Origin of the sequence: Maribellus mangrovi, from assembly GCF_037646455.1 — a bacterium.
GTDB lineage: Bacteria > Bacteroidota > Bacteroidia > Bacteroidales > Prolixibacteraceae > Draconibacterium > Draconibacterium mangrovi_A.
Window position 1 is genome coordinate 1 of the sequence record NZ_JBBIXN010000005.1, and the last position, 57,671, is coordinate 57,671.

Here is a 57,671-nt window from a genome sequence, read left to right on the forward strand (position 1 = left end):
AAAAAGCCAAAACTCAACCTGGAAGAAATTGTCGAAGAAAGACGTGTTTGCTCTTTCTCTTAGATCGAACTCACGTTATTTTAAATATCTCTTTTCTATTGTTTCTATTTTTACGGAACGTCGCCGGTGTCGCTCTTCGGATGAAGGTTGTGCCTTTAGAAAAATTCTAACCAGATTTCGGGCGAGTTCTTCACCAATCACCCTTTCTCCAACACACAGAATATTCATATTATCGTGTTCCACTCCTTGTTGAGCGGTGTAACAGTCGTGGCAAACCGCAGCCCTGATCCCCGGGAATTTATTGGCAGCGATCGATACTCCCGCTCCGCTGCCACAGATAAGAATGCCTCTGTCGGTTTTTCCTTCTAAAATGGAAAGAGCCAGCACTTCGGCAGCATCAGGATAATCATCGAAAGCCACTTCGGGATCGAGGTAAACGACCTCGTGTCCGCTTTTTGCAACTTCCGATTTTAATACCTCGGCTATACGTGTTCCGGCATGATCATATGCAATACTCACTTTCATGACTTATTTGTTTCTATTGTTTCTTTCACGTGTTCAATCACATTTTCAACCGTAAATCCATAGTTTTTGAAATTGTCCTGGTAAGGAGCGCTTGAACCGAAACGTTCCACAGAAACTGCTGTACCTGTGTCGCCAACCCATTCTTTCCAGCCAAGCGCAGTTCCTGCTTCTACGGCAGTTCTGGCTTTTACTTTTGGCGGGAGTACTTCATTAATGTACGTCTCGTCTTGTTCTTTAAATAATTCCCAACAGGGCAAACTCACTACTCGCGTGTCGATGTTCTTATCGAGAAGATTTTCCTGAGCCTCCAGCGCCAGCGACACTTCCGATCCGGTTCCAATAAGAATGGCATCCGGAGTTTCGCCTTTTTCTTTAGAAAGAATGTAGCCGCCGTTCATCACTCCTTCGGCTGAAGCATATTTGCTTCTGTCGGCAATAGGGACATCTTGCCGTGTTAAAACCATCATCGATGGGCCTTCTGTTCGCTCAAGCACTTCTCGCCATGCATAAGCTACCTCGTTGGCATCGGCCGGACGAAATACAAAAATGTTGGGCATGGCCCTGAACGATGCCAGGTGTTCCACGGGTTGGTGTGTCGGTCCGTCGCCACCCAAACCGATTGAATCGTGGGTCAACACGTAAATGGTAGGAAGTTTTATTAATGCCGCCAAACGAATAGCTGGGCGTGCATAATCGGAAAAGATGAAAAATGTTGCAGCAAATGCCCTTAATCCGCCATGAAGCGTGATTCCTGAACTTGCTGCAGCCATTCCATGTTCCCTGATTCCCCAGGCGATATTTCGGTTCTGATAGTTCCCTTTTTCGAAATATCCCCAATCTTCCATCAGGGTTTTGGTAGAAGCGGCAAGATCAGCGCTACCTCCCAGTAAGTAAGGAACCTTTTTAGCAAACGAATTGATGATTTTAGAAGATGCTTTACGTGTAGCGACGGGACCATCTTCTGGAGTAAATTCAGGAATGTCTTTATCCCAGCTTCTATCAAGTTCAAGTGCCCTTCCTTTTTCAAGCAGCTCATATAAATCTGGATATTTTTGCTGATAGTGCAGATACATTAAGTTCCAATTCTCTTCTTGCACATGGCCTTTTTCAAATGCCTGTTCCATATGTATTTTCACTTCTTCCGGAACATAAAAGGTTTCTCCTTCGGGCCAACCATACACTTTTTGGTTGCTTTCACTTCATCTTCGCCTAAAGCTGAACCGTGTGCTTCTGTAGTATCCTGTTTATTGGGCGCTCCGAAGGCAATGTGTGTGCGTAAAATTATTAATGACGGTTTATCTTTTTCCTTTTGAGCTGTTTGGTAAGCTTTGGTAATTTTTTCAATATCGTTGGCATTTTCTCCCAAATCCTGAACATGCCAGTTGTAGCCTTCGAAACGTTTTTTTACGTCATCGGTGTAGGTAATTTCAGTGTCCCCGTCGATACTGATGTGGTTATCGTCGTACAGGAAAATCAGCTTTCCAAGTCCAAAATGACCAGCCAATGAAGCTGCTTCATTAGAGGCGCCTTCCATCAGGTCGCCATCGCTGCAAAAACCGTAAGTATAGTGATCAACAACCGGGAAATCAGGTTTATTGAATTTCAATGCGAGATGTGCTTCTGCCATAGCCATTCCAACGGCGGTCATAAATCCCTGCCCCAGTGGACCGGTTGTAGTTTCAATGCCTTCGGTTAATCCGTACTCCGGGTGACCAGGTGTTTTGCTGCCCCACATTCGAAGATTTTTAAGATCGTCCATCGACAAACAATAGCCTGTAAGATGCAGCATGATATATTGAACGATTAAAGCGTGGCCATTGGACAGCACAAAACGGTCGCGATTAAACCACTTTGGGTTTTCAGGATTATAACTCATTATTTTATTCCATAATACATAAGCTGCCGGTGCCAGCGACATGGCTGTTCCCGGATGTCCGGAACTGGCTTTCTGAACGGCATCCATAGCCAGTGTTCTAATGGTATTAACTGACAAAGTTTTTACATCTTGTTTATTCATAATCCAAGCTGTTGTATTGTTTGATAAAATTTTTCAACGTTTATCGATGCGTATCAAATTGCTTCTGTGCCACTTTATTCATGAATTTCGATGTGACCTCGGATCCGTAAACACCATAAGAATCTACCACTATTCCCTTTTCACCTGAACTGGTTTGAACGGCAAAAACGATGCTCATATCTGCCGGATTTGTGTTTCCCTCAAACCTGTGAAATTCATGCAATTCAACATCAATGGCATCAAATTTCTTTTCTTTTCCCTCCACCATTAAACCTTTATCACTAATCCTGAAGTTATGTTTGTATCCTTGTTTTTTTAAAGCTTCCATGGCTTCAACAAGTGTATCGTAGCTGTTATTTTTACCTTTCATAATTCCTAAAATTTAAAGTTGCTGTATTTATACCGAAAATACCCTGCCATGTCGGCTCGTCCGACACAAATAACTACTATTCAGACCATTAGGATAAAAGGCTGATCAAATGAAAAAAATATGTGTAGAATAATTAGTACTTGATGGGTATAAACATTCACATGTTCTTAAAATATAATCTCCTCAAATTTCAATGTCTATTTTATTGAAAAACTCAAGTTTTGCCGAATAGGGACGGGTGATGCTTGTATAGAAATTCTGATTCATAAAAAAGAAGTCCTGTTTTATGCAATTGAACTTTTAAATTGAACAACGATACCACACAAACAAAGAAGATTCCGATCTTTCCAAGATCGGATTTCCAACGATAAAATATTAAAACACTATCACTTTATCGGTTTGTATTTTACCGTTCGTTCTTACAACAAGCAGTTTCACCCCTTTTTGATCAACAGGAATTACAAGCTCCACACTGCCCGAAGCTGACTTATTGGTTATCAAACGCCCCTCGATGTTATATACATAAACCATTGCATCCCTGGCTAAGTTTTGGACCACAATATTTTGGTGATTAGCATAGGCATTCCATGTTTTAACATTTGCTTTATTGTCATTTATATCGGTGGCATTCAACGGCTCAAGAATTCTTACATCGAACACTCCTCCAGCAACATTTGAACTGTTAATTGCCTGGAATTTAACGGTGATGTAATCTTTCCCTTCTGTCATTGTATTGGGGATTGGATATTCTACATTAAAAAATTCACTTTTATTCCATTTTCCGACAAGGTTTTCGGTGGTTAGTTTTTCCCCGTCAATCAGGATATCAAACGTTCTGTTTCCGGCTTCATTCCCCCAGTAACGCACCATCAGTGATAAATCCTTTTTGCTATCTGTTCTGAAAGTGTAACTGATATAACCCCCATCGCGTGCATCGCGCCAAAACTCGTTTTGCCAGTTTCCGGTATAAGAATTCTGGCTTTGAAGATCGTGATTGACTTCGGGTTGTTGTTCCCCCGGTGATACCTGATCAACCGTACGTTCTTCGAGCTCCACTTTGGCTTGTTCTATTGCTGCCAGACTGTCCAATACATCCTGGTACTCATCTTCGTTGAGAGCCAGCCAGTACATCATGTAACGGGCATCATGGATTTTATAAAATGGTTCAAGAATAAGAGCAGAGTCGGAAGCATCCGGAAATGCGCCCTTCATTTTAAAATGTAAGGGTTCGCCTTTAACCGGTATAATTTTCGAGGTAATACTATCACGGTTACTAACAATAATTGGCGCCTTATTAATAGGCTCCAGACTACCGCTGGCAATATGTCCCCATCGACTGTCATCTGCAACCAATCCGGCCAGATCTTCGGTTCCGGTCTTGGCTCCAAGTAAAACCGGACCATGCATCACGGCAACGTATTCGGAAACATTTGGAAGCTGCTCAATGGTGTTGTGCATCGGCAATATTACAATAATCGAATCACCGCTGTTCCAGGTACGATGAACGGGAACATACGTCTGGGGTTCAGATTGAATATCAAGCGTATCATTATTGATCACGATTTTCAAAGTTCCACCTGAAACCCATTTCGGTGAACGGACCATTAAAGTGAATTCAGCCGGGCCACCTTCAGCAATCAGTAGTTTTGTTTGTTCCTCTTCCGGGAATGTGGTCTCCTGACGGATGGTGATGCCTTTGGATTTCCAGTTTAGTTCAGAAGCTATAAAAAGGTTCAGATACAAGGAATCATTCTCGTGAGTATAGATGTATTCACCGTATTTACCATGATTTTCCATTCCGGTTCCAACACAACACCACATTGCCTGGTTAGGCGCTGAATACACACGGTAATGTTGCGGTCGTACAGGCGTGAAATACACATATCCTCCATGTTCGGGATGCTGGGTCGACAGAATATGATTTAACATTGCCTGCTCGTAAAAATCAGCGTATTTCGCCTGAGGATCAGTCCGAAAAAGGTCTTCGGTTAATTTAAGCATGTTATTGGTGTTGCACGACTCCGGACCTTCAACATCGTTTATAAAATCCAAGCTTGCTGATGCTGCCGGAAAATGTTCCCTACGGCTGTTTCCGCCCAGTGCCAAAGTTCGGTTTTCGGTAACTGTTTGCCAGAAAAACTGAGCTGCTTTGATGTAAGTATTATCGTCGGTAACTTCTGCAATCCTTTGAAATCCTACAGCTTTCGGAATTTGGGTGTTAGCGTGCATATTATCAAGATTGTCGCGGGAAGCTGCCATGTTGTTCAGAATCAGTTTATGTGAGAAGCGCTTGGCAGCCTGAATAAATTTTGCATTTCCCGTCATCTGATAAGCATCCGCCAGTACTTCATTCATTCCTCCGTGCTCCGTATTCAGCATCGTTTCCATTTGAGCATTCGTCAGCTCTGAGGTGATATCAACCGCCCAGTCGCAGAACGAAAGAAATACATCTTTCGCTTTCTCATTGTTACCATATAACCAGGCGTCGCGTAATCCGGCCATGGTTTTATGCAGGTTGTACCAGGGTACCCAGGCGGTATTGAAAGCATTGAAATTTCCGGATTTAAATGTTGGCCAAATAGAACTGCTGTTTGGCACACCACCGGCATAACCCTTGCCCCACGTAGTATAAAGCCTGAAATTAGCATCCTGACAAGCTTTTAATTCATCGACCATATAATCCATTCGCTGTTTGCAGGTGGCGTTCCCCGTTGCTGCGTAGTTGATCGCCATGGCAGTAAGATAATGGCCTCCGATGTGGCCGTCGAGCCCGCTCCAATTTGGATAACTGGTAGCTTTTGCAGCCAGTCCCGCCTCTTTGCGGTAGGGTGCCAGCAAGCGATCTACATCGTACTGCAATAAGGTTTGAATATTTAGTTCCTGTGCATGTTTAAATGGTCCTTCCAAAAGCGTGACATCTCCCAGTGGAAATTCATTGGTGTAAAGTTTGTCCTGTTGATCGCCGTTAATTTCAAACGGATTTTCAACCTTATAATTTAAGGTGTAAATAACAGAATTAGTCCCGTCGACTGAAGTAACCGTTATGGTTGAAGTGCCGGAGCCCGAAGAAAGATCAACCGTTTCTGCTCCCGTAATGGTTACTCCCGGAATAACCGGAGTAACAACAGGAGTAACCGAAGTGGTTCCAACAGAAAGGTTCACCGTAAATGTAGTTGAATCAGCATCAAAGGCAGGACTGAATTTCCCATCAAGCACCGTAATATTACGCACAGAAGCATTCGATTTTACTTCTTCAGTAAGTTCGCCAATATAAGTTAATGTGAAATTATCGACTTTAAACCAACCATGTCCATCTCCGGCAGTAAGGTTGGGAAAAGTGTATCCAAGACCTGATGATTTGCCGTTGGTACGCACTCCCAGCGTCAGTGTGCCGTCAGTAACCGGAGCAGTAACCGTTAGTGTCAGAAATGGTCCCCGGTCATTTTGTGTTTCCGAGTATCCGCCAAAAGAGTACGATTCTGATTTACTCAACACTTCCAGATTATCTGCAGAATAGTCATCTTCTGCACCAAATAGCATACAAACGCTATTGGCAAAAACACGTTGAGTAGTTAACCGGCTTGTGGTTCCGTTGCTGCTTCCCATTAAGTCGGCGGTAACGGTATACATCCCGTTTGGAATATCAGAAATTGATTGCGATAGTTCCACATCGCCGATGACGGAATTCCACGTGCCGGCAATATATGTTCCGGTCTTTGTATTATCCCCATCATTATTAACACCTACCCAGGCATATCCCGAAGTACCAATCCATGTCCATCCGTTTGAACCTCCGGTTTCAAAACCCGGATTTGAAATGTTCTCCGTATAATCCGTTTGTGATTGCGCCAAAATTCCTAATCCCAGGAAACAGACAATAAGAATGTATTTCATATTTTTCATTTTAATCATTCCGAAAAAAAGAAGTGTTTAACCTGTTAAAATTATTTTAATCACTAAATAATACCAATCTTTTGGGTTGATAATTGAACTCGAACCAATTAATTTGTTTTAAACAGAACGTATAGAAATTAGAAATTCTTTAAGTCTAGCCGTAGTTACAAACTTTGCATTATGTTTATCTTTTTATCAAACTCCCTTTTGGTACTTATGAAAAAGAATTCATCAACTTTGGGATTATAAAGTATTTCGAATAATACAATTGTTGATACTACCCGAGCTGACCCGAAACAGAATAAATCAGATTACTTAATCCGAGGATACGAAGGAGGGGGAGAAATAATTGACTTTATTAAAGTAACAAACAGAAACAAAAAAAGCTCCGAATTACTTCGAAGCTTTTCTGTGGTGTGACTCAGCTGGGTCTTTAACCTTATTTATAATAAGCTTGTTATCAATATTTTAAAATTCTCACATCTAAATAGGTCTCGAATTCTCCTCCTATTTATCTGCAATCTGCTCAAAAGAACTTTCATCTATAAAATTAACAATTTCAGGAATTGTATTCAAATCTTTTACCTCTTTTTGAGTGATTGTTTTACTAAAAATCCAACGATGAGAAATTACTCATTTGTATAGATTGAGTAGTGTCCTCACCTCCCCCCATTTTCCATCAAATTTTTACAGGAAATGAAATAACAATAATAATAAGAATAGCTTTTTTTACCCTTTATTAAGCAATTCCCTACTATCTTAATCTAATAGCTAATTTTAGTATTTCATCAAAAGCACTTTTGTAACCTTTAAAGATAAAGGTGTGTAAATGAATGTATCTATTCAGGTCAGTAGTAATCATGTTTGATTCCTATACTGCCTGCTTTGTATGTAATAACTTAATCCAACAGATATGGGGAAAGTAAAATTTAAACCCAAAAGTTATATCGGTAAATGGTCACTTGGATTAATCATTTTATCACCGCTTTTATTTTATATAAGTATAAATGTTCCCCCACTATTAGAAGATCCATTGACAAGCGGCGGTATCATTTATGGCAGTGCATTTTTTTGTGGGATAATTGGCATTTTAAGAAAAAAAGATTATTCGGTATTGGTAATTCTATCTACTCTGATAGGTTTTTTTATTTTGCTATTTGTTCTTCAACAAGCTTTATTCCCAAGCTTGATTGATTTTAAATAAATTCAATCAGTACCCTGAAACAATTTCATTGATACATCCTTTTAATTAAAATAATGTCCAAACATTTTAATTTGTGATTCTCTTGGTCGTGAGAGTACTCCCCAGAACCAGAAAAACCATTATTGCCAAACGAATCCCTACTCTTTGAATTTAATGAGTCTTGTGGTATTCTAATCTTGTAAGCCCACAAGATCTAATTGTCTATCAGGTTCACAAAAGGAACTATATAAACCTTTTTCGGAAGCCTCCGTAAAACTTTATTAAACAAAAAATCAATGAAAATCTACCGCCTTATTGTTAGAATTTTGGGATTATTGGCATTAATAGGATACGTTCTGTTCCTGATTGATGAAGGAATCCCTCTATTAACAAGTCAAGCTACTTTTGCTGATATTTCAGCTTATATACTTTTTGCTGTTTTTCTCGCCGCCTTTATATTACTTTGGAAACATGAGCTTCTTTCAGGTATTTTAATGATAGTTTGGTTTGGACTGGTATTGTTTTGCATTTTTAACGTCTGGGAAGATGCTGCTTTAGCTGGAATTTTAGCACTACCAATAGCAATTATCGGTATTGTTGTTTTTATTTTTGGCATTCTTAAAAAAAGAGCCGTATCCACCACATCAATATAAATTATGCCAAATAAGTCCCAATTCTTAATCTAATAGCTAATTTAATATTCCATTATTTCCCGGTTAATAAAACCACACCTCATAAAAACCGTATAAATTAACAGCTACAGGTATCACAGGATATTGTAGACAGTTTTTTCATAGAATAACTTATTTGGGTTAAGTTATGTAGCATCCCTACATTAGCAGGGATGCTTTCTTGTGAGTCCCATCATTTTGCCCATATGAGCAAATAAATTGGGAGAACTGCTTCTTGTATTGGATAATGCTTTATTCTTTGATTACTTCTTAAGTGATTCCATCGATGGAAATGATATAAATAGGATGCGTATTACAGGTTAACAGTGATTTTCCAACATCAAAAAACAGCTAGCATTTTGTTGCCATTATAATAGCTTTATTGTTATTCATGGGAAGGATTATTTCGCTGGCTCATTCAAATAACTTTTTTAGTTATAATTCTGAATAGAAATAACTATTTTAATTATTCTCCAGTAGATCAATAACTATTTTGATTAGTCAATTCTACAGACGAGAACTAGAAAATAACGAAGAAAGTTATTCTGCTTGCTATCCTTGGAACCACAAATAACTTTTTTAATTATACTCTGGCTTTAAAACAAAAGAATCCCCTAGCGAATTCTTGCAACGAAACTCGATCTTCATTTAAAACTTAGCTTATACTGCGCTGTACGTCAGGCAATCGCCCTACACCCACATGGAAACCAAAGAACCTGTTAATTCAGGACACCATTACCCCTGTGTTATGTTTCCACCCGCTGCTTTCGCTTATAGTTTCTTTTGGCTTATCGGAGAAAACCTCCTCGCTTATATCTTTTCCCATTATTTCAGGGAAGCAACTCCTAATCCGACTTCTAACCTGCTTGTTATTCCTTCTGAAGAATTCTGTCCGCAGGTGAACATTCAAATACCTCTGAATGAGCCATTACAAAAATACAAAATATATCTCTGTAAATACAAGATAATAAGGCATTTGTGAAAATTTAGGTTAACATTTTTAGTTAGCGGAAATTAACTTTTTTGATTAGTTTGTTGTTCGATGAATACTAGGAAATAACCAGAAAAGTTATATCATCACTTATCCTCAAGAATATCATTAATGATGTCATAAATCTTATTGTATTAAAACGAACATTATCTGGTTATAGTTTAGCCCGAAGAATAAGCAGTAGTCTTGCTTTTGAATAACCAGCCGTAAAAAACACAATAAATTATGAAATCATCTTTTTTTAAGTTTCATCTTTGTAATTTGTTGAACTTGTGACACAATCAATATTTCACATATTCTCCAGTTTTTCTATTCATTTTTGGAAGTTTTGTCTTTTGATCAATTAAATCCTTTGGAATTTTGGATAATTTTCCTTCTGATGAAGTAATCGGCGTATCTCTATTGATTAGAAACGTACTATATGTTGGTGTTTTGTAGTAATCTCCATTCCATTCGTAAATGAAATGATACTTAATATATATCGCCTTTTTCATGCCAACAAAATCACGAAAATATTCCTCGTATTCTGCCTTCACTTCCTTGGTCGCTCCAATTTCATGGAACCGATCGATAAATGCATTATGGTGAAATTCAGCATTTACTCCATTAGGCAGGGTAAGAAAACGATTAACTACTTTGGTGTATACCATTGGAGAACTATTTTCATCAATAATCAAAGCAAGGTTATAACAGTAATCATTTCCTGAATTTCTAACCAAAATATCGAATGTAGCATCTTCTTTTTTACTAAAATCTAATTGCACTTTTATTACATCAATTTTTGGCATTAACAGAGTGCGGAAGTTCTCTTCACTTTTATCGAGTAATTGTTTCGATAAATCTGCGTTTTCTCCGGTTACTTTCATTATGTCAGTTTGAAAAGTATCAGCTTGTTGTTTTACCTCTTCTGCTAAATCGTAATTCGCCTGAGATAGATTAGATATTGAGTCAAGTAAATTTTCGGACTTTGAATTTTGCAAATAGCTTCCAATTGATGTGAAGATTATTCCTAGAAGAGTTAAAGCAATCCCAATGACAGTAAAGGTAAGTGGATCCATTTTTTTCATAGTTAGTCGATTTCCTGCGGTAAAGTTAACAATAATATAAAAGAATATGTAACTGGCTTTTTGCTGGCATTTTAAAATAAAATTTTGAAAAATGGGCGTAACCGACACTGGAAACTAATTGAATATAAAATTATTTAAGGAGATTTTTGAAAATTGTTATGTATGTAAGAAGTAAGGGTACTTCACCCCACAACCCCCACTAGACCTCAGCATCCGGACCATACCCCCGGGTGTTCAAATCATTCATTAACAATTTAAAATCTTAAAATCATGGTAACAGTAAAAGAGTATGCCATAAGGCAACGTAAAGATGGAACAGCTTTCATCGCACTTATCCTCCAGGGAGGTTTGTCTCTGGTTCAATCCAAAGAGTCAGGTAATTATTATGCGACGGTGAAACAGTGTTCTATTCCATCAACTTTCGATGAAGAAACAGCCAAACAGATGATTGGTGAACGTGTTCCCGGATCGGTAGTGAGGAAACAATGTGAAACCTATGAATGGACCAACAAGGAAACCGGCGAAGTGTTGGAATTATCCCATCGCTGGGTGTATCTACCTGAAGGAGAGACACTTGAAAATGCCATCTTTGAAGGCGAACCGGAAGTTGCATTGGCTGACAAAAAGCCAAATACACTTTTGGTCCACAGGTAGTTGGAAGAAAGGAAGATCAGCCAGTTGGTTGGTCTTTCCTTTTTTCATATAGAGCATATAGATGAAATTAAGTATTCTCAAGAACAGCAGCAGCTTTTACTTTTTCAACAAAGTCCTTTGATGGTTTGAATGAGGGAATATTATGTGCTGGTACAACAACTGACGTGTTTTTAGAAATGTTTCTGGCAATCTTTTCTGCCCTGTGCTTAATCTCAAAAGTGCCAAATCCTCTTAAATATACACTTTCACCAGCAATCAATGATCCACTCACAGTTTTCATGATTGCCTCCACAGTTTTCATAACAGTTACTCTATCAACACCCGTTTTCTCAGAAATCTCATTTACAAGTTCAGCTTTTGTCATGGTAGTAATTTTATTAGTTCTAGCCCTAAATTATGGAATGGAGTATCATCAAGCGTCACTCAAATGTATCGAAAAGTTTCTGGAAAATAAAATATCCCTCTAATTTATAATGAGTTACAATTAAAATTACATGAGTTCAACATTGCAATCATACATCAGATACAAACAGGTTTTCTACTGGATTTTTACAAGTTTTTTGAGAAGGCATTTCCTGTTGATGCATGTATAAAAAATGCCACTGAAAAAATGAAAAGGGCAAACCATTTGGTTGCCCTTTGCTATTGAATCCTAAAACTTTTATTTGTTTGATTGAGGCATATTTCCTTTAATCTGACCTCTAATTTCGCCACCAGGATTCTGAACAGTGTGAACATTGACATAAGCACCATCTGCATAAAATGCTTCAATAAGATCCATCAAAGAGTGCCCAGCAAGTGCTCCAACTAAATCAGCATTTGTAATTGTACCTTCCGCTAATACTCCCTCAAAAATACCTTCAATTAATTCAGGTCCGTATAGCCATGCGACAACTCCTCCATTTTGACCTTCCATTGCCAAATGGATATGTGCCATTCGTACATTCTCTATGCTGTCTGCAATCAATTTGTAGGATAATTCTGTACCGTCCTTGCTGAGTTGAAAAATGGCTTGCCCAGAAGCTGAGGTCCATACTGCAGGTACTTCATTATCGCCAGATAAGTGTGCTCTGAAATTCAATACTTTCATTGCACTTTTAGTAGTTAATTCCTGTTCCGTCTCAGATACAAGATCAGTTTTCTCACACGCTGCGAAAGCGAAAATACTAAGTAACACCATGAATAATAATAGCTTTCTCATATTGTTTAATGTTTGATTTGAAACAAGTTACGAAGTATTCTGATTAAATACTAATTAGTCTTTAATTAATTTTCTTGAATTTGAGATTTCAATACACTGAAAAAATAGCAAATGAAGGAGGCTGACTAGTCTCCTTTTATTTAAAATGATTTATATAATTGGATATTTCTTTGATTTCAAAATTAGAAAGTGATTTAAAAATATCTCTGTGAACAGGTAGAATTATGATTTCATTTATCTTATTTTCAAATTCATTTGATTCTTCATCGTATCTACTTTCCAAAGCTTCAGTTAATTTTTGTTTTTCATGCTCAGCTATACTGTCAATTAAGCTTGCAACAACAAGTTTAGAATAATTACTATTTACTAGGTCTAATCTTTTTGGTACAAAATGCAAATCTTCTAATGGAATAAATGTTTTTAAATCCTTTTGTTTATTGTAATTATTTCTAATTTCTTTAACAATCTTAGAGTAGCTCAAACTTGTACAATCTATTTCTTCATTAGAATCAGGATATTTTAAGCTAACAACCTCATTCATCTCAATAAAAGAATCTGAAAAGATTAATAATACTGAAGCTTCTGCAAATAGTTGTTTTGCTAAGCCATATGCCATTCCTATTTTATCTGAATCCGAGTTGCATCTTATAAAAATGAAAGGAAGTAAATGAGTTTTCAATATCGCCTCAGAATTTGAATTAAAATCATTCAATTCATAAGACATAGGCTTATTGCTTATTGGGATTACACCATTGCGTCCTCCTCTCCCAGTATTAATAATTATTTTAACAATATTGGGACTACTTTCTTTTACAAAGCGTGGTGCTTCAGGTGAAGAATAAAATCTACAGTTTACCCAAGAATGCTCAATGTTTTGGATTATTAGTACTTGAACACAGAATAAATGTTTTGCCTTAAGTTCATAATCCAATGTGGATACTATTAAACCGTTTTTATGCATTTCATTAATAAGTAGCCGCTCACTTCCTTTAACTATCTCTTTTCTCCCTTTATTATATAAGAGGTCAAAGTCTGATTTTGTAAGCTTTGAATTTCTTGTTTTATGCAACAACCATTCTTTTGCAATAAAATATAAATTCCCTGGATACACATTTTTCAGAAGCTGGTATGAAATGCTGAGTCTTAATCTATAATAATTAGGATCTTTTGGCGAAAACATAGTATTCATAAATAATAGTTAGTACTTCTATTTATATAAGTTATTCTGCTAGTAATCATATGCTTGTAGAATGGTCTCTTTGATATATTTTTCAACTTCAGCATTATATTGATTGTCTTTCACGTGCAGTACAGGATATCCTCCCCAACCCTCATTTTTCAACAAGTTCTTGTAGTCTTTATATTCTCCTTTTCTTAAATGTATTGTGAACCGCCTATTATGAGATTCAATCCATATGAGTCCTTTACCACTGCTGTAATAAGAAACCATACTGCTTTTTACCCTTTCATCTATATCATCACTAATATCTAAGATCCAATCTCTTAGATTTTTAAGGATATTATTTATTCTATCATTTCCTCTATAAAGCACACTTTCTAAGCTAAATTCTTCAGTGGATTCAGTACTCTTTTTTACACTCCTAGATTGAATTCTTGATTGATTAGAATAAGTTATTTGTGGTTTTGTAAAATTTAATTGTTCAAAAGAAATTAGGTCACCATAATATGAGTATTTAATTAATTCAACATTTGCATTTATCTGATTAATTGCAGAGGTTTCCTTCTGGTCAAAATCTTCAGCAATTATTAATAATCTAGGGGTTGATTTCCAATCAACAGCAGAATTATTTCCTAATTTCTCCCTTACAATCATTTCAAAGGTTCTTTTATTCACTTTAAGCCAATCTACATAGAAGAGTCCCTGAATAATGGCACTTAGATCTTTATGCTTTTTATATTCTATAATTACAGGTGTTTGGCTTTCATCTATACATAGAGAATCAATTCTTCCATTTGGAATAGGATATTCTGTTTCAAGAAATTCCAATCCAAAGAATTTGCTCATATTCTTTTCTACAAGTTCTTGTAACTCCTTTTCTTTATTAAAATGTACTCTTTTTACATTTTCAATTTTTTTATCAAGTAAAATTCTAAACAGAGGCATAGGCGGTTATATTTTTAATTTGACATTTGGTTTAAGTAGAAACTCCTAAATACTCATTTCATAACTAAGGTACTAAATTTCAATTTCTTAAGAATTATATTTTTCTATTTATCTCCTTGCAAATATTTAATCATTAACAACTTTTGATATGGAAATTAGAAAAGCTCAACGTAAGGAAGCTAAGATTAAGCTTGCCTTACAGGGACCTTCTGGGTCTGGAAAAACCATGTCAGCACTATTGCTGACATCAGGAATCACTGATTGGTCAAAAATTGCTGTCATTGACACAGAGAACCACTCAGCTGATTTGTACGCTCACTTAGGTCAGTATAACGTACTGCAGCTCACTCAACCTTTCACACCAGAGAGGTATATCAAAGCCATTGAAACCTGCGAAGATGCGGGTATGGAAGTAATCATCATTGATTCCATTACCCATGAGTGGGACGGAACAGGTGGTGTATTATCTATTCATGGTGCCATGGCAGGTAACAGTTTTACCAATTGGTCCAAAATTACACCTCGTCACAATGCTTTTGTGCAGAAAATTCTTCAATCCAATTGTCATGTTATTGCCACCATCCGTTCAAAGCAGGACTATGTATTGTCGGATAAAAACGGCAAGATGGTTCCTGAAAAGGTGGGGCTGAAAGGTGTTACCAGGGATGGGATGGATTATGAATTTACCCTTGTGTTTGAATTGGATCTGAAACACAATGCAACTGCCTCCAAGGATAGAACCGGAATGTTTGCTGATAAACCACAGTTTGTTATTTCATCCAAAACCGGCGAACGCATTAAAAGGTGGTGTATGTCTGGTGTTTCTGTGGAAGAAGTGATTGCTTTGATTGGAAAAGCAAACACTGTTGATCAGTTACGTGATATCATCAAACAATTCTCTGAATTCCGTGCACAAATTGAACCATTAGCCATCGAACGAAAGAATCAAATCATCAGCCCTATCGCTGAAAACATTAACCATTAAAAATTTACGAAAATGAATTTAGTACCTGTAAACGAAAATCCAGTGGCTGAAGAAGCAGTATTGATCGAAGATCAGACATCATCAGCACAATTTATTGAAGCCAATACAATTCTCATTCTTCCAAATGAGTTGAAAAATGGCTGTATTATACCGGTGTTTAGTAAGGATAATGAATCGACCATCAGCCATACAGAGTTTGTTGAAGCTACTTTTGAAGTAACACAGCAATTCTTTCCTCAGGATACCCTGTTGAAACCAAATATTCGTGTATCTCATCCCATTAAAGGCAGAATTCCTGAAGCAATGGGAAAACCCGCAAAGGAATTATCGGAAGCTGAGAAAACTCTTTATTTTGAACGTATGGCTTTTGTAATTGAAGTGCCGGGTATTGCTGAAGATGTTCATGGAAATACACTTTCATTATCTGTTGGTGGTGTTCGGGCCTACAATCACGAAAATCTTTACAACAAAAAGAGTGAGGAGAAATTCAAAGTGTTTGTTGGCTTCAAGAATCGAGTGTGTACGAATTTAAGTGTTTTCACTGATGGCGCTTATCAAGAAATAAAGGTGAGGTCAATAAATGAACTTGCGATGTCCATCTACAGGATGCTGAGTGAATTTGAACCTGCAAGAATGCTGCAAATATTGCGGAGTTTTGGAAATTATGAACTCCCGGAACACCTGTTTGCTCAATTGCTTGGTAAAGCAAGAATGTATCAATATCTGCCAGCCAAACAAAAGAAAGCCCTTCAAGCATTTCCTCTTGGTGATGCGCAGGTGGGGGCTATTGCCCGTGAGTATTACAACGATGAATCCTTCAACCGGCGGAGTGATGGAAGTATTGATCTTTGGAGACTGTACAACCTTTTCACCGGTGCAAACAAATCAAGCTATATAGACACTTTCCTTGACAGAGGTGCTGGTTGCTTTTCTTTTACACAGTTTCTGGCCGAACAGCTTGAAAGTGGTTCTGATTCTTGGTATCTGGGGAACTGATATGACAACAATGAATGAAAAAGAAGCTCGGGAGTATATTTCCGAGCTTTTTAGTATTGTTGGAACAAACAGTGTTCTTGTTGTATTGCCCAGAGGAAAATTGAAGCGATTGTATTGTCCTTTTTGGGTGATAGCGAAGGTGGATGTTCCACCGCTGGAGAAGGGGAAAGAGTACACTGTTGAAGCTGTAAAAATGACTCTTCATCTTCAGGATGTTTTCATTATCGATGGTAAGGCCTATTTGGTGTGGTATTTTGCTGTGAAGGTTTGATCATTTGAGCAAAAGCTGATTTTGAGTATCCTCATGAAGGCTAACATCCATTCTAAGGCATGTGCCACCATCGGCATTTCCACTTTCTCCTTCAAGGTGGAGCAATATACCATCCTGAGAAGAAAGTGGCTAATATTCCTATACGTCAACCCTTAAAAGAAGGTCCATATTTTTTGTGTGATCTTAATAGCAACATTGATTTGTAAATTGAATAAAGAATCATTCTAAAAAGGGTGGTTCTTTTATATTTCATTTAAAGTCTGTAAATTTAATTACAACATTCTCACTTTGAATTGCATACGCAATAAAATCAATAATTATGAAAACACTAACTTTCAAGTTCACGATTTTGGTTATTGTCGTATTACAACTGATGTTTACTTATTCCTGCCAAGATAACCAAGAAGAAATCTTACCCGAGATTGTTCCAAAGATGATATTTTGTGATAATGATGGAGTTTGGCGAGTTGATGAAAAGGGAAATAAGAGATTAATAGACATAGAAAATTTTGAATACCGCCCTTTAAATGTAGGAGTTGAGGTTCAAAATGATACGATATATGTACATAACAATTACATAGTGTCTGTAATAGACTTGTCAGGAAATCATATAAGAGACATTTCTATTTCTCCAGAAGTTTCTTACCCTTTACAATTTTGCATCCTCCCAGATGGCAGATTTGCATTTTTAGACAACAAAAATGACAAGGTGAGTTTTACAACTGCCACTGGAGAGTTTATTCTTGATGTTCCCATGGAGAATCCAAGTCCTGAGAATCTGCAAAATGTGAATGGAGTTGTGGTTGATAGTTGTTTGATAGTTGCAAATACAGGTTATGGCACGGTTCTGAGTATAAATCTGAATTCCTATCAGAGTTCAATACATTTATTACAAGCACTAGGAGATATTGATTTTTGCAACGGGATTTTTTATCATTGCGATGGAAGATTTATCTATAGAGCAAAGCCAGATGCTTATGAAAGTGAATTGATCTGCACTTTTATGGGTTACAATGCAGTGGGATTAGCTGTTGATGAAAATGGAACTTATGCATACGTAACTATGAACTTTGCAAATAAAATTTATAAAGTGGATTTGGCAAATGATAGTTACTTATTATTCATGGATGAATTAAATTATCCAACTGATATTGAATGGGTAAAGTAACAGTGAATTACAGTTTTTTTGGTTGTTTAAATGAAGCCATTGTGCTGAATAAGCATCAATTGATTATTGGTGTTTGGGACTATTTTTACACCCCATCCACTACTCGTTTGGAATTTACGTGGTCCCATCAGTGAAATTCCCGCTGCCATTATTCCTACAACTGGTATTACAAGGACAAAAGCTAGACCTGCAGATCCCCAAGCAGCAGCATACAAAGGAAAGAATGCAGCAGGAATAGAAACTAAAGTTAACAATCCACCAGCAACCTTTCTCCCTTCATTTTTAAATACAATTCCTTTTATCCAATCAATGTCAGCAAGTAGGATCGTATCTATGTCATTAGTGTGCGCCTCTTTATAATTAGCAGAATAATGATCGCTATAAGTTGTCCTAATTGTATTTAAAACGATGGCATCCTTTAACAAGGAAGAGACTGATCCTTTTACTAATTTACCTCGAGAAGTATAGATACGAATCTTTGTGTTTGGCTTGAAAAAGAACTCCTTAGCATTAGAGTTTTTAACTTTTTCAACCGTTAGTACTAAATTTTCGTCATAGTTTGTCTGAGCATTACTATAAGAAGTAATTAGACTACAAAATATAATTGAGAAGACAATGTATCTCATAGATTTGGTTTTTAAGTAATTAAAAGTAACAAAATAATACATAAGATGTAAGTTCCATTATAACAACAATTTGTTGGTGGCTTGAATGAAGATATTGGACTGAATAATCATCATTGGTTTGTGAGTTGAATATTAGAATCACTCTTAAAAGGGTGAATCTATTTCTTTTATATTCTCGAAATGTAGATTCATTCTGTTTAAGTCCCATTATGATAAAAGCCAATATTCAATATTGACTTGCTTAGCAATATTTTATATCTTTTATTCCCTTAGACGAATTTCTTTGTCCAAACACCAATCATTAAATCACATGGACAAATAATGGGTGTTTTTATACCCAAACATGAAAATCCTAAAATCTTACTTTTTATAGCAGAGTGAATTGAATTAGTGTGATTAATGAATTAAATAAGTGGTTAGCCACTAAACAATTATGAACTTAAAATTAAGCATCATGAAACTTAAACTTTTCTTTTTGATGGCACTCCTATTTGTTGGTGTCATTGGTTGTGTTGAAGAAACTGTACAACCAGAACCTTTGTCTCTAAAGTCTGCTCAAGCAAATGTAGTTCAATTAACTCCCGAATTCCTTGATGCTATGAACTTATTAATCGACGAGAGAGGAGATAAATTCAGGATTGCTATGGTAGAAACGATTACTAAAGGTAATAGTGATGAGATCGGACAAACCATTTATTCCAAATTTGTTGGAAATAAACAATTGGATTCCGATTTTGCTCCCAATGATACTTGGCGTTCCTGGAGTGCCGATAATGGAAATTCAATTACTTATGCCATAGACATGACTGAAGATGCTGAACCTTCTGGATTAACTGCTGAAGAAACTGAAGCTGCTATAGTAAATGCCTTTAATACCTGGGATGCCGTTAATTGTTCCGACTTAGGATTGACAAGGAATCCAGCCGAAGGTATAGACTTAGGATATTTGGCTTTCTTATATGGAATGGATGGCTCTGAAGAAATTGTTGCAGATGTTATGCAATGCGGATGGGGATTCCCACTTGATGCTCAAACTATTGGAGCTACCTTTACCTTTATCTGGGTTGATGATACTGGTGAACCACTTGATATGGATGGAGATGGTAAAAATGATGTAGCATTCAGGGAAACCTATTACAATCCTATATTTAACTGGGTAGTAGAAGGAGGGTCATTAGATAATATTGATGTACAAACAATAACTACTCATGAAATAGGTCATTGTTTGAGCCAAGCACATTTCGGAATGATATCTATTAACAAGGCAGGAAAAGTAATTGTTGCTCCACGTGCTTTAATGAATTCCATTTATCTGGGACCTTTGCATGAACTTCTTGGTACTGATAAGGCAGGACATTGCAGCATATGGGATGAATGGCCATTGTATTAAATAATTACTGTTTCACAAATTGTGAAGAAATAATACCAAGGGTTTAGCTATTTAAAGCCGAACCCTTTTTTTGTTGGATTTCCAAATAGCAAATCTCCATTCTGAGCATTGATATATCCTCGATAACAGCCACTATCTCCTTTCTGTGGTATAAACTACCAGTTGGAATAGAAAATATCTCACGCATCTATAGTGTACCCCTCAGAATCGATGTCTGGAATTTATTGGTGGATTGAATCGCCATCACTGAGTTGTGAGCTAAAGCACAATTCTAGGAGTCATATGATAGGAAGGTTCTTCTGTTGTTTATATTCAGTTATCTTTTGAGTTAGCTTAAATGCTTGATTATTAGCTCTTAATTTAGTAACTTTAATTAACTGCTATTTTAATTTCTAATATAAGCCAAAAAGTGAAAAACTTCATTTTTATATTCTGTTTATTCTCTTGCTAACTAAATTCTTCATGTAAATTAAGGTATTATGAACAAGTCTGTAACGTTATTCACTATCATCCTGATGCTGTTCTTTACCCCTGACATAACGCACGGACAAGGAAATACTTTAATTGTTACCAGCAAAGAAGATAGTGGATCAGGCACTTTTCGTCAGGCGCTGCTGGATGCACAAAACGGTGATACAATAATCTTCGACACATTTGTATTTCTACCCAATACACCGGATACTATATTCCTTACTAATCCATTGCCTGCTTTAATTCAGGGTTCCCTTATAATTGACGCAAGTAATGCCGGAGTTGTGATTGACGGCAGCATGATAACTTTGACAGAATTTCATGGATTGCAAATATCATCGAATAATAATATAATACGCGGGCTTCATTTAACGAACTTTATCGGTTCATGTATAGCTCTTGGAGGGGATGTTCAAAATAACATTATCGGTGGTGACCGTAAAATTGGTACTGGTCCTTCCGGTCTGGGTAATATACTTACTGGAAATGGTACATTTGGCATTGGTATGTGGGGTGAGAACACTTCAAATAATACCATACAGGGTAATGTGATTGGCACCGATGTAAATGGAACAAATGTAACAGGTAATTTTAGTGGAGGTATTTTCCTTGATGGGGTTAAAAATAATCTCATTGCAGCTAATATTGTTGGTGGTTACCGGGATCATGGTGTGCATATTGGAGGAGGGACTGAAGGGCACAATATAGTACGTGGCAATTTTATCGGCACTAATGCCAGTGTTACGAACAAAATTACAGCATCAGATTGGTCCTGTGGAATAAGCATAGACCATTCTGGTTTTAATATAATTGGTCCTGATAATGTGATTGCTAACCACGGTAAAGAAGGTATTGTAATACGCGGTGAAAGCTCATTGGGAAACCACATTACTAAGAACAGTATTTACAAAAACAAAGGTTTGGGCATAGCACTTTGGCAAAATGGGAATAGACAGTTGCCTGCGCCTATCCTGCTTGACTTTAAAAAACAAACCGGTAATATATCCGGTATTGCCTGTGCTAACTGTATTGTGGAGATTTTTTCTGATAACGAAGATGAGGGAGAATTTTACGAAGGTCAAACAATAGCTGATAACGAGGGCAATTTTTCATTTAATAAAGGTGCACCTTTTAAAAGTGCACACATTACAGCAACAGCTTCAGATACTGAAAGTAATACCAGTGCGTTTGCATTGTTTACACCAGATATTCCGGAGAGAAATATAATTCTTCAGGAGGGGAATAACAATTCTAAAATTACTCTGAAGACAAAGACATCAGATGAATTAGAAGATAATCGTATAGGAACCGGATGGGAACTTGAATGGATATATAACATAGGTGCTAAGCGTACACGCCTTTCATTAAATGATATTGAAGAAGAAAGGATTGACTGGAGTAAATCAGAATTTGAGATTCCAGAGGATTTGGATCACTGGGCATCAGAATTGGCAGCTATTGGTGTTATTCCGCATTTTACACTTAGTTTTTGGGATAAAGCAAATCATCCTGACGGATGGAAAGAAGATGCAGGATACTCAAGATTTCAGAACGAAGAAGAAATACAGCGTTACCTTGAATTTGTTGAATTTATAGTTAGTCATTTTAAAGACCGTATAAATTATTTTGAATTGTGGAATGAACCCGATAATGGAGGCTTCCCTCTACAACACATAAGAGTGTCTGATTATATAAATCTTGTTGAAAAAGTAGTCCCTGTTATACGGCAAGAGCATCCTGATGCTAAAATCATGGTAGGTTCTACCTCAAATTTAATGTATAGCAAGTATTGGGTGGATGGCATTATTAGTTCTGATCGAATTATGCCCTTAATTGATGTTATTTGTTGGCATCCCTTTTATGGTCAATCTCCTTCAGATGAAGATACCAAAGAGTATTATTACAATTATTCCTCAACTATACAGGCGCTTAAAGATACAGCTTCAGCACATGGATTTACAGGTGAATATTTTGCTGATGAAGTTGGATGGCTTCAAGACGGACAGCCATTTACTTCGGAGCCAACAGTATCCAGTCTTATTCAGGCAGCCAAATATTATGCCCGGGGTATCATAATGCATTTAGGATTGAATGTTACTGTAGCTGGACTTCAAATACCTCCACATGCTCAGCCTGATTATTCAACAATTCGAAATTTATGCACTATTATGTCCGGGAACAAACCTGATACACTTGAAGTGGACATACGGTGTGAGGCTACCAACATTAAATACTTTAGTTTTTCTTTAGCCAACAATACTAAATTGTTTGCTGTGTAGACAGATGGTATTGCTGAGGATTATGATCCAGGAGTGCCAGCCACAATTAAATTACCAGGTTTTACAGATAAAAAGGTTTACGGAATAGATGTACTCAATGGTTTCGAGCAAGAACTTGTTACTGAAGTCGAAAATGACAGCCTCGTGATCTATAACTTGTTGGTAAAAGATTATCCGATCATCCTAAGATTTAGTTCGACAACGGTTGGGATAAAAGACAAAATACATCCAGATGATCTCAAACTTGACATTTATCCAAATCCATTCAATACAACAACCACAATTGAGTTTCAGATTCCCGAACGTAGTAATGTGTGCGTGAAGATTTATAATATTCAGGGTAGGGAAATTCGCACTTTAATAAATAAAAAATTACAGGAAGGTGTTTATAAAATACCGTGGAATGGATTGGATTATGCAGGAAAGGCAGTATCTGCAGGAATGTATTTTATTCGTATGAAAAGCGACGATCATGTAAAAACGGGGAAATCTTTACTATTAAAATAATAAGTTTTATATCATATCCCACACCCACAACCCCCAACCTGAATCCATCAAACTATCAATGTTTATAATACTTTGGGCGTATGGACGTAGCATTCTATAAAACTTTTGGAAAAATTTTTTTGCTTTGAATAATACTGTTTATTCTGTTCCACCGATGAAATGATGGTGATTTAGTGATGGTTTTATTGTAACATTCGGGCTGCTTTTTGCATTCATCCTAATGGGACCCGAAAAGAAAACAACATTAACTCAGTCGGTACATGAAATCAATTGTATGCTAATTGAAGCTCAAATTGATTAGTATATCGAAATTATAACCGATTATCAAACCTATCTAGGTGATTTAAATTTAAGTAGCAATCAGTAATCTCAGAGTCTGACTTCCGTTTAAAGGGGTGTGCCGATATCGGCATTTTTAATCACAGTGTTAAGTGGTATTATAGTACCTGTTGGATGAAAAATTGCAGATATTGCCTAATTTGCGTTATGTGTGTTCTCTTCCCCCTTATATGTCGTATTTCACTTTATCCACCTCTGCCAAAAATCTTGAAGGATGTGTGAAAACAGCATCCCATGATTGAATGTAAGAAGGCATTGTAATAAACAGGTTTTCTTCAGCCCGTGTAACGGCTACATAAAAAAGTCTTCGTTCCTCCTCCAGTTCATGAATGGTTTCCATTGATCTTACCGACGGAAGCAGTCCATCCAGAAGATGAGGTAGAAATACTGTATGCCATTCCAAGCCTTTTGCCGAGTGTATGGTGGATACCACCAGCGGTTTTTCATCATCATCCACAAGAGGAAGATTTTGATCCTGATAGCGGTTGGATGGTGGTTCAAGCGTAAAATCAGCAAGGAATTTTTGAAGGTCATCGTATTTCTGGGCTATAACCCGGAAAGTTTCCAAATCCTTTATCCTTACCTCGTAATCATCTTCTACTTTCTTTAACAGTGGAATATAGAACGGATACAGAATATCGAACATTTTAACTGGTGACAAGCCATCTTCATTTAATTGTAAATATAGCTCCTCGATTTTTTTAAGTTCTTCGTGATATTTCCGGCCATAAAATCGGTCAAATTTTATTTCCCCGGAGAGAGAGTGTATATGCTTAACTATTTCTGAAGCTCGCACCTTTCCAATTCCCTGAATTAATTGTAGTACCCTGTGCCATGCAACTGCATCCAGCGGATTGAATGTCAGCTTTAAGAATGCAACTATATCCTTTACATGCCGACGCTCACTGAATTTAATACCGCCGACAACAACAAATGGAATTTGTCTTTTCATCAGTTCTGCCTGTACATAATTGCTTTGCCAGCTTGCACGGGTGAGAATTGAAAACTTTGAAAATTCAAGTGCATTGCCACGTATTTCAAGAATTTTATCAACGATATATTCGGCTTCTTCAACACCATCTGCAAATCTTCTGACAGCAGGTTTTATTTCTGAAGGAACCGTGGAATGAAGGTTCTTCTTAAAACCGATTTTTGCATTTTCGATTACATTGTTGGCAAAATCCAGTATTCCCTGTCCGCTCCTGTAATTCTGTTCAATCTTCACCACCTTACAGGTAGGAAATGAAACCGGAAATCGGAGGATATTTTCAAAATTAGCTCCACGGAAGGAATATATGCTTTGGGAGTCGTCACCAACTACAGTGATATTGGACTGCCCTTTGCAGAGTAATTCAACAATTTCTCTCTGGGTATTGTTGGTGTCCTGGTATTCATCCACCAGAATATATTTGATTCTTTCACGCAGTTTATTTCTGAATACTTCGTTATCCCGCAGCTTATCTCTTAAATCAGTCATCAAATCATCGTAGTCCTTCAGATTCGATGCTTTTTTATAGGCTTCATAGGCCCGATCCAGTAATTCAAGCTCCTGCAGAAATGGGGTATACTTATCAAAGTATTTCACTACCGTGTCGGCAATCGATAGTTCATGATTCCGCGCTTTTGAAAGTATATCTTGTACAGTGTCTTTCTTTGGGAACGGTCTGTCATTCTTTTTAGACAGTTTCAATTCATTTTTTAGCAAATCAATGATATCAGCAGCGTCGGCATCATCGATAATAGTAAAGTTGGTTGGAATCTGAAGCAGGTTGCCATACTGCCGGAGTGTCATATTTGAAAAGCTGTGAAAGGTTCCACCTAGGACATTTCCAACAGATTTGTCACCCAATAGTTTTTCCACCCTGGTCAACATCTCATTTGCTGCTTTACGGGTGAAAGTTAACAGGAGGATTTGGGAAGGAGTAACGCCATTCTCAATAAGCCAGCTGACTTTATAAGTTATCACTCTTGTTTTTCCTGAACCGGCCCCTGCTATCACCAACAAGGAATTTTTTGTTTCCAGAACAGCTGTTAACTGTTCACGATTAAGTTCCGCGGCGTAGTCAATTTTGTATTTCTTCTTTGGTTTAAAAACCCGGTTAGGCAACAATCGCTCGGTAATACCTGTTGATATTTTTTTAAGTTCCTGTATTTTCTGTTCTGTTTCTTCATCTACAAAGATTTCCTCGTATTCATCGAATACCAAATCATCAGTGCCGGATGTTTGCAATGCTTTATTGTCAGCATTATTGTCAAAGTGGAGAGACAATCGAGCAATAACATCTTCCATCGAGATATCATCAGAACTTTCGTTTTCTTCCTGTATTTTTTTAATTTCTTTCATTTCAACCAAATTTAATTAATATTTCTCCAACCCACCCGCCCTTTCTTTCAGTTTAAATATCCAATCCCTTAACTGTCGGTTGTTCCAACTTCAAAATTTTCTTACAACTGTCTTTCCACCGAATTTTCGAATTATTACCGAGGTTCTTATATAAACCGAATACCCATGCATCACTCTGGATCTTCTGTAGTTCATCAGCCATTTTTCGGGTTTCAACATCACCATGACCATTTAATTTTAAATTAGCGTTCAGCCGGTTGGCCAGCCCAATCCAAATACTGTCTGTCACATATGGCAATAATTCTTGAGTCAATTCATAGGTATTGCCATCCAACGCTGGTTCACAGGACACGCTTGTTTGATATCCTGCAGAATGAGCGAACTTTAAGGCAGCCAATCGTTCTTCAAAATCAGGAGCCCCGGGTTCCCAGAATTTCAATACATTATTATCCATGGAGCCAATCGTAAAGCGGAATAAGATTTTGTCTTTGTATGCCGGAAAATGTTCGCATATTTTCTGAATCACTTCCAAATGTGGTTTGCTCACCACTAATACATCATTTCCAGTTTTTAATAGCTTATCCAGCATTTTAATTGTAACATCAAAGTGTTCCGGCATATGGTCATGCGTAGAGGACAACATAATCCTTCCATCGACTTTCTTTGCCATCTTATTCAGTTTGTCATAAATAACAATCTCCTCTTTCCAGTTGTCAACAGTTTTTCGTTTAAACCTAACTGCAATACTTTTCGCATAGCAGTACTTGCAATCATGTGAACACCCGTTAATGAAATTAACGTTCTTCGAAGCCCATTCCAGAGTTCCTGAAACCGGCTTACCATTTTTTAAAACATTTGTTGTCATATAATTAATTATTAAATATTACTAATCCATAATCGAATGAGGAAAGGATTCAACGATTGAGATATTTCTATTTCTGCCCCCATTGTTAGCCCCAATTCTTCGTATCTCCTGTTCATTGTTCTATTCCCTCCATACCTCCCTTTTATATATGTTTCGATTTTTTTCCATCATTTTTCACCAGTTTTTTCTGCTTTTCAGGACAATTTTCGAATAAACTGTATCCGCTAATTGCTCGTAATATTTCCCCTCCCGAAAGCAAATTCTTCCTGCAGTCATATCCCCGTATTTCTTGTACTGATTTATATTTCCGGTATCCAGATAACCGAGCTTCCGGTACTTTCTTCTGATTTTAATAAAGCCTTGCTTTCTGGCCAGTTGTTTCCATTCGTAAGCTGTAGATTTTGATACCCCGAGAATCTTTGCCAAGGCATCATTTGCAACCGGATAATAAAGATGTGGTATGCTGGTAACTGTCAAGGAACGCCCTTTTATTCGCTCGGTTACCAGCAACCACTCTTTTTTCTTCTGAACTGCTATCAACTGGCTGATCACCGCTCCAACCAAAAATCCCTTGAAATTTTTTATATCCCTGAAACTGAATTCAGCCCCTGTCCGCTTAGAAAATCCTTCCAGTTCCCGTATTCGCTCAAAACTTCTGATAAAATAATACCCGGACCTCCTGCTTAGCGTTATCCAGCCTTTGTTCAGCAAACTGTTGATGCCAACCCAAACGGTTTTAACGGAACTTATGCCCAAATCAGCCATGATGTTCCGGAGCACCTCAGCTGTTATTTTCAGTTTACCCGAGCAATACATTTTCAGCCAAATAAATACCTGTAGCTCTCGCACTGTTTTATTCATCAGTGCACTCTGGCACATTTCAATTGGTATATTTATTGGTTTCGGCTGCATTTTATTGTTGTAGCTTTTTGAAATCGGATCTTTGTTTTGGTGTGTAAAATATTCTCCCCCCCCGCTTGTAAAATCCCAGACCTTGTTTCCTGTAACTGGCAGCCGTTCTCTTACATATTTGCCATTCGCGCATCAACCTGCCATTATCCCAGTCTTCATCTTCGCTGTTCACAACTTTGATTTCTTTCAGGCGTTCTTCAATTGCTGAAATTCTTTCCGAAAGTTGCTTTATCCGGTATCCCAAATCCACATTCACCATTTAACTACTCCTTCTTTTTTGTACATCCTGCGTTTAACGCTGCAATTATTTCGTCTTCACGGTAAAACCAGCTACTACCAAGTTTATAAGCTGGAATTGCACCTGTGATCCTCATATTCTGGAGCGTGCTGTCCGAAATTCGAAGCATTTCTCTAACCTGTTTCGATCTTAGCCAAACTGACGACTTAGTGTCTTTTTTCTCATTTTGCGGGGAAATAACCCGCTCTGTACTAAATTCACTCATAACAATAATACATTTAATTATAGCCGAATTTAATACACTGACAAATAAGTGATTACACCATCTTTTCAAAGTTGGTGAATGGAAAAAGTTGGAGATTTTTTATGCTAATTTAGGGGGCTTTCAGAGAATTTCTCCAACTTTTTTTGGGAGATAAAATGACCTAATGGATTTTACGACAGAAGATTAATGAATATAATATTTATTATATCTTTCTGTTTTCTATTTAAATAGTTGTGATTACTGTAAAATTTTGGAGAAAGTTTCTTACCATTAGCCGTAAATGAATTTGGCAGATACTTCCATTGTTGATCAGGAAAATCAATCAGAATATCAGACTCTTCAATTTTATTTATAAAATACCAGATATGATTTTCAGCTTTTTCAACAATCCAATTTATTTCTGGGGATGGATATTTCTCTGCAAAAAATTGTTGCCATTGAACAACTGTTGTTTTATTCGCAATTAATTTAGCTGATATAAGGTCGCGATTTAAAGCTGCTATTTTAGATTTAAATTGAAGTTTCAAATTATATCCGGTTTTACCGGTCAAGGCTTCTTCACCTCTAATTATGTTTTCGACTTGTCTTTTCAATCGATCAGTGGGAACCATACTGTACAATTGCATGGCATGTTTTACAATTGAAGTTAAGGCTTCAGGTAATAATTCTGATTCTGGATAATGGGGGTAATCTTTAAGCTTATCGTAGTTTTCAATAAACGTCTTCAACAAATCTTTGTATTTAATTTCATTGGGATCTTTTTGAAATGATTTAGTAATAAGAGCTTGCGAAATCGAAATTTCATCGTCGAATTTATTGCTGATAAAATCTTCAAATAAAAATTCTACCATTGTTGTTTCAACTACATCCTCATCAATACGTTTATCAACTACAATAAATGCAACATCTTTCTTGTTATCAAAATAGCCTTCGTACTCCTCCATCTTTTTATATCGTTGGAAAAGAGAATTTCTATCTATTTTAGGATAATTCAAAAAAAACCTGAAGGGGTGTTTCTGAGTTGATTTAACCTTAATCACTGTTGGCATATTCCAGTAAACTTTACCGAAAAATACGAATTTCAGAGATCACAGGGAATCTTATTGAAATCGAAAAATTTAAATGTTATCAACTTTAAGCTTTTTCTGTTCAGCTGGTTGCGATAATTTATCTGCCAGATTCAGCATATCATTGCTGATTTTCGTATCCACTACCCTTGAATAAATCTGTGTGGTAGAAAGGTTTTTATGCCCAAGCATTTTTTGTACTGTTTCTATTGGTACACCATTGGTCAATGTGACCGTGGTGGCGAAGGTATGTCTGCCCAGATGCATAGTAACGTGTTTATCGATTTCACATAGTTCCGCTATTTCCGACAGGTAAGAATTCAATTTCTGATTACTCTTCACTGGGAGTAGTTTATTATCGGCAACACATTCCGGATCATTGGCATATTTATCAATGATTTGTTGTGCTGGAGGCAAAATTGGAATACTAGCACGAACACCTGTTTTTTCACGTTCATAAATGATCCAGTTCTTCCCATCGATACCTAATGATATACTACTCGGTGTAAGTTTTTTCAAATCAGAATACGATAAACCAGTGTAGCATACAAACACAAAAACATCCCTCACCTGGTCCAACCTTTTTATACGGAAAATTTTGTCCTCAATACTTTTAAGTTCCTGTTGTGTCAGGTATCCACGATTAACTTCGGTGTAAGCGGTTTTATATTGCGCAAAAGGATCTCGACCTATATAACCTAATCCCATTGCAAAATGGATTACCTTCTTCAATCTTTTAAGGTAATTCATGGTGCCATTATCACCGAGTTTGTATTCAGTACGCAGGTAAATTTCAAAGCGCCGAATAAAATTCAAATCAAGTTTTTCCAAATCAATATCGGCAACTGCATAAGATGAATTAATGAAATCTTTTAGTCGTATTAAACATGTCGAGTATCTACTTACAGTTGCTTTAACATACTTTGATCCTTTTTCCAATTCTACCAGTTTATTGTTTTCTTCAAAAACCTGTATTAAAAAGTACTTTTTCTGTTTTATTCCAGAAAGCATGTCTTTTAACAATCTAGCAGTGATGTGCTCGTTTTCATCGACACATTTATTAAAATGAGCTTTGATTTTACTTTCGATGATTTCAATATGATCATTAATTGATCGTACTATTTCAGACCTTCCTTTTACTCGCTGTGCTGCAACATCCCATTTATTTGGTTCAGCTTTTTCATTTATGGAGAGTTCTGCCCGTTCACCATTCACAGTAATGCGGCAGTAAATTGGGGCTCTACTAGATTTATCAACCTTGCCCCTCTTTATAAAAAACAATATGCTCAAATCAAACTGCATAATAATCCTGTAATTACATTACAAAAATACCTCAAAATCATGTGCACCTTTGGTGTAAAAAAGTGCAATTAAGTGCAAACAAATGAGCATATTACAGAGATTCTGGTGTCCCTTTTTCATTTTTCAAAATAGGACACCTATACGGACACCTGAATAAGGAGAATTTTAGTGAATTTCAGGGTAGGCTAAAAACAAAAAAAGCCTGAAATCCATTGATTTCAAGCTTATTCGTAGATTTTGGTAAATCTGTAAGTGACTCAGCTGGGTCTCGAACCCAGGACCCCATCCTTAAAAGGGATGTGCTCTACCAACTGAGCTACTGAGTCATCCTTGTAGTACCTTTGTTTGTCAAAGGCGGGTGCAAAAGTAGTATTTATTTTTTTTCGCACAAACCCTCAAAGCACTTTTTTAAAAAATTTTCGATTTCGGCAAAAAATGGCTCCGTGGATTCAATTCTTTCACACTTTTAGTTCACTATACAACCCGCAAATAACCAGAATGTTCATACTCAAAACCGTATGAATTCTGATTATTTCTTACCGATGAATTTCAAACAAAATATTTGAGGGAAATAATTTTAATAGTAGATTTGGTTCTTCAGAAAACCGGGCTTGCATAATAAGAAATTTAAAATTACTTCAACAATTTGATCGGTACCGAAGGATATATCGTTTTGGCTGTCGTTTTTTTAACCATTGCTGCGCTGGCAAAAGAATTGATGCGCCCGGGCTTGATCTTTTTTTCGGCCTCCATTTTATTACTGGCAATGGGAATAATTTCGGACAAAGAAATGCTTGCCGGATTTTCGAACAAAGGGATGCTCACGGTTGGGATCCTTTTTTTAGTGAGTGAAGGCGTCCGGCAGTCGGGAGTGCTTAACCGACTTGCTCAAGGTTACCTCCCGCGGAAGCGACGAAAAATGATTTCGCTGATACCGCAAATCATGCTGCCGGTTTCCATACTTTCAGCTTTTCTTAACAACACGCCGGTGGTCATTATTTTTGCTCCCATTATCAAAAACTGGTCGGAAAAACTCAACCTTTCCTACAAGAAATTTTTGATTCCTTTATCCTATGCCACCATACTTGGCGGAATGTGTACACTTATCGGAACATCAACCAACCTGGTGGTTCACGGTTTGATGCTGGACAATGGACAGGAAGGATTCAGCATGTTTGAGCTGGCAAAAGTTGGCGGATTTATCGCCATTTTCGGTACGCTTTACATGACCATTTTTGGGAATAAATTGCTGCCCGGGAAAAAGATATTATTCAATAGTAAAAGTTCAGCAGAATATAAAGATTACCACTACGATGTAATCATTCCTGAAAAAAGTAACCTGATTGGCCTTGAAATAAAAAACGGCAGGCTGAAAGAACTGAAAGGAATGTTTATTCAGTGCATTACCCGCGAAGGCAAAGTAATTGAAACCCGAAAGGGAAGCTTTGAAATCCAAAAGGATGATAAGCTCTTACTCTTTGGGAAATCCGACCGACTAAATTATATTTTATCAAACGATAATTTAAAACTCGCCGGGATCGACCTGATTAAGGAAATTCCTAAAAGTCAGTTAAAGCAATACGAAGCGGTAATTGCTCCACGATTTCCAGCCGTCGGTAAAACCATTCACGAATTCAATTTTTACGAGCACTACCAGGCTGTGGTAATTGCCATCCACCGAAACGGTGAGCGCATTTCCAGTAACATGGAAAATCTCCCGTTAAAAGCCGGCGACAACCTTGTATTGCTGACCACCGAAAAATTCATCCAGAACTGGGGAGAATCAAAAATATTTTACCTTACCTCCTACATCCGCGATTATCGTTCAACCGGAACTTTTTGGAAAAAATGGATGGCTTTCATCGTTTTGCTTTTGATGATTGTAGGTACCACAATCGGGAAATTTCTGCATTCACCGTCGGGTATCGAATTCGATATGTTTTATTTCGCATCGATAGCCGCCATGTTGTTGATCTGGATGAAGATCATGCCTCATCAGAAATACACAAAAGCCATTAGTTGGGATGTACTTATCACCATTGCCTGCGCTTTTGCGATCAGCAAGGCCATGCAAAATTCAGGTGCAGCAGAGGCCATTGCCCACACTACCATCAATTTCTCAAAAGGATTTGGGCCGCTGGGAGTTATGGCAGCTCTTTACATTATCACTTCTATTTTTACAGAAATCATTACCAACAATGCAGCAGCCGCACTGGTTTTTCCGATTGCCCTGGCCGCTTCAAACCAAATGGGAGTAGATCCCAAACCTTTCTTTGTTACGATCGCAATTGCGGCATCGGCAAGTTTTTCAACTCCGGTAGGTTATCAGACCAACCTGCTTGTTCAGGCCATAGGAAATTACAAATTCAGGGATTATGTCAAAATCGGGCTTCCTTTAAATATTCTGGCCTTTATTCTATCTATGTTACTTATTCCTTATTTCTGGAGTTTTTAGTCTTCTTTTCAAAGCTTCCCGCATCCCAAAACCCGGCAGAAAAAATAAAATTTTATCTTTGTGCATTCTAAAAGTAATACAGCAAAAATTTGATGCAGCTACAACTCAAAAGACCATGATTACAATGACTTTTCTAACGTTGAACTGCAAGAAAGTAATTCAAAAAATATGAATGAATATTCGTTAACAAACCTTCGCGAACTGGAGGCTGAAGCCATCCATATCATTCGCGAAGTGGCAGCAGAGTTCGAAAATCCGGTCATGTTATATTCCATCGGGAAAGACTCGTCGGTGATGGTTCGCCTGGCCGAAAAAGCTTTTTACCCGGGCAAAGTTCCTTTTCCGCTGATGCATATCGATTCGAAATGGAAATTCAAGGAAATGATCGAGTTTCGCGATAATTACGCCAAAGAAAAAGGCTGGGATCTGATCGTGCACTACAACAAAGAAGGTTTCGAAAGTGGTGTTGGTCCTTTCACTCACGGAAGTAAAGTGCACACTGACATCATGAAAACCCAGGCCTTGCTTGCCGGTTTGAACAAATATAAATTCGATGCAGCCTTTGGAGGTGCACGCCGCGATGAAGAGAAATCGCGCGCCAAGGAACGAATTTTCTCTTTCCGCGATAAATTCCATCAGTGGGATCCGAAAAACCAGCGTCCTGAGTTGTGGAACATTTACAACGCTAAAGTTCAAAAAGGAGAATCCATTCGCGTATTCCCTATCTCGAACTGGACAGAGTTAGATATCTGGCAGTACATACGCCTCGAAAACATCCCGATCGTTCCGCTGTATTACGCCAAGGAACGCCCCGTTGTTGAAATGGACGGGACGCTGATTATGGTAGATGACGAACGCATGCCAAAAGAGCTTCGCGATAAAGCAGAAATGCGTAAAGTTCGTTTCCGTACACTGGGTTGTTATCCGCTCACCGGAGCTATCGAATCGGAAGCCGATACCATCGAAAAAATTGTTGAAGAAATGATGACCGTTACCGTTTCAGAAAGAACGACACGTGTTATCGACTTCGACCAGGAAGCCTCAATGGAACAAAAGAAAAGGGAAGGTTATTTCTAAAAACCGCTTAATAATGACTACGAAGAAATTAAATATACAAGAGTTCCTTGATCAGGATCAAAAGAAAGACTTATTGCGTTTGTTGACTGCCGGTTCAGTTGATGATGGTAAATCAACACTGATCGGACGTTTGATGTTCGACAGTAAAATGTTATACGAAGACCAGTTGGCTGCACTTGAACGCGACAGTAAACGTGTTGGACACGCCGGTGAAGATATCGATTATGCGCTGTTACTCGACGGATTGAAAGCTGAACGTGAACAGGGAATTACAATCGATGTGGCCTACCGTTACTTTTCAACTGCTAAACGTAAATTTATTATCGCCGATACTCCGGGACATGAGCAGTACACGCGTAATATGATCACCGGTGGATCGACTGCCAACCTGGCAATTATTTTGATCGATGCCCGCCATGGTGTGATCACCCAAACCAAACGCCACACTTACCTGGCTAATTTGCTTGGAATAAAACACGTTGTGGTTGCCATCAACAAAATGGATCTGGAGGATTACAACCAGGAACGTTTCGAGGAAATCCGCGACACATACGAATCGTTTGTTACTAAACTGGATGTTCCTGATGTGAACTTCATCCCCCTCTCGGCTTTAAAAGGCGATAACGTGGTGGAAACTTCCGAAAAAATGTCGTGGTATCACGGACCAAGCTTGCTGGAATTCCTCGAAAATGTACATGTAAGCAGCGACCGAAATTTCGATGATCTGCGCTACCCGGTTCAGTATGTATTACGCCCGGATATTAAATTCCGTGGTTTCTCCACTTCGGTGGCTTCAGGAATTATCAAAAAAGGTGACGAGGTGATGGTGCTGCCTTCGATGAAAAAATCGAAAGTACAATCGATCGTTACCTACGACAAGGAACTGGATTACGCATTCCCGCCACAATCGGTAACGGTTACTTTGGAAGACGAAATTGACATCTCACGTGGCGACATGCTTGTTCACCCCGATAATTTGCCGCGAGTTGAACGTCAGTTTGAAGCAATGCTGGTATGGATGGATGAAACCGACATGAACCTGAGCACGCAATTTTACATCAAACAGGCCAGCAACAATACCAAGGCTCGTATCGATGCCATCAAATACAAGGTAGATGTTAATACGCTGGAAAAATCGAACATTGAAAAATTCAAGCTGAACGAAATTGGCCGAGTGGTATTGACCACGACCAAACCTTTGTTTTTCGACCCGTATAAAAAGAACAAACAAACCGGCTCGTTTATTCTCATCGATCCGGTGACCCATAATACGGTAGCAGTTGGAATGATCATTGATAAGCTGAGCAGCAAAGAACTGCCGTCGCGCATTACCGATGTCGACAAGGCTAAAATTGCTAAAGGCGAAGCGCTTATCAAGCCCGAAGAATACGAAAAAGAATACAATCAGAAAGGTGAAACCATCTGGATCACCGGGCTCCACGGATCGGGAAAAAATGAACTGGCCTTCAGCCTCGAAAGAAAATTGTTCGAGAATGGAGCCAAAGCCGTGCTGATCGACGGAAGTTCACTGCGCCTGGGTTTGAACCGTGAATTGGATTACTCGCCGGCCGATCGCGCCGAACACGTTCGCAGGGTGGCACACATCAGCAAAATGCTAAACGACCAGGGAATCATTACCATCTGTTCGTTTATTTCGAGAAATGAATCGCTGCGAAACCAGGTAGCTGAAATTATTGGTGAAGAGCGCTTCCATATGTTCTACATGGATGCAACACTGGATTATTGCAAAAACAATAAACCGGAACTATATGACAAAGCGGATAAAGGTGAAATCGAGAACCTGCCGGGAGTTGACCTGGAGTACCAAGCTCCAACAAACGCCAAAATGGCTTTCAAACCCGAAGATAACGAAAAGAACCTGGTTGAAATTCTGGATTACCTGGCTGTAAACAAAATTTTCCCGGTTCACTAAGTAGATGCTATGAAGATTTTGGTTACAGGAACTGCGGGATTTATCGGTTTTCATCTGGTGAATAAACTGGCAGAGGAAGATATCAAGATTGTTGGAATTGACAATATCAACGATTACTATTCGCCTGAACTCAAGTTCGCACGCCTGGCTGAAGCAGGTATCTCTGAAGAATCAGCAAACTGGAATCAGAAAATTAGCAGTTCGAAATATCCCAACTACTCATTCGTCAGAATGAAACTGGAAGACCGGGAGCAAATCGATACCTTATTTAAGGAAGAGCAATTTGATGTAGTTTGTAACCTGGCCGCCCAGGCAGGTGTGCGTTACAGCATCGAAAACCCGCATGCTTATATCGATAGCAACATTGTTGGTTTTATCAACATTCTGGAAGCCTGCCGCCACAATAACATCCAACATCTGGTGTATGCCAGTTCGTCGAGTGTTTATGGCAACAGCAAGAAAATGCCACTTTCAGTCGACGACCGGGTTGATAATCCGGTAAGTTTGTATGCTGCCACCAAAAAAAGCAACGAGTTGATGGCTTACACCTACAGTCATTTGTATGGAATACCAACCACCGGACTGCGCTTTTTTACGGTTTACGGACCCTGGGGACGACCGGACATGGCGTACTTTTCATTCACAAAAAATATTCTGAATGAAACGCCGATCAAAGTCTTTAACCATGGCGATCTTTACCGCGATTTCACATACATTGATGATATTGTTGATGGAATCGTAAAAATCATAAGCTTGCCACAAGCTTCAGGCGACAAGTTGCAAGCTCCTTATCAAGTTTATAATATCGGGAATTCCACTCCGGTGAAACTGATGGATTTTATTGAAACGATTGAAAAAGCACTGGGCAAGGAAGCCATTAAAGAATACCACGATATGCAACCCGGCGATGTATACAAAACTTTTGCCGATTTAAGCGCACTGGAAAAAGATTTTGGTTACTCACCCGATACGCCACTTGAAAAAGGAATTGGAGAATTTGTGGAGTGGTATAAATACTACTACAAATAAAAAATCGGGGTACGAACTTTAAATCGTACCCCGATTTTTAAAAAGGCAAACCTGTAAGCCGGGTTCTGTATCCTCCGTCAGCTGACGGAGAACCTTTATCATTTATCTTGCCCAGGTATCACTACCTGAGTCCTGCAGCCTACCCCTCCAAAGTCTCTTGTGCGTTGAGAACAAAACGGGCCGTTTTGCTGTACCGCAACAGCGGCAAACACTTTGGATATACATGGCTTTGCAACCCGTGAGACGTACGGCTGGCGATGTTGCCACCACCACCGGTGCGCTTTTACCGCACCTTTTCACCCGTTCCCCGAAATGGACACGCCAAAACAAGGTGGTTATTTTCTGTTACGTTGCTATCCCCTTTCAAAGATCTTCCCGCTAAGAAGCACGGTGCCCTGTGTTGCCCGGACTTTCCTTACTGACTGAAAACGTCAGCACGATAAAGCGGTTTGCCGGTGCAAAATTAGGCAATTAGTTGAAAGTTTTATGCTTATTTGTTTACAGTTTAAAAAATTGTTCCCAAACCAACAGGTTGTAATCTCCGAATTGCTTTGAAGCTTTTTTAAGAACAACACTTAAATGCCCTTCGTATTCACTGAAAGAAGTGGATAATTCATAAGAAATATCCGCGATATAATCGCCTGTACCGGTATTCTCAAAGGGAAGCACATCGACTACTGAATTTTGTATCGCTCCCCATGATTCATCTGCCGGATTAAATAGAAAATGCCTGGCCGTATCTTCCTGAAGATTCAGAAATGAAAAGAAATGCTGTACATCTAACTCCGAAAGAAAGTACTCCGATATCATCTTTCTTGCTTCCTCCCTGAATTCAGCATTAATTGCCGCGTCGGAATAAATATTGATATAGTCGATCAACTCGTTAAACTTTTGTGCGGCTCTTTGCTTCATGGCATCCAGCTCTTCTTCGTCAAGTTCGGCAACGGTAAAATTGGTCTCCAACTCACCAAAGAGCGTTTGTTGCTGTTCGTAAACCGATGGTTGATGCACCTCATTTGAACAGTCTTCCGAAGTGAATAAAATCAGAAGGAATAAAAAGGATAATATTTTAAAAACATACTTCATTCCGAATTGCCATTTTGCCTGAAACGTAAGTGTGTAATCTGCTCATCGTCGTACTTTGTATTCAATATTTCTATGTCTTTTAGCCCGCTGGACGGCAAACTAAGTTTCTGAATAAATTCCCACTTGTTATACATCTCCATGCCAACAGTACCTTCGTATACCTGATAGATTTTTGCTTCATCCGAAAACATTCGACTCAACTCCTGTCTTCTGTTCATCCAGTCCTGGATTTTGTTATTGGAGAAATAGTGGAGCAATAGCGCATAATCATCCACGCGAAGCTTAATGTTTTCGTTGCGGTTAAAGCTGCTAAGAGTTCTCGAAATAGTATCTCTTTTATAATAAGGAGACTCAACTACGAAACTTACTTTTCTTTTATTCGTCTTCAGTGTAAAACAACCATTGGTGTCTCCCAGGTAATTTCGCGGCGACTGTTTTTTCTCCAGTAGCGTTACTTCAATTATCGTATTTTGAACGGGCTGTCGAGTAATACTATCATAAAAGCAAAATCTGTATTCCTGTGAGTAAAAAAATACATACAGTGAATAAATGATGGTTAAGCCAACTACCGTTATCAAGGGAATGGTATAAAATTGTTTCTTCGATTTATTGCTTTTCTGAGTACGTTCTATATTAGAATGAACATGTTTAAAATTGTCCCAATTCTGAAAACCGGTATACTCCGATAGAAAATTTAGAATATCAATTCGAGGTAATTTCGAACTTTCCGATTTCATATGGTTATAGAACCACTTTTCACTTAAATAATGATTGAGTTTGAATTTCAGGTCGCTTTGAAAATCGATAATATTTTGTCCTTTCCAATCCGAAACAGACTCAGGAATTCCTGGGTAAGTTTCCTGCATTTTTGCAACAATCTCACGTTTTAAAAGCGCAAAATATTTTTCTTCAGAATTGGTCACGGGCTATGTTTTAGTCTGTCACGCCTAATGATTTCAAAGATTTTACAATTACTCTACAAGAGATTTACAAGTTTTTTTTCACCCTGACATTGTAACTTGAATCGTAATTCAAAAATAAAAATTATGAAAAATCAAATTCAATTAATTAACGCAAATCATTGCCGGGCTGTTACAATAACCGTCACTAAAATGATAAAAGAGGCATGCAAATCATTTTTCACGCCCGTTTTTGTTATGATAGTTCTACTCGGTCTTTCACCGGTTTTTAGTTCGTGCAAACAGGATGAAAAAGCGGTATTAGCAGCCTATAAATTGCGAATTGACGGCAAAGTCGACGAAGCAAAAAATCAGCTTGAACAGATTTTGAAAGAAGATTCGACCAATGCGCTGGCTCATTACGAACTGGCCCGCACTCTGAATTATATCAACCTGTTTGGCAGCGAAGAAGCTACCAAAGCACTGATTTCGGCTAAAACGCTCGAACCCGAAAATGTCATATATCAATATGCTTACGCCAAAAACTGCTTTTTTGAAACATTTAAAGCCATGCAAATGGGCGATGGTGATATTAAAGAGTTGCTGGGAAAAACCTGTGATGAATTTGACAATGTTCTGAATATGGCACCTGCTTATCCCGAAGCAATGATGTACCTGGTTGAAATTTACGGAATACTCCCGCCTGAAATGGGGGGCAACAAAGCAAAAGCAGAAGAATACACCAAACGACTCGAGAAAGCCGACAATTTTTATGGCGCCAAAGCCCGGCTGGTAATGATGCCTCAAGGAACAGATATGGTTCAATACTGGAAAGATTATATTACACAAAACGGTGAAAATTGCGGGGCATTAAAAGAACTGGGAGTAGCAGCCTTGTTTAATGATGACATTGAAACGGCAAAAGTATATTTTGAAAAAGCCATGGAGCTCGATCCTGTCCAAAACATCCGACTACTTGATCTGTCACGTTATCATCAGATGAAAGTGATGCAAAACAGGGAACTTGTTGAACAGGAACTGCCCAAAGCCAAAGAATACATAGAACAATACTTGCAATCGACGCCTGCTCCCATCGCTCCGCTAAAAGCTTATGCCGTAGGTTCGGAAGCCAGAATTGCAAAGTTTTTGGGAAATAACGACGAAGCCGAGAAATTGATGGAAGAGGCAAAAGCCCTGGATCCTCATTTTTCACAGGCTTTTGGAATCCCTTGGTTATCGATTTTTGAACCGCCTACCCAAGAAGATCACTTTTTTGCCTCCTTCTTTAGTCCGTTTTAAAAGCGAATACTTTGTAACTTATGATAACTAAATAGTGTATAAAGAAATTAAAAACCAGAACTCAGCAAAATGAAAAGTCTCGTAATCCTCTTATTGCTGATAACTTCCGCATTACATGCTCAAAACAATATACCTGAAGAAATGGCAGGTACCTGGGAACTGAAAGTCCCAGGTGAAGGCGAAGTTCCAAGTCAAATATTTCAATGGATCTTTTATTCAAACGATTCAGGAGAAAATATCGCTGAATTCCACTGGTTGTTTAAAAGAATTGAAGACTTAGATTATCTAACAGTATTTGCTGTGAAAGGAAATCTGGTCGTCGACCACAATGTTTTTACCTTATCAACTTTCACAACGGGCTCTCAACAAATTGGTGGTAAACTTGAATTTTATGAAGAAATAAAATGGTTTACTGAAGGAGATCCAAAATTTGACAGATACCCGAAACACGAAAGTCATTTCTTTGAAATTGAAGCGAACAAGTTAAAAGTTCAGGACGATTTTAACGGTGACGGCGATTTCGATGATCAAGAAGAAACAACCATCTATACTAAAGTTAATTAGAAATTACAGCTATGAGCGTCAACAAATCCGAAAAACAAGAACTCCTCGAAAAATTAAATGAACTGCTAAAAAAACAGTCGCTGTTTCAACAGGAAATAAAAGAACTGGAACGACAGATTACTCATTTAGCGGCTGAAGTAACAAAACCGGAAACAACTCAAGTAGTGGAACCTGAGCAAGGAGTATCATCAACAGTTCAAAAAGAGAAATATGTTGTACGGGAAAGACCTGCACCAAAACCGTATGTTCGAAAGGAAATTAAAAAACAACCGGGATTTTGGGAACAAACCGGCATTTCTTCAGAAATCGAGCAGTTCATAGGTACCAATCTTATCAATAAAATCGGAATGATCGTAGTGATCATAGGCGTTGGGATAGGTGCGAAGTATGCCATCGACAACAACCTGATCTCGCCCGTTATGAGAATAGTGTTGGGCTACCTTGTTGGTGTCATACTCGGATTTTTTGCGTATCGCCTTAAAAGAAATTACTACAACTTTAGTGCGGTGCTTGCAAGTGGCGCCATGGCCATTTTCTATTTCATTTCATACGCGGCTTATACTTACTACCAATTATATTCGTACCCGATGGCATTTATATTAATGGTAATATTTACCGCACTAACAGTGGCATTGGCACTCTACTACGACCGACAGGTAATTGCCCATTTTGGATTGGCCGGCTCATACATTGTTCCGTTTATTTTATACGCTCCCGAATCAAGCGCACTGGTTCTTTTCAGTTACATGGCCATCATTAACCTGGGAATTTTATTTATCTCGACAAAAAAACGATGGGTGCCACTGTATTACCTTGCATTTGTGGCCACATGGGTTATTTTTACCTGGTGGTTTGCTTCCACAGATTACAACAACCAGTTGGAGGTTTCACTCCCCTTTGCAAGTTTCTTCTTTATCCTGTTTTACCTCGTCCTTTTGTCTTACCGACTCATTCTTAAAGAAGATTCCCGTATTGATGACATCTTTCTCCTGCTACTAAACGCTGCTGTCTTCTATATTATTGGCTTGCAGGCCATCACCGACTATACGGACAGCGACAAACTTCAAGGCATTTTCACCTTAGGAAATGCTATAGCCCATGGTGCTGCTTTTTATTTTATTTTCCGATCGGAAACAGAGAACAAAATTCTGCAATATTGGACGGGCAGTTTAGCCATAACATTTTTCACCGCTGCCATTGGTTTGCAGTTTAACACCTGTGTGGCTGCAGGATTATGGTCATTGGAAGGTGCTCTACTTTTTTGGATTGGGCGAAAACGACAAATCAGGTTGTTTGACTACCTGGCATTCGCCATACTCTGTATCAGCTTTTTCGCAGCAATTTCCAACTGGCTGTCCCTGTCGTATTCATTTAACAGTTCATCCATCGGTCACATCTATCAACCTATTTTGAATGGATCATTTATTTCATCTCTTATTGTAGTAGTGGCATTCGGATTTGTATCATTTTTTAACCGAAAAGTTGCTTTCTCCAGACTGAAAGAAAAAAACTGGATCGAAATCTTCGACATCTTTTTTAATGTCATTTTCGCATTTACGCTGTTTTTCACATTTTATTCTCAGATCGATTTATTCTGGAATAACATCGAGCTTCATGCATCATATCAACCGGATAGTTCCGGTGCCTGGCTTAAGGTTTATGAGCAACTTAACAGCGATATTTTTGGTTTTAAAGGGATTTGGCTGGTCAACTACAGTTTACTTTTCATCTCGTTATTACTGTATGGTAATTTTCGCTGGATAAAAAACAGCTTATTAAATGGTTTTCTTTTAGCAGCTGTTTGTGTGTTCATCCTCATCTTTTTACTCAGTGCTTTGCCTACACTCAGCGAACTTCGTAAAAGTTATTTAGCTGAAAACCTGCCTGCTAATTATTCTGTCAACATCTTCTACCTTCTTATTCGTTATGTGGCTTACCTGTTTTATGGCTTGCTGTTGTATTCAGTTTATCGTTTTTCGTTGCCATTTCTTGCCAATAAAAATTTCAGCAGAATTCTCGAAATAACAATAAGCATTTCCATCATCTGGATCTTTAGCAGCGAATTGATACACTGGCTTAACCTGACCGGATCGAGTGAAGTTTATAAGCATGGATTGAGTATTTTATGGGGAGTCCTGTCGTTCATACTTATCGGTTTTGGGATCTGGAAAAAGAAAAAGCACCTGCGTATTACAGCCATCATACTGTTTGGGGGAACCATATTAAAACTGTTTCTCTACGACCTTACAAATTTGGCAACAGTACCCAAAACCATTGTATTCATTTCCATTGGCGCTATATTGCTGGTGGTTTCATTTATGTATAACAAATACAAGAACCTGATTTTTGGGAATGATTAAAACTAATCATAATGAAAACAATAATTGAATTATTTAATACAAGCGTGCAAAAGTATCCAGACAATGTTTATCTACTTGAAAAAAAGCGGGATAAATATGACCCGCTAACATATAGTGAAACACACGAATATGTTTTGCAAATGGCTGCTGGACTGCATCATCTTGGATTAAAGAAAGGCGACCGTTGTGGTCTGGTTTCTGACGGACAGAATGCCTGGATCATTAGCGAATTGGGTATCCTGTTTGCAGGTGCTGTTAATGTACCGCTATCGGTAAAACTTACCACCGAGGAACTTCGGTTTCGCTTAAGCCATTCCGAATGCAAAATGATTATTGTTTCTAAAGAACACGCCTCAAAAATTGAAGCTGTAAGAAACGATCTGCCTGATGTGGAAAAGATAATTTTTATTGATGGAAAATCGGACAAACTGAAAGGTGACACTGATTATTCTGAAGTACTTGAAAGTGGCAAAGAGTATTTAAAGAGTCACTCGGAAGTAATGGATAAAATTCAGAAAAACGTGAAACCAAACGACCTGGCAAATATTTCCTATACATCAGGCACCACGGCAAATCCCAAGGGAATAATGCTGACTCATTTGAATTACGTTTCAAATGTTATCCAGGGACATACATTAGTGGAAGCGAAATCCGACTGGAAAACTCTTGCTATTTTACCATGGGATCATGCATTTGTACATACGGTTGGTCTGTATTGTTTTATGTATAAAGGTGCAACTGTAGCCTCTGTTAAAATTGGAAAAACTTGGTACGAAACCCTTAAAAATGTCCCGGGAAATATTAAAGAAGTTAAGCCTACTGTTCTGCTGAGTGCACCTGCTTTGGCGAAAAACCTTAGAAAAAACATCGATGAAAATATCAGGCAAAAAGGAGCTTTTACAAATACCTTGTTCAGTCTCGCTTTGAAGATTTCTTATGCTCACAATGGACTCGGTTATAACAAGGGCAAAGGATTACGGTTTCTTCTGAAACCTTTATTGTGGTTTTTTGACATACTGCTATATAAAAAAATCAGGAAAGTATTTGGAGGTGAACTATTATTCTTTGTCGGAGGAGCCGCCTTGCTGGATGTTGAATTGCAAAAATATTTCTTTGCAATTGGTATCCCTATGTGCCAGGGGTATGGATTAAGCGAAGCGTCGCCGATTATTTCAGGAAATGCCTTGCATGCTATCAAGTTTGGGTCATCTGGTCTGCCGGTAAAATATATGGAACTGAAAATAGTGGATGATGAAGGCAAAGAATTGCCAATAGGTCAAAAAGGAGAAATCATTATTAAAGGCGAAAATGTAATGCTTGGTTACTGGAAAAATCCGAATGCAACCGCCGAAACAATCAAAAATGGCTGGCTGTATACCGGCGACATGGGTTACCTCGATGAAGACGGTTTTCTTTTTGTCCTTGGCAGGTTTAAAAGTTTACTAATTGGTAACGACGGCGAAAAATACAGCCCTGAGGGAATTGAAGAAGCGTTAAGCGACAAGTCCCCGTTTATCAATCAAGCTTTGCTGATCAATAACCAGCATCCATACACTGCTGGAATGATCGTGCCTGATATTGGAGCCTTAAACAGAGAACTTAAAAAACAAAAAATAACACCCGGAACCGAGGAAGGGAACAAAGCAACTGTAGGAATAATTGAGAATGAGATAAATAAATATAAAAAAGGAGGTAAATTCGAAACCATGTTCCCACAACGTTGGCTCCCGACAAGCGTTATCATCCTACCCGAAGGATTAACCGAAACAAACGGGCTGGTTAATTCTACTTCGAAAGTTATCAGGGGAAAAGTCCCGGAGTACTTTAAAAAGGAATATGATTTCCTGTTTACGCCAGAAGCGAAAAACATCTTCAATAAAACAAACCTCGATTCGCTAAAAAAATGGAATAAAAAATAAGCTTTAAATAAAAATCAAATTGGAGGAACCAAGTTATGTTAGAACACGTACACAATCACATCACTTCCGAATTGCAGCAAAACACCAAAACCGACATTATTTTCATTCTGGCGGCCATTGTTCTGAACCTGATCATTCTAGCAGTGAACTCGGGTTTCGCCAACAATCAGAAAAATCCGGACTCTTCATTATTAATTATGTTCTTGTTCGTGGCTTTACTCATTTTGCTTAACCTAGTGGTTATTTTTGGCTTATTAAAAGGAAAAGAAACACGATCGAAACTAATAAATGGCCTGATAAAAATGTATGAGGATGAGAATGTGGCCCAGTATTACGACTCATCGCTTTTAAACAACTACAACACCAGATACAATTTATTTATGATGGTGGTAGTGCTCACCGGAATAATTGCAATTGTTGTACCTTTTGTTTTGAGGTAGACGATATAATTTCAAAAAATGGAAAGCATTGTTATGCAAAGAAAAGTTAACATTAACCGACTCATCCTCAGAATAGTTAGCTCATTGGCCTTAATAATTTATATTCTCTTTTTAATAGATGAAGGAATACCGCTAAAGAATAGCACATTTGAGCAATTATCCGCATTCACCCTTTTTGCCATTTTCCTTATTGGCTATTACTTCTTGTGGAAAAATGAAATTATATCGGGTCTTATTTTCATCCTCTGGCATATATTTCAATGGTGCCTTGTTGAATGGATTTGGAGCGATGGTGCCTTGACTCTAATAATGGGTATTCCTATAGTTATTATTGGTATATTAATTTTAATAAACGGATTAAAGAAACAAAATCCTAAAGCCTTACAATTCAAGCATATTTCAAAACTAACAAACCGGATAATACTTTCCGGAGTAGTTGGAATATCCGCCTGGCTTATGATTCTTTTAATTGAATTCGTTTTTATAATTGTAGATATCGACATCCCCCTTTGGGATCCAATAGACAATCTTTACTGGCTTCAATTTCTGATTTTCCTTCCTGTTCTTACTTTTATTTTACTTTCGCTAATTTCCTATAAGAAAAAAGATAATGACTTAACTATCGTCAACTAATTTATTGGATTAAATCACAAACAACGAATCTTTCCGACACGCTAATCTCGATGCTTATCTCCTTAAAATCACCATCGTAGCGCCATATCCATATTCCTTAAACGAAGCGTCTTGAAAGTAATATTTTTTGAAATTTCGCTGTAGCAACTTTGTGACCTCCTGTTTGAGCACTCCCTGCCCCACTCCATGAATAAAAACAATGCGTTTTACGCGGTCGCGAATGGCAGCATTCATTTCCGACTCCACTTTTTCCATCTGAATTTCCAGAATCTCACGATTACTCAAACCTTCAGCATTGTCCAGTAACTCGGTGATATGCAGGTCGATTACCACTTCATCCTGTGTTTTGCGTTTTACCGGTTTGGCTGCAACAGGTTGTTCAGCTTTTTCCTGCACCAGCTTCTTAAAATCATCCTGGCTCATTCTATCTAGCTCATTCTCAAGCAAAGTTGAAGCGATTTTCAGCACCAGTGCGTTACTTCTGAAATATGAATTGGGCTGAAAGGTTGATTCTTTATAGAATTTTACGGGGCTGATCCTAAACTTCTTCATCATTGGTGGATTCCACTCGCTTTCCGAATCACGAAAATAAATAAGCTGAAAGCCAAAATCAGGTAAATCACTCAAATCCTCCTGAACCAAAGCATCAATCTTTTCTCTTGAATTGGAACGTACCGTGCCTTGATTCACGGCCTCAACTCCATCTGTGATTATGTATGAATAGCTATAAAGAACCGTAAAATTGCTGTCGTTTACGAGGTACAACTCGATTTCGCCAGACAAGGGATTTTTGGGATCGGTCGGAACAAAACAAAAATAAAAATCAGGATTGTTCTTCCCGTTAATGATTTCGCCTTTGGGCTCGATATATTCGGGGTCCTTTTCAACTTCAACAGGTGCTTCCTGCTGCACCGGATTATTACTTCTTACATTTAATTCGGGAGCATTTATATTCACCAGTTCTTTAATCGGGTACGGCACCTCAAAACCATCATCGCCTTCAACATTTACCGTATTTTTATTAACAAAACCGGTTACAACTCCGCCTCCCACATCATTCAAAAATTTTACCCTGTCACCTACTTTAATCATGTTTTCATGTTTTGTGCAAAAGTAAACAAAAATCATGGTGCAGTAAAGAAAGACTTAACCGCAAAGGTCGCCATGAATCCCGCGAAGATCGCAAAGATTGGAATTACTGATTAATTGGCTTTGCGCACCTTGCGCCGACTTTGTGTGCCTTGCGGTTTAGTTTAATTGAAGCCTTACCACTACGAAAAAAGAAAATATTACTTTTGCAGCGCATCACCCCTTTTGCTCCCCTCATGGGGAGAATGGGAATAAAGACAGGAAGAGTTTTGAATAGCGAAAGAAATATAAAGATCAGCGATTTTACCTACGAATTGCCCGACGAACGAATTGCAAAATATCCGCTTCCTCAGCGCGACAAATCAAAACTGCTGACCTGGCAAAACAGAGCAATTGCCGAAGACATTTTTGAAAACTGCACCGGTTACCTGCCCGAAAATGCACAATTGGTTTTTAACAATACGCGGGTAATTCATGCCCGTCTATTTTTCAGAAAAGAAACCGGAGCAAAAATCGAGATCTTTTGTCTGGAACCCGTTGAACCGGGCGACTACCAAATAGCATTTCAGCAAACCGAAGAGGTGACCTGGAAATGTATGGTGGGGAACTCAAAAAAATGGAAGGAAGGACTTTTAAGCCATAAATTTGAATTTGAGGGAAAATCAATTGAAATGACTGCCGCTAAAATTGCACAGGAAGGCAATTCTTTTCACATCCGTTTTGTTTGGAACAGAGGGCTGCATTTTTCTGAAATTATCGAACACATCGGACAACTGCCAATTCCTCCGTATTTAAACCGTGAAACTGAAGAATCGGACGAGGAAACCTACCAAACCGTTTACGCAAAAATCGACGGTTCGGTGGCAGCACCAACTGCCGGGCTCCATTTTACCGATGCAGTTTTGGGCAAGCTTAAAACAAAAAATATTGCTACTCGTGAAATTACTTTGCACGTAGGTGCCGGAACTTTTCAGCCGGTAAAATCGGAAACCATCGATGGGCACACCATGCACCACGAGCAGGTTGAAATTTCGATCGACATTCTTCGTTCATTTCTCGAAGATCCGGAAAATATTATTGCCGTTGGAACAACATCCGTGCGCTCGATAGAAAGTCTATACTGGATCGGGCTGCAATTGGAAGAAAAGCGTTTCGATCCGTTTCATCCAGAAGTAAAACAGTGGGAACCTTACGAAAACACAGCAGGCATTTCGATTGAGAAAGCCTTGCAAAACATCATCTACTTCCTGGCAGAAAACGGTGAAAAAGCCATTCGCTTTTCGACACAGATCATTATTCTTCCGGGTTACGATTTTAAGCTGATTCGCGGAATGTTCACCAACTTCCATCAACCACAAAGTACACTACTGTTACTTATTAGCGCATTTTTAGGACAGGACTGGAAACGCGTTTACGACTTTGCTTTGGCCAACGGTTTTCGGTTTCTGAGTTACGGCGACAGCAACCTGTATCTTAAATAGCCTTTATACAACTTAACCATTATATTAAATCTCAATCCTTTAAGGTAAATCTGATGCAAGTCTCGTTCAATTAGCTACTTTTGCAGCCCGTTTTTGGAATAAGGATAATAAGGTACAATAAATGATAACAGTTTCGAATTTAAGCATCCAGTTTGGTAAGCGCGTTTTGTTCCAGGATGTAGACCTGAAATTTACAGCCGGAAATTGTTACGGCGTAATCGGTGCCAACGGTGCAGGGAAATCAACATTTTTAAAGGCAATTTCGGGTGAGATCGATGCCACAAGCGGGAGTGTTACGCTGGGATCGGGAGAACGGCTTTCGGTTTTAAGCCAGGATCACTTTGCTTTCGACGAATTCACCGTACTCGATACTGTTATGAAAGGGTACACTGAACTGTGGGACCTGATGCAGGAAAAAAACGAACTGTACAACAAACCTGATTTTTCGGAAGAAGACGGAATAAAAGCAGGCGAACTGGAAGAAAAATTTGGTGATATGGGCGGCTGGAATGCCGAGAACGATGCTGCCACTTTGCTCAGCAACCTGGGAATTAAGGAAGAAACCCATTATACCTTAATGAAGGACATGAGCGGTAACCAGAAAGTGCGGGTGCTGTTGGCTCAGGCTTTGTTCGGTAATCCCGACAACCTGTTGCTTGATGAGCCGACCAACGACCTTGATCTTGAAACAGTGGTGTGGCTCGAAAATTACCTGGCCAATTACGAGAACACCGTTTTGGTGGTTTCGCACGACCGTCACTTCCTTGACGCAGTATGTACACAAACCATCGACATTGATTACGGCCAGATAAAAATGTTTGCCGGAAACTACAGTTTCTGGTACGAGAGCAGCCAACTGGCATTAAGACAACAAGCTGCCCAGAACAAAAAAGCCGAGGAGAAGAAGAAAGAGCTTCAGGAGTTTATTGCCCGCTTTAGTGCCAACGTGGCCAAAAGCAAACAAACCACCAGCCGTAAAAAAATGCTGGAAAAACTCAACATCGAAGATATTCAGCCATCTACCAGAAAATACCCGGGCATCATATTCAAACCCGAACGTGAAGCTGGCGACCGCATTCTGGATGTGGAGGATCTGACTGCCAGCATTGAAGGAACGACCTTGTTCAAAGACGTCACTTTCTCTGCCCAAAAAGGCGAAAAGATAATTTTCCTGTCGCGCGACCATCGTGCAATGACTGCGCTTTTCGAGATCATTAACGAAAAACGTAAGGCCGATTCTGGAACGTTTCAGTGGGGACAAACCATTACAACGGCTTATCTTCCACTCGACAATTCAGCATATTTTCAAAGTGAAAAATCGTTGTTCGATTGGTTCTGCCAGTTCACAAACGACACCACAGAAATTTTCGTTCGGGGATACCTGGGGCGAATGCTGTTTGCCGGCGACGAGATCTATAAAAAAGTAAACGTGCTGTCCGGAGGTGAAAAAATGCGTTGTATGATCGCCAAAATGCAGCTGACCGAAGCCAATGCACTGATTCTCGACACACCAACCAACCACCTCGATCTGGAGTCGATTCAGGCGTTTAACAACAACCTGATAACTTACCCGGGAAATGTTTTCATGTCGTCGCATGACCACGCATTTATCTCATCAGTGTGCGATAGGGTAATCGAACTCACTCCCAACGGCACCATTGATAAAATGATGAATTACGATGATTACATCAGCGACGAGCGTATTCAGGAACTTCGTGAAAAAATGTACGCATAATGAACGAAGGAAATCAAAGAAGAAACATTAAGCCCGGAATGCTGGTAGAGATCGTATTGAAGAAAGACCAGCGAAGCGGAGAACTCACAGAAGGTGTAGTGAAACGAATTCTCACCAATTCTCCGGTTCATCCGCATGGCATAAAAGTTATGCTGGAAGATGGGCAGGTTGGCCGCGTAAAAAATATTCTGGAGGAAGATTAAAACTACTTCGACAAACGGAAATTACCTATCTAATTCTCATACTTTACACCGCACTAAAGTACGGTGCAAAAGATATTTCCTAATGTTGACCAGTTAATTTCTATTCCCGGTTCGCGTAAAACCGATCGAGGATGGAGCCGTCATTGGCCTCTTTCGATAAGGATTCGATGGTACTTTTCGGAACATCATACACATCCAGAACAATCAGCCCGTCGAGGCAATTATTGAATTTCGGATCCACATTAAAACCGATAATTTTGGCGTTCAGTTTAATGTATTTTTTGAGCAATACCGGGAGTCCCGAATTGAGTTCATCCAAATCGCCAATGGTTTTATCCAGTCGGTTAATGTCGCGGTCCATGTTTTCCATCAACAGGTTCAGGTCGGTGTTGTCGCTTTTAAACTTATAACTGTTGCGCGGTTTAATGTGCCGGGCCATTTTCCAGTTCAGATGATTCCGCATAATAAAGCGGATGATCAGGTCTTTCGAAACTTTCGAGTAATTATTGCTAATGCTTACCGGCCCGATCAGGTAGCGGTACTCCGGATTTTTCAACAGGAAATAAAGAATTCCTTTCCACAACAAAAACAGCGGCATGGGTTTTCGCTGGTATTCTTTAATCACAAACGAGCGGCCCAGTTCAATGCTTTCCTTTAAAACCGGCTTAAACTGCTCGTCGATCCGAAACAACGACTGCAGATAAAATCCGCGTCGTCCGAACTGCTCCATAATGTCCAGTCCTTTACCCAAACGATAAGCGCCAACAATGCGTTGTTCATCTTCGTCCCAAATAAACAATTGGTAATAATACAGATCGAACTCATCAATATCGATGCTGTTGTTGGTTCCCTCGCCCACCTCACGGAAAGTAACTTCGCGCAAGCGGCCAACTTCATTTAAAATATTCGGGATTTTATTTGAGGGGGCACAATATGCGATGTAATTCTTCAGCCTGAACAGTGTTCCATCTCCTTTAATCGATTGAATTTCTTTTAGAATTTTCTCTTTCGGAACCGGATCGATTATAGCTTGCGGCTTTACTGAAGGCTTGAGTGAATAATTAAAAAACCTTCGTACTTCAATGTCCGACTCCATGCCGTAAGTTCGAGCACGTAAATAACGCCCAAATTGGTAGGTGTCGCAAAACCGCTCCTGTTCCTCTACAGGGATAGCGCTGCCTATTCGCAGTTTTATGTTTTTGTGCTTCTTTTTTAAAATTTCGGAGGGTAAACGGGCTTGTTGCCAGGAAGGATGGATTCGGGCAAAAAAATGCAACAACCGACTATTGGTTCCCTGAAACAATACCGGAACGACCGGAACTCCGGCCTGCCTGACAAATTTTACTACAGGGAATTGCCAAACACGATCGCTTACCCCATCAAAAGTATCTTTCGAGCGTAAATCGATTGCCGGGAACAAACACAAAACACCATTGTTTTCCAGGTGATCTCTGGCCTCATCCCAACCGTTTTCCTCATCTTCCGAGAAAGAGTTTTCAGATAAAAAATAATGGGCAACGGGTTCGATTTTTTGCAGCAGAAAATTGGCCAGCACCTTTACATCTTTTCGCACCATCGAAAGGTATTTAATCAGCAACAGGCCATCAAATCCACCCAACGGATGGTTGGCAACGATAATAAGCGGACCTTCTTTGGGAATTTTCTTCAACTGATTTTCATCAAATTCGATGTTGAACTCCAGTGTTTTAATGAGTTCATCGATAAAATCAACACCACGTTTAACAGCTATTTGCCGGTAAATTTTATTCAGCTTATTGTAGCGTAAAATATACATCAGGAATTTTGCAAAATAGTCACCACTGGTATGAATGGACGGCCGGTCTTTGAACAAATCCTTCGGATTCAGTAATTCCATTGGTTGTATTTACGGTATGAAACACAAATAGTTCTTTTACAAAAATAAAATGTTTTTCGAATTATCATTTTTTGAGCATGCATTTTTCAAAGCCTCCCAAAAGCTACTTTTAGAAAGCAGATTAACAGGAAGATAATACCTTCCCTGCATTTTTTTGATCATATTTGCCCCGAGTTTGTTATAGTTGAAATAAAAGTTTGAACATTGGAAATTAATTTAGATAAAAGCCTTTGGCTCCCCACATCGAAAAAAGAAGTTGAGCAGTTGGGTTGGGCTGATATTGATGTGATCCTTTTCACAGGAGATGCTTACATCGATCATCCGTCGTTTGGAGCTGCCGTTATCGGACGTGTACTTGAGCACGAAGGATTGCGGGTGGCTATTGTGCCGCAACCCAACTGGAAAGACGATTTACGCGATTTTAAAAAATTGGGAAAACCCAACCTGTTTTTTGCGGTTACCGGGGGAAACATGGATTCGATGGTGAACCACTACACTGCCGGAAAACGCAAGCGCCACAACGATGCATACACACCCGGCGGTCGTTCGGGACAACGACCGGATTATGCCACCATTACTTATTCGAAAATATTAAAAGAACTATACCCCGATGTACCGATCGTTATTGGCGGCATTGAAGCATCGCTGCGCCGGTTAACACATTACGATTACTGGTCGGATAAACTCATGCCATCGATTTTAGTGGATACCAATGCCGATCTTTTATTTTACGGAATGGGCGAAAAATCGATCCTCGAATTTGCCCGGCTTGTAAAACGCGGCATCCCGATCGATAACTTGACAAGCATTCCGCAAACCGTTTTTCTGGTTGATGAGCATGAAAATTATGCCACAAAAAAGAACTGGGATGAACTGGAACTGGCATCGCACGAAACCTGCCTGAACGACAAAAAAGAATTCTCAAGGAATTTTATGCACATCGAGGAGGAGTCGAACAAGATGGAGGCCAAGAAACTGGTTCAGCGAATCGGGAATAAAAAAATTGTTGTGAATCCGCCATGGCCGACGTTCAAGGAAAAAGAGATCGACCGGATTTACGACCTGCCATACACCCGTTTACCGCACCCGCGCTACCACAAAAAAGAAACGATACCGGCATATGAAATGATCCGGCATTCGATCAATATCCACCGGGGTTGTTTTGGCGGATGTACATTTTGCACCATATCGGCACACCAGGGAAAATTTATTGCCAGTCGCTCCGAAAAATCGGTACTAAAAGAAGTGGAAAAAGTAACCGAGATGCCCGATTTTAAAGGCTACATTTCTGATCTGGGAGGACCTTCAGCCAATATGTATAAAATGAAGGGTATCCACGAAGAAATTTGCCGGAAATGTAAACGCCCGTCATGTATCTTTCCAACCGTTTGCAAAAACCTGGATGTGAGTCACAAAGCCATGCTCGATCTTTATCGCAAAGTCCGCCAAAATCCAAAGATTAAAAAGGCTTTTGTTGGAAGTGGTATCCGGTACGATATGATTCTCGAAAAAACAAAGGATGAAAATGTAAATAAAGATAACCGGGAATACTTACGCGAGGTGATCAAACATCACGTTTCGGGGCGTTTAAAAGTGGCGCCTGAACATTCATCCGACGAGGTGTTAAAGTTCATGCGCAAGCCATCGTTTAAACTTTTCGAGGAATTAAATGACGAATTCAAAAAAATAAACAAGGAGGAAAAGCTAAACCAGCAACTGATTCCCTATTTTATTTCGAGCCATCCGGGCAGCCAGTCGGAAGACATGGCCGACCTGGCCATAAAAACCAAGCAAATGAATTTCAGGCTTGAGCAGGTTCAGGATTTTACGCCTACACCAATGACACTGGCCACTGTGGTCTATTATTCGGGCTACCACCCCTATACCATGGAAAAAATTTACACGGCCAAAAACAAACACGAAAAAGAAAATCAACGCAAATTCTTTTTCTGGTATAAAAACGAATTCCGAAACTCGATTAAAAACGACCTGGAACGCAAAGGCCGCACCGACCTGGTGAAAAAAATATTCAAGAAATAAGCAATTAAATCCCAATTTAAGAAATGATTTCAAAAAGAATTCTCCCCCTGCTTTTGGCCATTGTTTTAAGCAGCTGCGCCGAATTAACTCAACTGGCACAACAAACACTCGATACAAACGCACCGTTATCACAGAATGAAATAGTGGCCGGTTTAAAGGAAGCACTGATCACCGGCGCCAACAACTCGGCCGATATCCTGGGTGCTGTTGATGGCTACTACAAAGATGAGCTGGTAAAAATTATGCTGCCTCCCGAAGCTGATGTTATCGTGGATAATATTCGCAAAATTCCGGGTGGAGACGACCTTGTTGAAGACGTATTGCTTCACATCAACCGTGCAGCTGAAGATGCAGCCAAAGAAGCGGCTCCTATTTTTGTAGGTAGTATAAAAAGCATGACCATTCAGGATGCAGTTGGCATTTTAAATGGTGACGATGACGCTGCGACACAATATTTACACAAAACCACTTACGACCAGTTGTTTGAATTGTATCAGCCAAAAATAAAGGCATCAGTGGAGAAAGACCTGGTTGGTAATATTTCTACCAAAGAAAGCTGGGACTCGCTAACGGGCAAATACAACAAAGTGGCGAATAGCGTAGCCGGCGAATTTGCGGGCTTAAAACCCGTAGACACCGAGTTGGAAGACTACCTGACACAACAGGCACTCAATGGTCTTTTCCTGAAGATTGCAGCTGAAGAAAAGCAAATTCGTGAAAATCCGGCCGCTCGAGTGACCGATTTACTCAAGCGCGTTTTTGGTTCGGTCGACAGCTGATTGAAAATATATTTTTAGCTTCTTAAACATGTTTGATTGAATTATTCGCGAATAATTCATAATTTCATTTAAAACAATTCTACAACGAAGCTGTTTTGCAATCGTTACTAACCTGTAAAACTTAACGTAATGAGATTAGAATTTTGCAGAGTTGAAGAGGCCAACGACCTGGTCAACCAACTGATAGAACACCACCCGCAAGCCATATTTCTTACCGATAACAATTTCAAAGTTAAATATTTCAACAAGCCGTTTCAGGTACTAACCAAGAGCGAAAAGCGCGACATTATCGATCGCGAATTCTGCGAAATTATAGGCTGCACGCAACGCGAAAAATTTAATGCCCGCGACGATGGTTTTTGTAAACATTGCCAGCTTCGCGAGCTGCTTTCGGGCAACATTTCTGAGATGGAACTGATCCGCGATTTTGTGATCAACAACAAAGTAAAAACCAAGCATCTGCATATTGATTCACACCGCGTAGTAATGGATGACCATAAATACCGCCTGGTCGTTATCGATGACAGAACGATGAAACACAAAATAGACTGAACAATAGTTACGGATTAAATCTCCGGTGTTTCTATTCCTCCACATTATTCATTTCCCCTAAAATTGGTAGCTTTACACCCGGTTCGAAGATATTTCGTACCGTGTAACCAGTTAAACCGATATTCATGATTAATAAGTTAGTGCTGCTGATCTTTTCAGTCTTCATTTTATTTTCATGCGAACCGTCGCAAACCACTTCAGAAAATACAGAGAAACAACTTCCCGATCTGGCTCAGTTTGTCAACCCGATGGTGGGCACAAAAAACATGGGACATACCTATCCCGGGGCTACAACACCTTTTGGGATGGTACAGTTAAGTCCTGATACCAACGAAGAACCTTATTCCATCGATGGTCAGTACAACGGCGAAACCTACCGTTATTGTTCGGGCTACCAGTACGACGACACTACCATTTTCGGATTCAGCCATACGCATTTTAGTGGTGTCGGACATTCCGATCTGGGCGATTTTCTGCTTATGCCAACCACCGATGAACTGACACTTGATCCGGGAAAAGCCAGCGAACCGGGCAGTGGCTACCATTCGCAGTTTTCGCACAAAACCGAAACTGCGGAACCGGGTTATTATAAAGTCCATCTCGACGACTACAATATTGAAGCAGAACTTACTGCCAGCGATCGCGTTGGCTTTCATCAGTACACTTTTGAAGAGCCGGGAGACGCGCATGTTCTGCTCGATCTTATGTATAACATTTACAATTATCCCGGGAAAAACGTCTGGACTTTTATACGCGTGGAAAACGATTCGCTGGTCACCGGTTTTCGGCAAACCAAAGGCTGGGCGCGCAACCGTAAAGTTTATTTCGCCATGGCTTTCTCTAAACCATTTGAAAGCTATGGTCACAAAAAATATGATCCAGTAAGTTACAACGGATTTTACCGCCGCTTTAAGGAAGATGAGAATTTCCCTGAAATGGCGGGAAGAGAAATTCGTGCTTATTTCAATTTCAATGCTAAACAGGACGAAAAGATCAAAATAAAATTTGCGTTTTCATCGGTCAGTACCGAGGGCGCGCTAAAAAACATGACAGCAGAAATACCCGGTTGGGATTTTGAAGCCGTAAAAACTGAAGCACGACAAAAGTGGAACAAAGAATTGGCAAAAGTGGAATTGGAAACCCTCACCGAACAAGACAAGGAAACTTTTTACACGGCTCTTTATCACTCAATGCTTAGTCCTATTATTTACGAAGATGTGGACGGGCAGTACCTCGGGTTGGATCAAAACATTCATCAAAGTGACGGATTTACCAATTACACCATCTTCTCGCTTTGGGATACCTACCGGGCACTGCATCCGCTGTTTAACATCCTCCATCCGCAGCGAAATAACGACATGGTGAAATCGATGCTGGCGCACCAGGAACAAAGTGTGCACCACATGTTGCCTATCTGGAGTCATTATGCCAACGAAAACTGGTGCATGATTGGTTACCACTCGGTTTCGGTTATTGCCGATGCTTTTGCGAAAGGCGCC

At 39.0% G+C, this 57,671-nt stretch carries 47 protein-coding genes, 1 tRNA gene, 1 other RNA gene and 2 pseudogenes (1 of these 51 running past the window's edge); 27 read left to right on the forward strand and 24 right to left on the reverse strand.

From position 1 onward, the window contains the following. Positions 1–75: 75 nt before the first annotated feature. The 5 genes and pseudogenes from WFY05_RS17715 to WFY05_RS17735 all read right to left on the reverse strand — a co-directional run bounded on the left by WFY05_RS17715 (position 76) and on the right by WFY05_RS17735 (position 6,806). Positions 76–525 carry an RpiB/LacA/LacB family sugar-phosphate isomerase gene (locus WFY05_RS17715; RefSeq protein WP_340114252.1) on the reverse strand — a complete coding sequence of 150 codons (450 nt, stop codon included), beginning with the start codon at positions 523–525 and terminating at the stop codon, positions 76–78. Next, the gene (locus tag WFY05_RS17720; RefSeq protein ID WP_367575992.1) at positions 522–1,598 is read right to left on the reverse strand and encodes a transketolase-like TK C-terminal-containing protein; all 1,077 of its coding nucleotides are present in this window, start codon (positions 1,596–1,598) and stop codon (positions 522–524) included. Before WFY05_RS17720 ends, WFY05_RS17715 begins: the two co-directional genes overlap by 4 nt. Before the next feature lie 6 nt (positions 1,599–1,604). Continuing rightward, positions 1,605–2,542, reverse strand: a pseudogene (locus tag WFY05_RS17725) (thiamine pyrophosphate-binding protein); the annotation flags it as partial. 40 nt (positions 2,543–2,582) lie between these two features. Next, the gene (locus WFY05_RS17730; protein WP_340114255.1) at positions 2,583–2,912 is read right to left on the reverse strand and encodes a hypothetical protein; all 330 of its coding nucleotides are present in this window, start codon (positions 2,910–2,912) and stop codon (positions 2,583–2,585) included. A 375-nt stretch (positions 2,913–3,287) separates the two neighbouring features. Continuing rightward, on the reverse strand, positions 3,288–6,806 hold the full coding sequence (locus WFY05_RS17735; protein ID WP_340114256.1) for a beta-L-arabinofuranosidase domain-containing protein: 3,519 nt from the start codon (positions 6,804–6,806) through the stop codon (positions 3,288–3,290). A 913-nt stretch (positions 6,807–7,719) separates the two neighbouring features. On the opposite strand from WFY05_RS17735, the gene WFY05_RS17740 reads away from it, so the two are divergent. Both WFY05_RS17740 and WFY05_RS17745 read left to right on the forward strand, forming a co-directional pair. After that, positions 7,720–8,010, forward strand: coding sequence for a hypothetical protein (locus WFY05_RS17740; protein WP_340114257.1), 291 nt, complete (start codon positions 7,720–7,722; stop codon positions 8,008–8,010). A gap of 275 nt (positions 8,011–8,285) precedes the next feature. Beyond that, positions 8,286–8,642, forward strand: a complete 357-nt coding sequence (locus WFY05_RS17745; RefSeq protein ID WP_340114258.1) for a DUF7670 domain-containing protein — start codon at positions 8,286–8,288, stop codon at positions 8,640–8,642. A 1,290-nt stretch (positions 8,643–9,932) separates the two neighbouring features. Here WFY05_RS17745 and WFY05_RS17750 read toward each other — a convergent pair. Then, on the reverse strand, positions 9,933–10,718 hold the full coding sequence (locus tag WFY05_RS17750; RefSeq protein WP_340114259.1) for a hypothetical protein: 786 nt from the start codon (positions 10,716–10,718) through the stop codon (positions 9,933–9,935). A 270-nt stretch (positions 10,719–10,988) separates the two neighbouring features. Here WFY05_RS17750 and WFY05_RS17755 point away from each other — a divergent pair, with 270 nt between their 5' ends. Beyond that, a complete protein-coding gene (locus WFY05_RS17755) occupies positions 10,989–11,372 on the forward strand; it encodes a hypothetical protein (protein WP_340114260.1) in 384 nt (127 codons plus the stop codon). A gap of 67 nt (positions 11,373–11,439) precedes the next feature. Here WFY05_RS17755 and WFY05_RS17760 read toward each other — a convergent pair. The 4 genes and pseudogenes from WFY05_RS17760 to WFY05_RS17775 all read right to left on the reverse strand — a co-directional run. After that, positions 11,440–11,751 (reverse strand): annotated as a pseudogene (locus tag WFY05_RS17760) (HU family DNA-binding protein); the annotation flags it as partial. 282 nt (positions 11,752–12,033) lie between these two features. After that, the gene (locus WFY05_RS17765; protein WP_340114261.1) at positions 12,034–12,573 is read right to left on the reverse strand and encodes a CHRD domain-containing protein; all 540 of its coding nucleotides are present in this window, start codon (positions 12,571–12,573) and stop codon (positions 12,034–12,036) included. A gap of 136 nt (positions 12,574–12,709) precedes the next feature. Then, entirely contained in the window at positions 12,710–13,762 is a 1,053-nt protein-coding gene (locus WFY05_RS17770; RefSeq protein ID WP_340114262.1) for a hypothetical protein, read from the reverse strand. Positions 13,763–13,801: 39 nt separating this feature from the next. Further along, on the reverse strand, positions 13,802–14,698 hold the full coding sequence (locus tag WFY05_RS17775) for an endonuclease NucS domain-containing protein (RefSeq protein WP_340114263.1): 897 nt from the start codon (positions 14,696–14,698) through the stop codon (positions 13,802–13,804). Between the two features lie 148 nt (positions 14,699–14,846). Between WFY05_RS17775 and WFY05_RS17780 the strand changes: the two genes are divergently transcribed. The 4 genes from WFY05_RS17780 to WFY05_RS17795 all read left to right on the forward strand — a co-directional run bounded on the left by WFY05_RS17780 (position 14,847) and on the right by WFY05_RS17795 (position 18,118). Continuing rightward, positions 14,847–15,683 carry an AAA family ATPase gene (locus WFY05_RS17780; protein WP_340114264.1) on the forward strand — a complete coding sequence of 279 codons (837 nt, stop codon included), beginning with the start codon at positions 14,847–14,849 and terminating at the stop codon, positions 15,681–15,683. Between the two features lie 42 nt (positions 15,684–15,725). Next, on the forward strand, positions 15,726–16,679 hold the full coding sequence (locus tag WFY05_RS17785) for a DUF3871 family protein (protein ID WP_340114265.1): 954 nt from the start codon (positions 15,726–15,728) through the stop codon (positions 16,677–16,679). Positions 16,680–16,689: 10 nt separating this feature from the next. Beyond that, positions 16,690–16,950 carry a hypothetical protein gene (locus WFY05_RS17790; protein ID WP_340114266.1) on the forward strand — a complete coding sequence of 87 codons (261 nt, stop codon included), beginning with the start codon at positions 16,690–16,692 and terminating at the stop codon, positions 16,948–16,950. Positions 16,951–17,269: 319 nt separating this feature from the next. Beyond that, positions 17,270–18,118: a hypothetical protein gene (locus tag WFY05_RS17795; RefSeq protein ID WP_340114267.1), complete on the forward strand. Its 849-nt coding sequence runs from the start codon at positions 17,270–17,272 to the stop codon at positions 18,116–18,118. 26 nt (positions 18,119–18,144) lie between these two features. On the opposite strand, the gene WFY05_RS17800 is transcribed toward WFY05_RS17795, so the two are convergent. Continuing rightward, on the reverse strand, positions 18,145–18,744 hold the full coding sequence (locus WFY05_RS17800) for a hypothetical protein (RefSeq protein ID WP_340114268.1): 600 nt from the start codon (positions 18,742–18,744) through the stop codon (positions 18,145–18,147). 454 nt (positions 18,745–19,198) lie between these two features. Here WFY05_RS17800 and WFY05_RS17805 point away from each other — a divergent pair, with 454 nt between their 5' ends. From WFY05_RS17805 to WFY05_RS17815, 3 genes are all read left to right on the forward strand, one after another. Further along, positions 19,199–20,134, forward strand: a complete 936-nt coding sequence (locus tag WFY05_RS17805; protein ID WP_340114270.1) for a hypothetical protein — start codon at positions 19,199–19,201, stop codon at positions 20,132–20,134. 479 nt (positions 20,135–20,613) lie between these two features. Further along, positions 20,614–22,884: a hypothetical protein gene (locus WFY05_RS17810; RefSeq protein ID WP_340114271.1), complete on the forward strand. Its 2,271-nt coding sequence runs from the start codon at positions 20,614–20,616 to the stop codon at positions 22,882–22,884. 33 nt (positions 22,885–22,917) lie between these two features. Next, the gene (locus WFY05_RS17815; RefSeq protein ID WP_340114272.1) at positions 22,918–23,391 is read left to right on the forward strand and encodes a T9SS type A sorting domain-containing protein; all 474 of its coding nucleotides are present in this window, start codon (positions 22,918–22,920) and stop codon (positions 23,389–23,391) included. 505 nt (positions 23,392–23,896) lie between these two features. On the opposite strand, the gene WFY05_RS17820 is transcribed toward WFY05_RS17815, so the two are convergent. The 8 genes from WFY05_RS17820 to WFY05_RS17855 all read right to left on the reverse strand — a co-directional run bounded on the left by WFY05_RS17820 (position 23,897) and on the right by WFY05_RS17855 (position 31,049). Then, a complete protein-coding gene (locus tag WFY05_RS17820; protein ID WP_340114273.1) occupies positions 23,897–26,074 on the reverse strand; it encodes an ATP-dependent helicase in 2,178 nt (725 codons plus the stop codon). Positions 26,075–26,126: 52 nt separating this feature from the next. After that, the gene (locus tag WFY05_RS17825; RefSeq protein ID WP_340114274.1) at positions 26,127–26,939 is read right to left on the reverse strand and encodes a radical SAM protein; all 813 of its coding nucleotides are present in this window, start codon (positions 26,937–26,939) and stop codon (positions 26,127–26,129) included. Positions 26,940–27,113: 174 nt separating this feature from the next. After that, the gene (locus tag WFY05_RS17830) at positions 27,114–27,851 is read right to left on the reverse strand and encodes a hypothetical protein (protein WP_340114275.1); all 738 of its coding nucleotides are present in this window, start codon (positions 27,849–27,851) and stop codon (positions 27,114–27,116) included. A 1-nt stretch (position 27,852) separates the two neighbouring features. Further along, positions 27,853–28,110: a hypothetical protein gene (locus tag WFY05_RS17835; RefSeq protein WP_340114276.1), complete on the reverse strand. Its 258-nt coding sequence runs from the start codon at positions 28,108–28,110 to the stop codon at positions 27,853–27,855. Between the two features lie 4 nt (positions 28,111–28,114). Continuing rightward, complete coding sequence (locus tag WFY05_RS17840; protein WP_340114277.1) at positions 28,115–28,354, reverse strand: helix-turn-helix domain-containing protein; 240 nt, start codon at positions 28,352–28,354, stop codon at positions 28,115–28,117. 170 nt (positions 28,355–28,524) lie between these two features. Further along, a complete protein-coding gene (locus WFY05_RS17845; RefSeq protein ID WP_340114278.1) occupies positions 28,525–29,298 on the reverse strand; it encodes a hypothetical protein in 774 nt (257 codons plus the stop codon). A 174-nt stretch (positions 29,299–29,472) separates the two neighbouring features. Continuing rightward, complete coding sequence (locus WFY05_RS17850; protein WP_340114279.1) at positions 29,473–30,723, reverse strand: site-specific integrase; 1,251 nt, start codon at positions 30,721–30,723, stop codon at positions 29,473–29,475. A gap of 253 nt (positions 30,724–30,976) precedes the next feature. Beyond that, positions 30,977–31,049: transfer RNA gene (locus tag WFY05_RS17855), tRNA-Lys, on the reverse strand. A gap of 320 nt (positions 31,050–31,369) precedes the next feature. Here WFY05_RS17855 and WFY05_RS17860 point away from each other — a divergent pair. From WFY05_RS17860 to WFY05_RS17875, 4 genes are all read left to right on the forward strand, one after another. Then, positions 31,370–33,178 carry an SLC13 family permease gene (locus tag WFY05_RS17860; protein ID WP_340114280.1) on the forward strand — a complete coding sequence of 603 codons (1,809 nt, stop codon included), beginning with the start codon at positions 31,370–31,372 and terminating at the stop codon, positions 33,176–33,178. A 144-nt stretch (positions 33,179–33,322) separates the two neighbouring features. Next, positions 33,323–34,255 (forward strand): sulfate adenylyltransferase subunit CysD, encoded by a 933-nt coding sequence (gene cysD, locus WFY05_RS17865; RefSeq protein ID WP_340114580.1) that lies wholly within the window; start codon positions 33,323–33,325, stop codon positions 34,253–34,255. Between the two features lie 13 nt (positions 34,256–34,268). Further along, positions 34,269–36,188, forward strand: a complete 1,920-nt coding sequence (cysN, locus tag WFY05_RS17870; protein WP_340114281.1) for a sulfate adenylyltransferase subunit CysN — start codon at positions 34,269–34,271, stop codon at positions 36,186–36,188. Between the two features lie 9 nt (positions 36,189–36,197). After that, on the forward strand, positions 36,198–37,217 hold the full coding sequence (locus tag WFY05_RS17875) for an NAD-dependent epimerase (RefSeq protein ID WP_340114282.1): 1,020 nt from the start codon (positions 36,198–36,200) through the stop codon (positions 37,215–37,217). A gap of 38 nt (positions 37,218–37,255) precedes the next feature. Here the strand turns inward: WFY05_RS17875 and rnpB are convergent. The 3 genes from rnpB to WFY05_RS17890 form a co-directional block, all read right to left on the reverse strand. Further along, an RNA gene (gene rnpB, locus WFY05_RS17880) (RNase P RNA component class A) lies at positions 37,256–37,673 on the reverse strand. Between the two features lie 42 nt (positions 37,674–37,715). Continuing rightward, the gene (locus WFY05_RS17885; RefSeq protein WP_340114283.1) at positions 37,716–38,303 is read right to left on the reverse strand and encodes a hypothetical protein; all 588 of its coding nucleotides are present in this window, start codon (positions 38,301–38,303) and stop codon (positions 37,716–37,718) included. Beyond that, complete coding sequence (locus WFY05_RS17890; RefSeq protein ID WP_340114284.1) at positions 38,300–39,226, reverse strand: hypothetical protein; 927 nt, start codon at positions 39,224–39,226, stop codon at positions 38,300–38,302. Before WFY05_RS17890 ends, WFY05_RS17885 begins: the two co-directional genes overlap by 4 nt. A gap of 123 nt (positions 39,227–39,349) precedes the next feature. Between WFY05_RS17890 and WFY05_RS17895 the strand changes: the two genes are divergently transcribed. The 6 genes from WFY05_RS17895 (at position 39,350) to WFY05_RS17920 (ending at position 46,417) form a co-directional block, all read left to right on the forward strand. After that, the gene (locus WFY05_RS17895; RefSeq protein WP_340114285.1) at positions 39,350–40,501 is read left to right on the forward strand and encodes a tetratricopeptide repeat protein; all 1,152 of its coding nucleotides are present in this window, start codon (positions 39,350–39,352) and stop codon (positions 40,499–40,501) included. A gap of 69 nt (positions 40,502–40,570) precedes the next feature. After that, positions 40,571–41,065, forward strand: a complete 495-nt coding sequence (locus tag WFY05_RS17900) for a hypothetical protein (RefSeq protein WP_340114286.1) — start codon at positions 40,571–40,573, stop codon at positions 41,063–41,065. An 11-nt stretch (positions 41,066–41,076) separates the two neighbouring features. Then, positions 41,077–43,425 carry a DUF2339 domain-containing protein gene (locus tag WFY05_RS17905; RefSeq protein WP_340114287.1) on the forward strand — a complete coding sequence of 783 codons (2,349 nt, stop codon included), beginning with the start codon at positions 41,077–41,079 and terminating at the stop codon, positions 43,423–43,425. An 11-nt stretch (positions 43,426–43,436) separates the two neighbouring features. Beyond that, on the forward strand, positions 43,437–45,344 hold the full coding sequence (locus WFY05_RS17910) for an AMP-dependent synthetase/ligase (protein ID WP_340114288.1): 1,908 nt from the start codon (positions 43,437–43,439) through the stop codon (positions 45,342–45,344). Positions 45,345–45,379: 35 nt separating this feature from the next. After that, entirely contained in the window at positions 45,380–45,784 is a 405-nt protein-coding gene (locus WFY05_RS17915; RefSeq protein ID WP_340114289.1) for a hypothetical protein, read from the forward strand. 18 nt (positions 45,785–45,802) lie between these two features. Then, positions 45,803–46,417, forward strand: a complete 615-nt coding sequence (locus tag WFY05_RS17920; protein ID WP_340114290.1) for a DUF7670 domain-containing protein — start codon at positions 45,803–45,805, stop codon at positions 46,415–46,417. Between the two features lie 54 nt (positions 46,418–46,471). On the opposite strand, the gene WFY05_RS17925 is transcribed toward WFY05_RS17920, so the two are convergent. Beyond that, positions 46,472–47,509 carry a Smr/MutS family protein gene (locus WFY05_RS17925; protein ID WP_340114291.1) on the reverse strand — a complete coding sequence of 346 codons (1,038 nt, stop codon included), beginning with the start codon at positions 47,507–47,509 and terminating at the stop codon, positions 46,472–46,474. A gap of 266 nt (positions 47,510–47,775) precedes the next feature. Here WFY05_RS17925 and WFY05_RS17930 point away from each other — a divergent pair, with 266 nt between their 5' ends. The 3 genes from WFY05_RS17930 (at position 47,776) to WFY05_RS17940 (ending at position 50,925) form a co-directional block, all read left to right on the forward strand. Continuing rightward, on the forward strand, positions 47,776–48,987 hold the full coding sequence (locus tag WFY05_RS17930) for an S-adenosylmethionine:tRNA ribosyltransferase-isomerase (protein ID WP_340114292.1): 1,212 nt from the start codon (positions 47,776–47,778) through the stop codon (positions 48,985–48,987). A gap of 121 nt (positions 48,988–49,108) precedes the next feature. Further along, a complete protein-coding gene (locus tag WFY05_RS17935) occupies positions 49,109–50,722 on the forward strand; it encodes an ABC-F family ATP-binding cassette domain-containing protein (protein WP_340114293.1) in 1,614 nt (537 codons plus the stop codon). Beyond that, entirely contained in the window at positions 50,722–50,925 is a 204-nt protein-coding gene (locus WFY05_RS17940; protein ID WP_340114294.1) for a YwbE family protein, read from the forward strand. The genes WFY05_RS17935 and WFY05_RS17940 overlap by 1 nt, the downstream gene beginning before the upstream one ends. Before the next feature lie 100 nt (positions 50,926–51,025). Here the strand turns inward: WFY05_RS17940 and WFY05_RS17945 are convergent, their stop codons facing one another. After that, entirely contained in the window at positions 51,026–52,801 is a 1,776-nt protein-coding gene (locus tag WFY05_RS17945; RefSeq protein WP_340114295.1) for a GNAT family N-acyltransferase, read from the reverse strand. A 204-nt stretch (positions 52,802–53,005) separates the two neighbouring features. Here WFY05_RS17945 and WFY05_RS17950 point away from each other — a divergent pair, with 204 nt between their 5' ends. From WFY05_RS17950 to WFY05_RS17965, 4 genes are all read left to right on the forward strand, one after another. Next, positions 53,006–54,841 carry a YgiQ family radical SAM protein gene (locus WFY05_RS17950; protein WP_340114296.1) on the forward strand — a complete coding sequence of 612 codons (1,836 nt, stop codon included), beginning with the start codon at positions 53,006–53,008 and terminating at the stop codon, positions 54,839–54,841. A gap of 23 nt (positions 54,842–54,864) precedes the next feature. Next, entirely contained in the window at positions 54,865–55,620 is a 756-nt protein-coding gene (locus WFY05_RS17955; protein ID WP_340114297.1) for a DUF4197 domain-containing protein, read from the forward strand. Between the two features lie 129 nt (positions 55,621–55,749). Beyond that, positions 55,750–56,172, forward strand: a complete 423-nt coding sequence (locus tag WFY05_RS17960) for a PAS domain-containing protein (protein ID WP_340114298.1) — start codon at positions 55,750–55,752, stop codon at positions 56,170–56,172. 125 nt (positions 56,173–56,297) lie between these two features. Then, on the forward strand, positions 56,298–57,671 hold the 5' portion of the coding sequence (locus WFY05_RS17965; protein ID WP_340114299.1) for a GH92 family glycosyl hydrolase. The gene runs 948 nt beyond the window's last position; only the first 1,374 of its 2,322 coding nucleotides appear in the window; the start codon lies at positions 56,298–56,300; its stop codon lies beyond the right edge, outside the window.

Excerpts from the sequence above, each read along its gene's own strand:
- WFY05_RS17715 (WP_340114252.1), bottom strand. The coding sequence starts at position 525 with ATGAAAGTGAGTATTGCATATGATCATGCCGGAACACGTATAGCCGAG.
- WFY05_RS17720 (WP_367575992.1), bottom strand. The coding sequence starts at position 1,598 with ATGTATCTGCACTATCAGCAAAAATATCCAGATTTATATGAGCTGCTT.
- WFY05_RS17730 (WP_340114255.1), bottom strand. The coding sequence starts at position 2,912 with ATGAAAGGTAAAAATAACAGCTACGATACACTTGTTGAAGCCATGGAA.
- WFY05_RS17735 (WP_340114256.1), bottom strand. The coding sequence starts at position 6,806 with ATGAAATACATTCTTATTGTCTGTTTCCTGGGATTAGGAATTTTGGCG.
- WFY05_RS17740 (WP_340114257.1), top strand. The coding sequence starts at position 7,720 with ATGGGGAAAGTAAAATTTAAACCCAAAAGTTATATCGGTAAATGGTCA.
- WFY05_RS17745 (WP_340114258.1), top strand. The coding sequence starts at position 8,286 with ATGAAAATCTACCGCCTTATTGTTAGAATTTTGGGATTATTGGCATTA.
- WFY05_RS17750 (WP_340114259.1), bottom strand. The coding sequence starts at position 10,718 with ATGAAAAAAATGGATCCACTTACCTTTACTGTCATTGGGATTGCTTTA.
- WFY05_RS17755 (WP_340114260.1), top strand. The coding sequence starts at position 10,989 with ATGGTAACAGTAAAAGAGTATGCCATAAGGCAACGTAAAGATGGAACA.
- WFY05_RS17765 (WP_340114261.1), bottom strand. The coding sequence starts at position 12,573 with ATGAGAAAGCTATTATTATTCATGGTGTTACTTAGTATTTTCGCTTTC.
- WFY05_RS17770 (WP_340114262.1), bottom strand. The coding sequence starts at position 13,762 with ATGAATACTATGTTTTCGCCAAAAGATCCTAATTATTATAGATTAAGA.
- WFY05_RS17775 (WP_340114263.1), bottom strand. The coding sequence starts at position 14,698 with ATGCCTCTGTTTAGAATTTTACTTGATAAAAAAATTGAAAATGTAAAA.
- WFY05_RS17780 (WP_340114264.1), top strand. The coding sequence starts at position 14,847 with ATGGAAATTAGAAAAGCTCAACGTAAGGAAGCTAAGATTAAGCTTGCC.
- WFY05_RS17790 (WP_340114266.1), top strand. The coding sequence starts at position 16,690 with ATGAATGAAAAAGAAGCTCGGGAGTATATTTCCGAGCTTTTTAGTATT.
- WFY05_RS17795 (WP_340114267.1), top strand. The coding sequence starts at position 17,270 with ATGAAAACACTAACTTTCAAGTTCACGATTTTGGTTATTGTCGTATTA.
- WFY05_RS17800 (WP_340114268.1), bottom strand. The coding sequence starts at position 18,744 with ATGAGATACATTGTCTTCTCAATTATATTTTGTAGTCTAATTACTTCT.
- WFY05_RS17805 (WP_340114270.1), top strand. The coding sequence starts at position 19,199 with ATGAAACTTAAACTTTTCTTTTTGATGGCACTCCTATTTGTTGGTGTC.
- WFY05_RS17810 (WP_340114271.1), top strand. The coding sequence starts at position 20,614 with ATGAACAAGTCTGTAACGTTATTCACTATCATCCTGATGCTGTTCTTT.
- WFY05_RS17820 (WP_340114273.1), bottom strand. The coding sequence starts at position 26,074 with ATGAAAGAAATTAAAAAAATACAGGAAGAAAACGAAAGTTCTGATGAT.
- WFY05_RS17825 (WP_340114274.1), bottom strand. The coding sequence starts at position 26,939 with ATGACAACAAATGTTTTAAAAAATGGTAAGCCGGTTTCAGGAACTCTG.
- WFY05_RS17830 (WP_340114275.1), bottom strand. The coding sequence starts at position 27,851 with ATGCAGCCGAAACCAATAAATATACCAATTGAAATGTGCCAGAGTGCA.
- WFY05_RS17835 (WP_340114276.1), bottom strand. The coding sequence starts at position 28,110 with ATGGTGAATGTGGATTTGGGATACCGGATAAAGCAACTTTCGGAAAGA.
- WFY05_RS17840 (WP_340114277.1), bottom strand. The coding sequence starts at position 28,354 with ATGAGTGAATTTAGTACAGAGCGGGTTATTTCCCCGCAAAATGAGAAA.
- WFY05_RS17845 (WP_340114278.1), bottom strand. The coding sequence starts at position 29,298 with ATGGAGGAGTACGAAGGCTATTTTGATAACAAGAAAGATGTTGCATTT.
- WFY05_RS17850 (WP_340114279.1), bottom strand. The coding sequence starts at position 30,723 with ATGCAGTTTGATTTGAGCATATTGTTTTTTATAAAGAGGGGCAAGGTT.
- cysN (WP_340114281.1), top strand. The coding sequence starts at position 34,269 with ATGACTACGAAGAAATTAAATATACAAGAGTTCCTTGATCAGGATCAA.
- WFY05_RS17875 (WP_340114282.1), top strand. The coding sequence starts at position 36,198 with ATGAAGATTTTGGTTACAGGAACTGCGGGATTTATCGGTTTTCATCTG.
- WFY05_RS17885 (WP_340114283.1), bottom strand. The coding sequence starts at position 38,303 with ATGAAGTATGTTTTTAAAATATTATCCTTTTTATTCCTTCTGATTTTA.
- WFY05_RS17895 (WP_340114285.1), top strand. The coding sequence starts at position 39,350 with ATGAAAAATCAAATTCAATTAATTAACGCAAATCATTGCCGGGCTGTT.
- WFY05_RS17900 (WP_340114286.1), top strand. The coding sequence starts at position 40,571 with ATGAAAAGTCTCGTAATCCTCTTATTGCTGATAACTTCCGCATTACAT.
- WFY05_RS17905 (WP_340114287.1), top strand. The coding sequence starts at position 41,077 with ATGAGCGTCAACAAATCCGAAAAACAAGAACTCCTCGAAAAATTAAAT.
- WFY05_RS17910 (WP_340114288.1), top strand. The coding sequence starts at position 43,437 with ATGAAAACAATAATTGAATTATTTAATACAAGCGTGCAAAAGTATCCA.
- WFY05_RS17915 (WP_340114289.1), top strand. The coding sequence starts at position 45,380 with ATGTTAGAACACGTACACAATCACATCACTTCCGAATTGCAGCAAAAC.
- WFY05_RS17920 (WP_340114290.1), top strand. The coding sequence starts at position 45,803 with ATGGAAAGCATTGTTATGCAAAGAAAAGTTAACATTAACCGACTCATC.
- WFY05_RS17925 (WP_340114291.1), bottom strand. The coding sequence starts at position 47,509 with ATGATTAAAGTAGGTGACAGGGTAAAATTTTTGAATGATGTGGGAGGC.
- WFY05_RS17935 (WP_340114293.1), top strand. The coding sequence starts at position 49,109 with ATGATAACAGTTTCGAATTTAAGCATCCAGTTTGGTAAGCGCGTTTTG.
- WFY05_RS17940 (WP_340114294.1), top strand. The coding sequence starts at position 50,722 with ATGAACGAAGGAAATCAAAGAAGAAACATTAAGCCCGGAATGCTGGTA.
- WFY05_RS17945 (WP_340114295.1), bottom strand. The coding sequence starts at position 52,801 with ATGGAATTACTGAATCCGAAGGATTTGTTCAAAGACCGGCCGTCCATT.
- WFY05_RS17955 (WP_340114297.1), top strand. The coding sequence starts at position 54,865 with ATGATTTCAAAAAGAATTCTCCCCCTGCTTTTGGCCATTGTTTTAAGC.
- WFY05_RS17960 (WP_340114298.1), top strand. The coding sequence starts at position 55,750 with ATGAGATTAGAATTTTGCAGAGTTGAAGAGGCCAACGACCTGGTCAAC.